Origin of the sequence: Salinicola sp. MH3R3-1, assembly GCF_001937155.1 — a bacterium.
Classification (GTDB): domain Bacteria; phylum Pseudomonadota; class Gammaproteobacteria; order Pseudomonadales; family Halomonadaceae; genus Salinicola; species Salinicola halophyticus.
In genome coordinates this window covers 1-40,541 of record NZ_MSDP01000027.1, presented here as the reverse complement: position 1 = coordinate 40,541, position 40,541 = coordinate 1, and the positions used below count along the sequence as shown (strand labels likewise).

The following is a 40,541-nucleotide window of genomic DNA, read 5'->3' as shown; positions in this document are numbered from 1 at the left end:
AGACGTGCCATCAATTGGCGGGGATTGTCGGGGTCGTGGAATTCGATCGCCGTCAGCGTTTGCTCGAGATGGACGAAAAAGCGTTCGAGATCGGCGTGGGTCGCCGGCGGGTTGTCCCAGGTCACGCCGAAAGGCTGGTCAACTTCGCGCTCCGGCGCGGACGCGGCGCTCGATGAAGCGTCTGCCAGGGCCAGAAACGCCTGGCGGCACTCGTAGGCGAGCACCTGCACGGCAGCGGCCAGGTTCAGCGAGCTGAAGTCAGGGTTGGTCGGGATGTGCACGTGCTGATGGCAGCGCTGCAGCTCGGCGTTGGTCAGGCCGGTGTCCTCACGCCCGAACACCAGCGCGACGCGGGCCTCGGCCGGTTCCAGCGCCTTCGGCAGGCTCTCCGCCAGATCGCGGGGCCCGACCATCGGCCAGGGCAGATGGCGCGAGCGAGCGCTCGCACCCACCACCAGGGTGCAGTCGGCCACGGCATCCTCGAGCGCGTCGAATTGTCGCGCGCTATCCACCAGCGTGGTCGCCCCGGAAGCTCGCGAGTAGGCCTCGAGATCCTTGGGGTTGCAGCGGGGAGTCACCAGGGCGAGATCCTCGAGGCCCATGTTGCGCATGGCGCGAGTGGCGGCGCCGATATTACCGGGATGGCTGGTGCCGATGAGAACGATACGGATACGGTCGAGCATAGAAAGAGGCATGGGACACTGTGAAAGAGGCATCGGGTACGGATCGAATGCTGGGGCAAGCGGGAAAACGCGTAGTCTAGCATGACTGGAAAGGCCGACTTCTGCTAGACTGCGCGGCGTTCTTTAACAGCCTCCGACACCCCAAGGCCAGATCCATGCATCCGATGGTTCAATATGCGCTGCGCGCCGCTCGCAGTGCCGCTGAGCAATTCGTTCGTATCCGTGACCGTCTCGAGGTCAACCACGACGAGCAGGCAACCGCCAATCTGCTCGAGGATACGGCACGTAACGCTGAAACGCTGATCGTTCATCAGCTCTCCCGCGGTTATCCGCAGCACGGGATTTCCGGTCGCTACACGCCTTATCGCGAAGGCAAGGGCACCGACAAGGATACCGTGTGGCACATCGAGCCGATCCACGGCGAGTCCAATCTCGGTGTGGCGAACCGCCAGTTCGCGATCTCGATGGTGTGCCTGGTCAAGGGGCGCCCGGAGCATGCGGTGGTCGTGTCGCCATTCAGCGATGACGAATTCCTGATCAGCCGTGGCCGCGGTGCGCAGGGTAACGGCAAGCGCATGCGCGTCTCCAAGACGGTCAGCGTCGAGGGCGCTCGGCTCTCGCTGGCCTGGCCGGCGCTCGACAGCCGCTCGCGCTGGCTGCCGCAGTATCTGACCGTGGTCGAACGCCTGGGGCCGCAGATCGATACGCTGACCGGAACCGGCTGTGCGCTGCTCGACATGATCGAGTTTGCCTCGGGCCGTGCCGACGCCGTGTTCGTGATGGGGCTGGAAGAGCAGGACCGTCTGGTCGGCTCCTTGCTGCTGAAAGAGGCGGGTGCGCTGACCGGCGCCATCGACGGCTCGCCCAGCGTCGAAGACGGTGGCAGTCTGATGGCTGCTGGCCCGCGTCTCTACAAGGCGCTGGCGCAGCAGCTCAAGGCCAGCGTCTAGACGAGCCGCCAAGCGACTGGTTCTCGAACGCGCCACGAAACGAAGCGCCCTGTCGGGTTATCCCGGCAGGGCGCTTTGCGTTGGGTAGCGGCTTACGTCGGGCCCGATTAGGTGCTTGACTTCCAGATAGGCGGATAGCCCCCAGGGACCGAGCTCGCGGCCGATGCCGCTGCGTCCGAAGCCGCCCCAGCTGGCCTCGGGCATTACGATCTGCTCGCTGTTGTACCAGATGTTGCCGGCGCGCAATGCACGGCCGACCCGCTGGGCGCGTTGCGGATCGCCGCTGATGACCGTGGCGGCCAGGCCGAACGCGTTGTCGTTGGCCAGGGCGATGGCATCGTCATCGGATGCGACGCTGCGTGCGCACAGCACTGGACCGAAGACCTCCTCGCACCACAGGCGGCTGTCGGTGGGCACGTCGCGATACAGCGTCGGAGCGATGAAATAGCCCTGCGACGGCAACTGGCGATGGCGGGCGTCGCGCACCGCATCCAGACCCTCGCGCTCGGCGACGGCCAGGTAGTCGCGGACGCGATCGCGCTGACGCTGGCTGGTCATCGGTCCCATGTCGGTGTTCTCGCCCAGCGGATCGCCCAGGCGTATGGCGTCGATGCGCGTGGCCAGTGCCTCGTACAGCGCGTCGGCCAGGGTCTCGTGCACGATCAGCCGCGAGGTCGCCGAGCAAATTTGCCCGCTGTTGAAATAGATGCCGGCCATGACCCAGTCGGCGGCCTGTTTGACCTCGGCATCCTCGAGTACCAGGATCGGCGACTTGCCGCCGAGTTCCAGCGACACGCCGCGGCTCCCCTCGGCGGCGGCCTGCATGACGCGCTCGCCCACGGCGTTGCTGCCGGTGAACGACAGCTTGTCGATGCCGCGATGATGCGTCAGCGGTATGCCGATGCCGTCGCCATCGCCATGCAGCAGGTTGAGCACGCCCGGCGGCAACGCGATCTCCAGGGCGATCTCGGCGAGGGCCTGTTCCGGCAGCGGCGTGACCTCGGAGGGCTTGAAGACCACCGTGCAGCCCGCCGCCAGGGCCGGCGCGATCTTCCAGGCGCTGGTCACCAGCGGGAAGTTCCACGGCGTGATCAGGCCCATCACTCCGGCGGGATCTTCGTAGCAGTGGGCGTCGACGCCCTCGATGTCGTGGGTGATGCGGCGTCCCTGACGCGCTTCCAGGTCGCCGGCCTGGCGTGCGTAGTAGCGATAGCAGGCGATGGCGTCGTCGAGGTCGATGCCGGCCTCGGCGAGCGCCTTGCCGTTGTTGGTCGCGGACAGCTCCATCAGGGCTTCGCGGCGTGCCGTCAGGGCGTCGGCCAGCGCAGTCAGATAGGCGCCGCGACGTTCGCCGCCCAGGGCATGCCATCCGGGCAGCGCACGGCGTGCCGCCTCGACGGCTGCCTCGACGTCGCGGGCATCGCCGGCCGTGACCTCGGCGATCTGGCGCTCATGATACGGGTCCATCACCGCCAGGCGTCGAGTGCCGTGACCCGCGACCCAGCGGTTATCGATGAATTGGTGGTCGAGTGCTTGCATGGTGGCTCCTTCAGAGGGCGTGGTCGCGCAGCCAGTCATCGATCATGGCGTGCAGGCGTGCCCCGGAAAAACTGGGAAAATGACCGCCGTGAACGACGCGCGCGGGCAATTCGCGCAGACGGCGCATGCTGGCGGCGTAATCGCGGGCGTTACTGTGATAGACATCCTCGATCAGTGGCCCGTCGTAGATGAGATCGCCCGAGATCAGGATGCCGCTGACGGCTTCCCAGAGCGCGATGCCGCCGGGGGAGTGCCCCGGCGTATGGATGACCTCGAAACGGCGGTCGCCGAGGTCGATGATTTCGCCGTCCTCGAGCGTAGCGATACGCGTCGGCGGGGCGATACGGTAGCGATGATGCTCGAAGGGGGCCGGCGGCAGGGCATCGAACATGGCGTCGTCGAGAAAGGCGTCGGCCAGGGTACGCGCGTTGTCCGGATCGGCCAGGATACCGGCCTCGGCGGCGTGCACATGGCAGCAGTCGAACTCATGCGCGCTACCGATATGATCGAAGTGGGTGTGGCTCGCCACCGCGATCAGGTCACGCTCGCTGAGCAGCGGGACCTGGCGGCGCAGCGGCACGGCACCCAGCCCGAAGTCCACCAGCAAGTCTCTCTCGCGGCCCCGCACGTGCCAGATATTGCAGCGGTAGAACGGCTTGATGGCGGGCTCGTCGATATGCGTGATCCCGTCATTGAGCGACGTGGTGCGATACCAGCTCGCGGCATCGCCCCGAGGAAGCGAAAAACGGCTCATGCGATTGTCTCCGGCATCGGCCTGAGGTCCTGAAGATAGTCCTGGTGGGCGCGGCTTGCGTCGATGCGGCGCAGGTCGATGTCGACCACCAGGCTGCCCGCCGCGTCACCGAGGCGCCCCAGGACCTCGCCATCCGGTCCCGCTATCAGGCTGTTGCCGCAATAACGCAGTTCGGCTTCCTCGCCGGCCCGGTTGGTGCAGGCGACGAAGCATTGGTTGTCGAGGGCCCGGGCCCGAATCTGCAGCGCCTGTCGCTCGGCATTGGGCACCATGTTGGCGGTGGGCGAGAGGATGACCTGAGCCCCCTGAGTGGCGAGCGCCCTGGCTACCTCGGGAAACTCGTTGTCATAGCAGATCATCAGCCCGAGTCGGCCGAGGCGCGTATCCACCACGCAGCAGTCCTCGCCGGCGGTGAAAAAGGCATGTTCGCGATCCCACAGCTGGCGCTTGTGGTAGGTGGCGATACGCTCGCCCCGGTCGTCGATCAGCACGGCGGAATTGGTCAGGCGTCCGTCGGCTTGCCGCTCGACCAGGCCGAAGAGCAGGAATAGCTCGTACTTGGCGGCGAGCTCGGCGACCCGCTGGGCGATCGGGCCGCCCACCGGCTCGGCGAGTTCCTCCAGTCGCTCGAAGATGTTGTAGCCGCTCAGGGCGAGCTCGGGGAGGACCAACAGGTCCGCGCCGGCCGCCGCTGCCTGCTGACACTGGCGCGCAAGAGACGCCAGGTTGGCGGCCACGTCGCCGTACACGGGGTCGGTTTGCGCCAGCATCAGTCTCATCGGTGTCACTCTCCTGCGGTCTGTGAAGCGTTCGCGCGAGACTTGGTCAACAGCATGGCGCCGAGCCAGTAGAGGCCGCCGGTGATGATGAAGACCGGCAGCGAGGCGCCGAAGGCCAGCGGCGCGACCAGCGACCAGTAGGCGGCCAGCCCGGCGCCGATCACGTAGGCACCGATTGCCACCGGCGCGGTGGGGCGTCCCAGCTGGTGACGCGCCTTGAGCAGTTCGGGGCTGTAACCCTCGCGACCGACCAGGTAGTAATCGACGATGATCACCGAGAAGGCCGGGATGAACAGCGCGCCTATCAATAGCAGAAAGTTCTGGAACTGGTCCAGGATGCCGGGAATCAGGGCGCCGAAGACGGTCATGACCCCGATGATCAGCGCTGGCTTCCAGAAGGCCATGCCGGGCGACACGTTCATGCAGGACAGGGTGGCGCTGTAGACGGCCATGACATTGGTGGTCATCACGGAGAAGAAGATGACCAGGGCCGCGGGCAGGCCGAAGCCGAAACCGGAGAGCAGCCGGGTCGGATCGTAGGTCTGCTGCATACCGTTGAGGACCGACAGCCCGGAAACGGCGGCGCCCAGGCCCATGGCGATCATGGCGGCCATCACGTAGCCAAGGTAGGTGCCCCAGACGGCGATGGCGCCGCTCTTGCAGTTGCGATTGTAATCCGCCGAGGACGAGATCCAAGAGAAGGCGGTGGCGATGACGATGTCGAAGGCGATGCCCAGGGTGATGCCGTTACGCGCCTCGACCGGCATGTCCAGCAGGGTCGAGACATCGTAGTGGAGGTTCAGCTGGTAGAGCACCACGGCGGCCAGTGCCACCATGGCCATCGCCGCCCAGCGTTCGACCCGCTCGATGCCCAGGTGGCCACGCAGCACGATGAGGACCACCACGGTCTCGCAGAGGATGGTCATCAAGGGCAGGTTGGAGTAACCGGTGGTCGCCTGGATGGCGTAGTCGAGACTCATGCCGGCGAGCAGGGCCTGGATCCAGCTCCAGGCGATCAGTACCCCCATGTTGACCAGCGATATCAGCCGGCTGCCGAGCGGGCCGTACGCGCGCCGGGTCAACGCCATGGAGGGCAGGCCGGTGCGCTGGCCCATCAGGCCGACCAGCAGGAGCGGAATGGCGCCGATCAACGAGCCGATCAGCACGCTGCCCATGGCGGTCGTGAAGGGCAGGTCGGGCACCAGGAGCATGCCGGTGAGGATGGTGGTGACCACGACGTTGGCGCCGAGCCACAGGGCGACAGTGCCGAACGCCCCGAGGCTCTTGTGCTGGTGGTCGTCGAGGGTGTCCTGACCGAGCAGGCGGTTGAAGAAAGTCATATCTTTATCCTTAATAATTGTTTGTATTTAAGTTATTAAAATTGGATAGAAAGCAAACCTTTGATTTGAGTCAGCGCCGTTTAACGCCGGGTAGAATGCATAGCATCTCGAACAGCAGGTTGGCGGCGACCACGGCGGTCTGGCCGTGCGCGTCGTAGGGTGGCGAGACCTCGACCAGGTCGCAGCCGACGATATCGAGGCCATGGGCGCCGCGGATGATCTCCAGCGCCTGGGGGATGGTCAGGCCACCGATCTCCACGGTTCCGGTACCCGGCGCATAAGCGGGGTCGAGGCTGTCGATATCGAAGGTTACATAGACCGGGCCGCCCTGAACCTTCTCGCGGATCTCCGCCATCAGCGGTGTCAGGCTCTTGTGCCAGCACGCTTCTGCCGGCTCTACCCGGAATCCCTGCTGACGGCCCCAGTCGAACTCCTCGGGGGAGTAACCCGTGCCGCGCAGGCCGATCTGGGCGACGCGATGGCAGTCGAGCAGACCTTCCTCGACCGCGCGCCGGAACGGCGTGCCGTGAGCGATGGCTTCACCGAACATGTGCTCGTTGATATCGGCGTGGGCGTCGACGTGGATCAGCCCCACCGGGCCGTGCTTTTTCGCCATGGCGCGCAGGATCGGCAGCGACAGGGTATGGTCGCCGCCCAGGGTCAGCGGGATGACGTCGTGGGTCAGCAGCTCGTCGTAGTAACGCTCGATGATGTCGACGCTCTTCTTGAGGTCGAAGGTATTGATTGGCACATCGCCGATGTCGGCGACCTGCAGGCTTTCGAACGGCGCGGCACGGGTCGCCATGTTGAAGGGTCGCAGCATCCGGGATTCATCGCGGATCTGGCGGGGTCCGAAGCGTGTGCCCGGACGATTGGAGGTGCCGATATCCATCGGAATGCCGACGAAGCAGGCATCGAGTCCTTCAGCGCTCTTCTGCGTCGGCAGCCGCATCATCGTGGCTGGCCCGCCGAAGCGGGGCATCTCGTTGCCGCCGAGCGGCTGGTTGTATGGCGGTCGGTCGGTCATGGGAATCCTGGGTGTTGTGGTTGTCAGTGGTGATTGCCGAGTAAACACCAGCAGGAATCATGCCAATCGGTAAGTGACTGATATGTCGCGATGCTGCAAGCCTTTTGATTCATTAATGAATCATTGCGCGGGTCTGAATGATACTTTTATGGATTAATGATTCGACAATGCATCGACAGCGGATTCATCATGCCGATTCTCCATGGCCTTGGTTGATGCCAGTTTCGATAATGAGAGGCGCGGCTGGTGAAAGGTGCGGCTGGTGAGAGGTGCGGCTGGTGAGAGGTTCAGCCGATGAAAGGTGCGGCCGCTGAAAGGTCCAGCGGACGACAGGTGCGTCCGATAAAAGGTGCAGGGATGACGGATTCGACGAAAACGGAAGACGCTGCGGCTCAGCTGACGCTGGAGACGCTGGTCCAGACGGCTCAGGACCATCTGTTCATCGTCGACAGCGACGGCCATATTCTGGATGTGAGTCCGGGCAGTGTCGCGGTCTACGGCCTGCGCCGAGATGAACTCCGCGCCACGACCGTCCAGGCGCTGCAGGCCAGCGGGGTGCTGTCACCCTCGGTATCGCTCGAGGTCATTCGCAGCGGGCAGCCCGCGCAAATCATGCAGCGTACGGGTACCGGCCGCCAGGTGATCGCCGAAGCGTTTCCGGTCTACGCCAACGGCGAGCTGATTCGCGTGATCAGTCGATCGCGGGATCTCACCGACCTACAACTGCTGCAGGACGAATATGCGCTTCTCCAGCGCCGATTTGCCGAGCATCTCAAGCGCCATCATGAACCCGCCGGAGACGAGGAAGCCGCCGTTGGCGAGCTGGTGGTAAAGAGCCGAATCATGCGCGAGATGGTCCATCTGCTGAAGCGCAGCGCGCCAACCGACGCCACCGTCTTGATGCTGGGGGAATCGGGCGTCGGCAAGACGGCCTTCGCGCGGCAGCTGCATCGTTGGAGCCGACGGTGCGAAGGTGACTTCGTCGACGTCAATTGCGCGGCGATTCCGGAGTCGCTGTTCGAGTCGGAGATGTTCGGCTATCAACCCGGTGCCTTCAGCGGCGCGTCGCGCCAGGGCAAGGCGGGGCTGCTCGAACAGGCTCACGGCGGCACGCTGTTTCTGGACGAGATCGGCGAGCTGCCGCTGTCGATGCAGTCGAAGCTGCTCAAGGTGATTCAGGACGGTTCGTTGATGCGCCTGGGCGATACCCAGTCGCGTCAGGTCGATTTTCGCCTGGTGGTGGCGACCAATCAGGATCTTATCAAACGGGTCGAGGAGGGTACCTTCCGTCTCGATCTCTACTACCGGCTCAACGTGATTCCGGTGACCTTGCCGCCGCTGCGCGACCGGCGCGAGGATATCCGCGGGTTGGCCGAGCGCCACCTCGAGCAGCTCAATCGTCGCTACGGTCAGGATAAGGTGCTGCATCCCGGTGCCTGGGCGGAGCTGATGAGCAATGACTGGCCGGGCAATATCCGGGAGCTGGAAAACTGGCTCGAACGAGCCTGGCTATCGGCGGAAGGCAACGTCGTGGGGGCGCCGGCATCGAATCTGGCGGACGCCGCCATCACGCCCAACGACTCGGCGGGTGTCGAGAGCGAGGTGGAGGGAGACCCGGCGATGAACGCTGTGCTCGCCCCGGAGCAGGGGCTCAAGGCGGCCATGGCCGCTCACGAGCGCCGCATTCTGGAGGCGCTGGTGGCGACGCATCGCACGACCTATGCTCTGGCCGCACGTCTCGGCATCAGCCAGCCCAGCGTGGTCCGCAAGCTCAAGCGCCATCACCTTCGGCTCGAACGCTAGGCGCGCTGATCGAACGTTAGCCGCAATGGCTCAACGGCTGATATCGACGTTGGTGTCCATGTTCGTGCTCGCCATGGCGCTGACGTCCCGCGATGCCTCATCCGAAGATGAGGCTTGATCGCCGCCGCTGGACTGTGCGATCGGCTTGCGTCTGCCATAGCCCCAGCGCTCGGCCTCCGACGGCGCATCCGGCGCGTCGTCGTCATGCAGCCACTCTCGCCAGCTGGCGACCAGCAGCGCCATCAACACCGGGCCGACGAACAGCCCTACGATCCCCATCGTCTTCACGCCGCCGATCAGACCGAAGAAGGTTGGCAGGAAGGGCAGCTTGATCGGGCCGCCAACCAGCCGCGGGCGCAATGTCTTGTCGCCGATGAAGAGCTCGAACGCGCCCCAGATGAAGAGCCCGACGCCATTGATCATATGCCCGGTCGCCAGCAGATAGAGCGACACCAGCGTGAACGTCAGCGGCGCGCCACCGGGTACCAGGGCCATGAAGGCGGTAATCACACCGAGCACCACCGGCGATTGAATGCCGGCGATCCAGTAGGCGGTGCCGAGCACCAACCCTTCGCCGAGCGCGATCAGGCCCATGCCCATCACCGTCGAACTGACCGTCGCCGGCACCACGCGCGAAAAACGCTGCCAGCGCGCAGGCAGCACACGCTCGCCGACGATATCCAGCTGACGGGCCATGCCGGCGCCGTCCTTGTAGAGAAAGAACAGCGTGATCAGCATGAACAGTAGCGTCAGTGCCAGATGCAGCGCGTTGCTTCCCAGAGCCAGCACCCAGCGCGAGATATTGCCGATATGCTCGCCGCCCACCAGCTGAATCAGGTACTCCGGGGCGTGAGGCTCGGCCAGATAATCCTGCCACTGTACGGCCAGCCAATTCCCCACGCCCGGCAGATGTCCGACCCAGGCCGGCGGCGGGATGCCGTGCTGGTTGGCGACCATCAGCCAGCCGACCCATCCCTTCAGTTCCTGGAAGGCGTAAGTAGAGGCCAGCACCATGGGAATCACCAGGCACAGGATGATCAGGCCCAGCGCGATGCTGGCGGCGAGCGTCTTGCGCTGCCCGCAGCTCGCCAGTAGTCGGCGATAGAGCGGCCAGCTGGCGAGGCAGATGATCAGGGCGGCCAGCACGGGGATCAGGAAATCGATGAAGAAGTAGACACCGGCGACCATCACCAGCACCAGAAGCCAGCGGGCGACGCTGCTGTCGGCAAAGATTGGGGCCATGAAGGACTCGTGAAAGCGACGAATGAAACCGGTTAGTCCGGACGAAATCGAACGGCATGCCCATCGGCAGCCAGCCATCATACCCCAGCCGGGCGATGAGCGACGGCCACAAAAAAGGCCCCTCGCCGTGCGAGGAGCCCCGAAGTCACTGATGCGACGTGAAGGCTACGGCGTGTCGTCGACGACCTCGCCTTTCTTCACCGGGATCAGATCCTGACGCTCCAGCCTGAACACGATCAGCAGTGCCGCGGCGACGTAGACCGAAGAGAACGTGCCGGCCACGATCCCCAGGATCAGCGAGATCGCGAAGTTGTGGATCATGTCGCCGCCGAGGAAGAACAGCGCGAATAGCACAAGCAACGTGGTACCGGACGTCGCCAACGTTCGCGACAACGTCTGGTTGATCGCTTCGTTGAAGATCTGTGCCAGATCTTCGCTGCGTGACAGCCGGATATTCTCGCGAATCCGGTCGTAGACGATGATGGTGTCGTTCAGCGAGTAGCCGATGACCGCCATGATCCCCGCCAGTACCGTCAGGTCGAATTCCCACTGGAACAGCGCGAACAGGCCCAGCACGATCAGCACGTCGTGTCCCAGCGAGATGATCGCGCACAGCGCGAACTTGTACTGGAAGCGGAAGGCGACGTAGATCGCCACGCCGGCCAGTGCCACCAGCATGCCCAGACCGCTCTGGTCACGCAGCTGATCGCCGACCTGGGCTCCGACGAATTCGGCGCGAACCAGTTCGATCGAGGCGTTGCCGCTACTCAGGGCCGAAACGACCTGGTTGCCCACGTCATTGCTGAAGGTCTGCTGCAGGCGCACCAGAATTTCATCCGTGGCGCCAAAGGTCTGTACCGAGAAGTTCTCGAAACCGCTATTGGCCAGCAGCGAGCGGATATCGTCAAGCGACGGTGCCGCGGCGTAGTGGAGCTCGACGACGGTGCCGCCGGTGAAGTCGAGCCCGAGATTGAGGTTGAGCAGGGCGAGTGCCGCCACCGACACGATCGTGAGTGCGATCGAGACGATAAAGGCGATGCGGCGCTTGCCCATGAAGTCGAATTGGCGCATTGCTCGCATCTCCTAGATCCAGAGTTTCTTCAACGGCTTGCCGCCGATGGAGAGGTTGACGAGGGCACGCGACACCATGATGCCGGTGAACATCGACGTCAGGATGCCGAGCGACAGCGTTACGGCGAAGCCCTTGATCGGGCCGGTGCCGATCGAGAACAGCACGACAGCCACCAGCAGCGTGGTGAGGTTGGCATCGACGATCGAGGTGAAGGCACGGCCATAGCCTGCGTGGATCGCCTGCTGCGGCAGCGTCTTCTGCCTGAGCTCCTCGCGTATGCGTTCGTAGATCAATACGTTGGCATCCACCGCCATCCCCAGCGTCAGCACGATCCCGGCGATACCGGGCAGCGTCAGCGTGGCGCCCAACACCGACATGGCGGCGATCAGCAATACCAGATTGACCGCCAGCGCCACGTTGGCGATGACCCCGAATGCCTTGTAGCGAATCAGCATGAACGCCACGACCAGCAGACCACCGACCAGCACCGAGAAGATGCCACGCTCGATGTTCTGGGCGCCCAGGCTAGGCCCGATGGTGCGTTCCTGGACGAAGTAGATCGGCGCCGCGAGCGAGCCGGAGCGCAACAGCAGCGCCAGTTCGCTGGCCTCGGTCGGGGAATCCAGACCGGTGATGCGGAAACGGTTGCTCAGTGCGCTCTGCACCGTCGCCAGGCTGATGATGCTGCGGCTGGTGGTGGGAATACGCTCCTCGACCTGCTTGCCATCCTTGGTCACGGTGCGCGTGTCCGTGCTGTGATCGATGTACAGCACCGCCATGTTGCGACCGATGTTGGTACGGGTTGCCTGGTTCATTAGCGAACCGCCGGTGCCATCGAGGTTGATGTTGACCTGCGGTCGGCCGTTCTGATCGAAGCCCTGGCTGGCGCTGGAGACCCGGTCCCCGGTGATGATCACGTCGCGCGACAGGGTTGCCGTGCGCTGTGAGCCGTTGCGAAACGGGAACGTTTCGGTCTCGGCGTCCGGCGTGTCCGGGCGAGCCTCGAGACGGAACTCGAGGTTGGCGGTGGCGCCGACGATACGCTTGGCCTCGGCGGTGTCCTGCACGCCGGGCAGCTCGACCACGATACGGCTGGGCCCCTGACGCTGGACCAGCGGTTCGGACACGCCGAGCTCGTTGACGCGATTGCGGATGGTGGTCAGGTTCTGCTGGACCGCGTAATCCTGAATGTCCTTGATCGACTGTTCGGTCAGGGTCATGTCGAGATAGGCACGGCGGCCTTCGTCACGGTCTTCCAGCTGGAACTCGCTGAAGGTCTGGCTGATCTGATCGCGGGCGGCGTCACGGTCTTCGCTGTTGGCGAACTCGAGATGCAGGGCGTTGTCGTCGACATCGGTGCCGCGATAACGGATGCGCTCGTCGCGCAGGTCGGCGCGAATGGCGCTGGCCGTGGCCTTGAGACGCTGTTCGACCGCGGCGTCCATGTCGACTTCGAGCAGGAAGTGCACGCCGCCGCGGAGATCGAGACCGAGTTTCATCGGCGCCGCGGAAAGACTGGTCAACCAGGACGGGGTGGAATCGGCCAGGTTGAGTGCCACGGTGTACTTGTCGTCGAGCGCCTTGTCGACCACATCGCGGGCGGGAAGCTGCTGTTCGGCATCGTCGAGCCGAATCAGGGCGGTGTTGTTGCCGGTCATTGCTGCCGACTTGACCTGAATGTCGTCGTCGGTCAATGCCTGGGTGACTCGGTCGAGCTGCTGACTGCCGAGAGAACCGTTGGTGGTGCTGATCTGGACGGCGGGGTCCTGGGGGTAAAGATTGGGTAACGCGTAGATGACGCCGACAATACAGACGATCAGTATCAGCAGATACTTCCACAGGGGGTAACGATTGAGCATGGAAGCCCTGTCCTTTCAATCAATGACGATCGGGCGATGACCGTCGTGCGAAGAGTGTCGCGGAAAGAGACGGCTGCCGATGGGAACATCGGCAGCCAGGAGAGTTACAGCGACTTCAACGTGCCTTTGGGGAGGACGGAGGCCACGGCGCTCTTCTGAACGCTGACGATGGTGCCCTCGGCAATCTCCATGCTGATGAAGTCATCGGTCACGTCGGTAATGCGGCCGAGCAGCCCGCCACCGATCACGATTTCATCACCCTTGGACAGGTTGGTGACCAGCTTCTTGTGCTCCTTGGCGCGCTTGGATTGCGGACGCCACAGCAGGAAGTAGAAGATCAACACGAAACCGACCAGCATGATGATCTGGGCAATACCACCACCGCCAGGGCCGCCCGCATCCTGGGCGTGAGCCGCAGGGATGAAAAAGTCCAGCATGGATGTATCTCCGAAGGTTGTGTAATGAAACGGCTGTGTAATGAAAAGGTTGCCTGGGTGAAGCTGACGATACGGCGTACCGGGCGACTACCGAGGACCGTTCGAATCGTCTCAATCGGCCTCGGGCGGCACGGACAGTCCGCGTCGCCGATAGAATTGTGCTACGAAGTCGGCCAATGTACCCGCTTCGATAGCGCCGCGCAAACCCGCCATCAGGCGCTGGTAGTAGCGCAGATTGTGCACCGTGTTGAGCATCGAACCGAGCATTTCGCCGCACCGGTCCAGGTGATGTAGATAGCCGCGAGAAAAGTGCTGACAGGTGTAGCAAGCGCAGTCGGCTTCCAGCGGGTTGGTATCGTGACGATGCACGGCGTTACGAATCTTGACCGTGCCGTCGGCGGTGAACAGATGGCCGTTGCGGGCGTTACGGGTCGGCATCACGCAGTCGAACATGTCGATACCGCGGCGTACGCCCTCGACCAGATCCTCCGGCTTGCCGACGCCCATCAGATAGCGCGGCTTGTCTTCCGGCATCCAGCTCGGCAGATAATCCAGCACGCGGATCATCTCCTCCTTGGGTTCGCCCACCGACAGCCCGCCGATCGCCAGGCCATCGAAGCCGATATCGAGCAGGCCTTCGAGCGAGCGTTTGCGCAGCTCGGGGTACATACCGCCCTGCACGATGCCGAACAGCGCCGACGGTGAATCGCCATGCGCGGCGCGGGAGCGGGCCGCCCAGCGCAGCGACAGCTCCATCGACTTCTGCGCCTCGGCCTCGCTGGCCGGGTAGGGCGTGCATTCGTCGAAGATCATCACTACGTCCGAGCCCAGCGAGCGCTGCACCGCCATCGACTCTTCCGGCCCCATGAACACCTTGGCACCGTCCACCGGCGAGCGGAAATGTACGCCCTGCTCGGTGATCTTGCGCATGGCGCCCAGCGAGAACACCTGGAAACCGCCGGAGTCGGTCAGGATCGGTTTGTGCCATTGGGAGAAGTCATGCAGATCGCCGTGGGCCTCGATCACCTCGGTGCCGGGGCGCAGCCACAGGTGAAAGGTGTTGCCGAGAATGATCTCGGCGCCGATCGCCTCGACATCCTTGGGCGTCATGCCCTTGACCGTGCCGTAGGTCCCTACCGGCATGAAGGCCGGCGTTTCCACCGTGCCGCGCGGAAAGGTCAGCCGGCCGCGACGGGCACGCCCTTGCTGGCCCAGCCGCTCGAATTTCATGAAGCATTCGTCTCGCATGGTGTCTCTCTTCTTTATTCAACGCGCCCGAAGCCGCGCGCAAAGCGTTTGTCTGTCAACGCGCCCGAAGCCGCGCGCAACGCGTTTGTCTGTCCAACGCGGCCGAAGCCGTGCGCAAGGCGTCCGGGGATTAGCTGGGTCGACGGGTCAGATACATCGCATCGCCATAGCTGAAGAAGCGGTATTCCTTGGTGACGGCTTCCTGATAGGCGCGCATGACGGCATCGTAGCCGGCGAACGAGGAGACCAGCATCAGCAGGGTCGATTCCGGCAGATGGAAGTTGGTCACCAGCGCATCCACGCAGCGCCAGCGATAACCGGGGTAGATGAAGATGTCGGTTTCGCCACGGTAGGGCGTCAGCTCGCCGCTGTCGTTCTGGCTGGCGGTTTCCAGACAGCGAACGCTGGTGGTGCCGACGGCGACTACCTTGTTACCGGCGGCGTGAGCGCGATTGACCTGCTCGCAGACCGATTCCTCGACTTCCAGCCACTCGCTGTGCATATGGTGTTCGCGGATGTCGTCGACACGCACCGGCTGAAACGTGCCGGCGCCGACGTGGAGCGTGACGAAAGCCGTCTCGATACCCTTGGCGCGCAACGCCTCCATCATCGCCTCGTCGAAATGCAGCCCGGCGGTGGGGGCGGCAACGGCGCCTTCCCGGCGGGCATAGACGGTCTGATAGCGTTCACGGTCCGCCAGTTCGTCCTCGCGGGTGATATAAGGCGGCAACGGCATATGGCCATGCTGTTCGAGCAGCGCGATCAACGGTGTCTCGCCCAGGAAGCGCAATTCGAACAGCGCATCCTGACGGCCTTCGACCACGGCATGGATGTCGCCTTCGAAAATCAGCTCCGTGCCCGGCTTGGGCGACTTGCTCGAACGCAGATGCGCCAGCCCGCGGTGGCTATCCAGTGGCCGTTCCAGCAGCATTTCGACCTTGCCGCCGCTGGCTTTCTGGCCGAACAGCCGCGCCGGAATCACCCGCGTGTCGTTGAATACCACCACGTCACCGGGTCCGAGTTTCGCCATCAGATCGGGAAAGCGGGCGTGCTCCAGTGCGCGGGACTCGCCGTCGACGCAGAGCAGGCGACAGTCGGTACGCTGTTCGGAAGGGTAACGAGCGATCAGCTCGTCGGGCAGGTCAAAATGAAAATCGGCGCGCTGCATGGCGTAGGTCGCGTATTGGCTCGAGTCGGGATGGGCAGGTTGTATTCGAAAGGGCGCCATCATAAAGCACCCGAACGATTAAGTCAGTGGGATGATTGACGCCGGGCGGGGCGTCCGTATAATGCGTTTCCGCTGCCGGCGTGGCGGAATTGGTAGACGCAGCGGATTCAAAATCCGCCGCTGGAAACAGTGTGTCGGTTCGAGTCCGACCGCCGGCACCATCCGCAAAATCAGTATTTTAGCTTCGTTATTTCTCTCCTTGGTTCTTCCTCGTTCCAGTGCTTTGTCGCAGAACGCGCTCGATGTCGCTCAGTTTCCTGAGTACACGAGATCGTGATACCAGTACGCGTCAGCGTGCAGCGGACCAGCTTCGCTCTCCTCCTATCATCCTGTGCTATCCAGCGTTTCCGTGACCGGTCGAATGTCCGATCGTTGGTCGAGCCCGCGGTTCGCGAAGTGAAACGAACAACACTTCTTGCTATTCAATTGTGGGTGGCAAAGCATGCCGGCGGGCAGGTACGGTAGGGGGCCAAGCGCAGTTTAAGGCGGCGAGCAGAGCAATGATGAACTGGATCTCTCAACACAGCTCCGCCATTACCGCGCTGACCAGTCTGTGTACGTTGTTGGTTTGGCTGTTTTACGCGCAGCTGCTGTATCTCAACTTCAAGCGGCAGCGACAACCGAAGATCATCATCAATCGGGGGTTCGGCCGTTCGCTGCAGGCGCGCTGCGTCATCAGCAACATGAGCCCCGAGCCGATCTTCATCGAACATATCGTGGTGATCCTGCATACGGATCGCGGCAAGCTCTTCCAGGATCTGATCGATTTCGAACGATCTGCCGGCGACAAGGGCAGTGCCGATCAACTGGTCGAGACGACGCGGCAGGGGCCGATGGCCTCGGGCAGCTACAACCATATTGGAACCTTTCAGAATGTCGTGGAGCGGGTGCTTCGCTGGCATGACATTCCGACGGATGACTTTCAAACGACCGACGGTCGCACGTTGCAAGCGGTGGAGCTGCGCGTCATCGCGATTTATGGCAGTGAGGATTCACCCGTTGGCGCTTCCAGAACCTTTGAATTGACCATGAGCCCCTCTGGCGAGGCCTTGATTCCGACACGCCTGGATACCCGGCGATATGCTTCCCGGTGGCGGCGCCTTCGAGTCAAGCGCTGGATTCGTGAGCTGGACGCCTGATACCGGACGCAGGAAAGAGCGCACCGGGAGTGCAAGCCCGCAATCTGCGGCCTGTAGGCCGCCGTTCGATTATATTTTTAGGTAGTTGATCTGTATCAACTTAATTCGTCGATATCAGGTCCACAGTGGGCGCCGTACCAGGAAGGTACTGGAGAGGAAACTGCAAGGAAGCGGTTGTCACAAGGACGCATGGCAGGATGCCATGGTGCTATTGGCATGGAATAGCAGCGTATCTGAGACCTGCAAGCGATAGGTCTCTTTTCCGCTGTGCCAACCGATTTTGCTGGTATGACGATGTGAGTCGTCAACTTCCCACCTGTTTTACACCCTGACCTGTTTTACCACCTGACCTACCGTACACCCCTATCTGTTGTTCGCTGCCTCAAGCATTGCTAGCCGTGCTCATTCACGCACGCATTCGCGTTTCCCGTATGGACCGGCTTGAACCGCTTAGGCGTATTGCGCCTCGCGCCTCCCGCTGCGCCATCGTCCCTCGCGACATGGCGGGAATTGGAGCATAATCCCCGCGTGACAGATTGTGTGAAGAACGATATGAAAGAAAGCCACGATTTGAGTCAATCGAGCAGTACCACTGCGTCCAAGGCTTCATTTCTGCCTCAAGCAAGGAGCAGTAGCATGGTAGCAGACGTCTCCTACGCCACTAGTCTGATGGTTCAGAAGTTGGAGAGCATCTTCAGTCTCTCCCCCGAAGAAAAACAGGCGCTTCAGGCATTGCCGGTCCAGATCGAAACGCTCAAGCCCGAGCAGGATATCGTGAGGATCGGTGATCAGCCGACTCAGTGCTGCCTGTTGCTCGAGGGTTTTACCTGCGTTTACAAGCTGACCTCCGAAGGCAAACGACAGATCCTGGCATTGCACGTACCCGGTGACATGCCGGATCTGCAGAGCCTGCATCTGCAGGTGCTGGATATCAGTATTGCTTCGGTCAGCGCCAGCAAGGTCGGCTACATCCAGCATGACGTTCTACGCCAGGTTTGTGAGCGTCACCCACGCCTGACGGCCGCCTTCTGGCGTGAAACATTGGTTGATGCCTCGATCTACCGGGACTGGATCCTCAATATCGGACAGCGCGACGCCTATGCCCGTGTAGCTCATTTTTTCTGCGAGCTGCTGATGCGTCTTCAGGCGGTAGGGGTGGTCGAGGACCGAGCATTCCACCTGCCGATCACCCAGGCGCAGTTGGCGGATGCGATCGGCATCACGTCGGTCCATATGAACCGAGTGTTCCAGGCGCTGCGTTCGGATGGGCTGATCGATGCCACGAGAGGAAGAGTGGCGATTCTGGACTGGGACCGACTGCAGGAAGAGGGCGATTTTGATCCGCTCTATCTCCATCTCAAGAAGCAGCGCTCGACTCGATAGAGCTGTTGGCGCTGAATAGGCAGGCGCCAAGAGGCGCGCCAAGGAAGGCGAGCGGCACCTATTTGCCAATTCGACGAAATTTGGTTGGAAACTGATAACGGCAGTCGAGCCTACTTATTTCTACGGGCATGTCAGTTGGCTTTCCATGGAAGGGGATCGCGGCTTGATGACATTCGTTAAAGCCGCGATCCGCGGCGAGCGAACTGTGAAAGGCAGCATTCGGCCAGAAGCGGACGTTGAGACTTTTTTGATATTTAACGCCCGCATTTACGGCTGGTTTGAAGCGCATCGGAAAACCAGTCCGGCAATATGCGTTTGTTAAGGCTTAATGGCTTGATAAATTCCATTCTACTGAATGTTCTGCTTACGCCAGTTATCAACAGCAATTGATAAACGCTTAACTCTGACAGGTTTTTGCCATTCATCCCAGAAATCAACAGTACCACTATTTGGCTTGTTTTTGGGTTCATCAATTCTGATCCGACTTGGCAATAGACTAGCATCGCCGACAACAAGTGCTTCACCAGTATCGAGTGTCGGCAAAATATCGCTAAATCCGCCAAGACTGTCTGGAAGTAGACGTTTGATAACCCCCTGATCCTCGGCGTTGGTTAATCTCATGGACACAAAGTTGCTGCACTGGCTAAGCATCGTCTTATTCACTTCAGACGGACGTTGACTTATCACCACCAGGCTGACGCCATATTTACGCCCTTCCTTCGCGATGCGCTCGAAAATATCAAGTGATATGTCGTCGGCGGAGTTGGCCATGCTGCGCTGTGGCATGTAAAGATGCGCCTCATCACACAGCAATGCGATAGGATGACGTAAATGCGATGGCGTCCATTGTTGAATAGAGAACGTGGCCCTTGCAACTAGAGATACAATCAATGGGAGAACGTCCGAAGGCACTTCCGAGAAGTTGATGATCTTAATCCCGGCGTTGCCATTCTCATCTGTACTCCCGAATACTGCAGTAGTGAATTTTTCAAGCCAAGTGAAATCTAGTAGATCGCCACCACCGTTGAACATAAAGCCAAGGCGTCTATCGGAGACTTTGTTCTCAAGACGGGAAATCATGCGGGCGAGTTTCCCAAAAAAATCACCTTGTTTCTCTCTGCCACCCGCTCCAGGAACCATCTCAACGTTGATTTCATTCAACCGTCCCATTAGGACATCGAGATCAAACGGAACTGGGCTATCTACGGTGAAATGCTTCAATACGTCTTGCTGACCGTTCTCCTCCAAGTACTTTTGCTTCGCTTGATTGATTTCGCGCGCCATAATCATAGCCTGGTTGGGGGCATTCTGGTCGCTGCGGTCGACGAACATGGACACGAGAGCTTCATAAGAAAGTAGCCAGTACGGAAGGTATATCACATCATCATCAATGGTACGTTTAGCTTCAACGTCTGCAGGACCAGCAACCTTGAAATGCTGAATGCCTTTGCCCGCTAAAGGAGCGTATTCGCCATGAAGGTCAAAGACGATAGCGTTAGCGGTGGAGAGCCCCGACATCTGCTCGATGATTTTGGCAGTCGTCCAGGATTTACCAGAACCGGTACTGCCGCCAATAAAGGCGTGGCGCTGGAAAAATTTGTTGCCGTTTAGGTAGGCAACAGCATGTTCGTCCAACGTATATTTACCGAGAGTCAGGGCATTCCCATCCGCTGATACGCTGGAAAGGGTACGCATGAAACCTGTGAGGTTTTCACCTTCGAGCGAGAAGCAGTTAGCGTCTATTTCCGGAACGCTTTCGAGGGTGCGACGGAATACGTTCTCCTTTTGGCCGTCACGATCCAGCATGGTGCCAATTAGAGCGATACGGCACAGATTTAACTCTGGCGCGTGGTCGTTAATACCGTCATTGATAATATCTTCGATGCCACGTTTGCGGGTCACCTGCGTAATGAGACCGATGAGGTGCTGCCCGGGCCTGCTGCTTTGCAATACAGCGAGATGGTTAACCTGCAACCTTTTGAGCTGGTCGATATTCTCCACCTCTACGATAACATTTGTGGTATCGACGGACGCAACCTTCCCAAGCGCTTCTTCATCGTCAAATTTAAAAATCGCCATATCTTCTTCCTATATGATTATTGAAAGGTAGCCTTCAAGGCTCCAGATGTTCATTTCCACTGTAATTGGAGCCTTATCCAGAGAAGAATAAACGATAGATTGATCGTCTGTTTTACCCCGTTCTATCGCTAGGTAGTTCTGCGCGTCACCATCAAGAATAAGCTTTTTGGCTGAGTCAGAAAGCGCATAAGTGATAATGGTTATAGGCGTCTTCTGTCTGAGGCATTTCACCATCAGCTTCGGCTGAATATGCTCATCATTAAAGCCGTAACCAATACAAAGATAAGAACCAGCTTCACTGATAGCTAGATCAGCGTGATTGATAATAGAGCGGAACGGCTCCAAATGCGTTTTTTGGTATTTCTGGGTGCCAGGTGTCACGATCTGCGGCTGATAGTTTTTAGGTATCTCTTGGATATTTGAGAGAGCAACAGTATCCTCCAGCGGGGACTGGAACCAATCCAGAGATCCATGGACCTTCCAGATATTCACCCTGCGTGCAGAGGTGATTTCTGTAGGAGCCGCGAGTTGACGGAAGAAGCCGTGCGTAAATCCAGTGTAATGATGGATACGTCTCTGATCACAGGCATACTCTGCCAGGCGATCATAGTTTGTAGTGATAATGTTTATCTTCTTGAGGCTGCTTCTGAACATATGCTCAAGAAGGCGACTCAATGAAAACATTGCATTATCCTGAAGACTTTTTTGAAAGATTTCCATGTCTTCAGAGTTAATTAGCATCCAAGTAGCTTTAATAACTCTAGACGTCAGCTCTTCAGAAGCTGCGACTTGGTGTAGAGCGGACTCTAGGTCTACGCCGTTGCCTAAAATCTGGCAGAATTTTCCCCAGCCCTCCAGCTCAGAATCTGACAGACCGGACACGTCGGTGTGCGCGACGAGGTGCTTTGCAAGCCCCCACATCCCTGACATTCCGTGCGCAGCCGAGGCTCCGCTGCCCATAATGATGACAGGTGCCTTTCCATAGAATTCCTGCGCTTGTTTTTGGTAGTTAAAATCAGGCATATCGCTCTCTATTATTGCCCCTGCATCCTTCAGTTAACTATGCAACTGCCAACAGTGCTTAATCGGCCTAACGCCCGACTCAACTTCCGCCAAAGGCGGTCGGTCGCAATTTCTTGTTAGCGCGGTCGGGCTCCCGAAGCATGAAATAGTGGATTTCATTCTCGGATAACACTCGAAAGCCGTGCTTTCTGTAGAGTGAACCGACAGGGTTCCATTTTAGATACTCTAAACGGATATTTTGCCGCAACTCATCACACCCGATTACGACTTGACGAAGTATCTGTGTTCCAAGCCCCTTACCTCGGAATGCGGCGGCTATGTAAAACTCTCCAAAGCGTAAAGTGTCTCCTTCATCCAAGAGGGATAGAGTTCCTATGCGGTGTTCTCTGTACATAATGATCGACCAAGGCTTCTCTCCCCACCGTTGCCGGTGAATAGAAAGCTGTAAAGCCTCGTCCCATCCCCACCTCGCGGAAATGTGAGGCCCCATTGCATCTTTCTTCATCTCGTAGGCAAAGTCGTATTCGTCGTTTAAGGCCGGTCTCAGGTTTAGATTCATATTTTTAGCCGCTAGCACGTATTAGACAGGATGCTCGTTTATGGACTTGAACGAACACGCCGTTCAAGAATGTTGTGCTGCTAGCATGAAGACTCTCTACAACACTGAAATATAGTAATTACACATAGCTCAGCTACATAACACCGATCATTGTGCATGCTGCATACTCTCAATTAACGTGATTGCTGCCTTTAGCTACATGTCCGCTATGGGGCGGAAACGTTCAGCTTTCTTACCCAAGCCCTATTCGGAATACCTTTCATACCAACTTGCCACACTCTGATTCATTTCTCTATTCTCTAGCCCCTGTCTTTCGTCGGGTAGGCTGCAAAACGCATCATTCCGCACTATTTTTTTGGGCCCCTAATCGTGGCGCTCCCTCAGCACTGGCGCGAGATAGAGCCCTCTGCAACGCTGCATCAAAACCGACCCATTTAGCGTGTAGGCGGGGCGGGTAGTCGACAGCGCGCCGGCGGTGCCGGCGTCAATCTCGACGATCCAAGTCCAAGCGGCGGCAACGGCCGTCCTTTCTGTCGCCATATAGGAACAGTTAGCACGATTCAGGCTTTACAGGGAATCCCCTCATCGTCCGTCGATTGGTCTAATGCCGCAGTCGGGCATGCCTACGTTCCTTCCGGCTGGCATGAGCCTGATAGGAGTCGGAATAATGGTCCGAGCTTCTATCTGCATTGCGCCAAATTTAGAGTGGGATAATGAAACGCGCGGCTCCGAGTAGAACATCGGGGAGATCGGGATTTTGCGAAGTGTCTGGCGTTGAGTTGAATAGGAGTGGGCGTTGAATTGAATAGTGACAGACGTGGAATAGCGGCGGACGTGGGAGATCGCTGGCGCCGAAATGGTGCCCCCATCAGGATTCGAACCTGAGACCTTCCCCTTAGGAGGGGGACGCTCTATCCAGCTGAGCTATGGGGGCTGACCGGGATCGCCCTGAATCGGGCGAGGTAAGCGGCGCACAGTATAAGCGCCGGATTCGTCGAGATAAACCCGCGGGGGCCATTGCGTCGGGACGCTCCGCGTTGGCGTTGATACAATGCCGCCTTTCCGATTCGAGCCGTCGCTATCTCATGCCTTGTTCTCATGCGTATTCTCATGCGTAGTTCTGATGACGCTTCCGCGCTGCCTGCCGCGAGCCCGCGGCACGGCAACGATATCCCGGTGGGACAGGACCGGATCTTCGACGGCCTGGCCGACAAGTTCGCCAACAGCCTTTACGCGACGGCGCGCGGCCAGATCCGCCTGGCGGTGCTCGATCAGGTCCTCTCGCAGTCTCTGCCGCAGGACGGTGCGGCCGCGCTGGATGTCGGCGGCGGCCTCGGCCAGATGAGCATGTGGCTGGCCGAGCGCGGCCATGATGTCACGCTGGCGGAGCCTTCCGCGGAGATGCTGGCCCGAGCGCGAGCCGAATTCGGCGAGTTGCCCATTCGAACACTGCAGGCGCCGATCCAGGCGCTGCCGGAGCTGGCGCCGGGGCCATGGCCGCTGGTCGTGTGTCACGCGGTGCTCGAATGGCTGGCCCAGCCGCGTCAGGCGGTTGCCACGCTGAAGTCCCTGCTGGCGCCGGGCGGTCGTTTGTCGCTGATGGTGTTCAACCGGGATGCGCTGCGGTTTTCCAACGTGGTCAAGGGCAATCTGGACAAGGCGCTGGAAGACCGGCTTTCGGGCACTGGCCAGCGCCAGCGTTTGACGCCGATCTCGCCATTGACGCATGCCGATATCGAACGCTGGTGTCGGGAAGAAGGGCTGGTGATCGAGAGCGTCGCCGGCATCCGGATATTTCACGACTACCTGCGGGAACGTGCGCCGAGCGACGCGCAGCTCGCGACGATCATCGAGCTCGAGAAGCGCTACTGCCAGACTGATCCGCACTGGCGCCTGGGGCGCTACCTTCACTACATCATTCGGCACGCCGACAGCGCGGGCCCAGAGGAGACGTTCTGATGTCGACGCAGCCACCGGCGTGTCAACTGCTCGCCCGCCAGGATGCGGACTACCGTGGTTGGTTATGGGTCGCACCACCCCGCGATGGCTGGCTCGAGTCCGGCGAGGGCAGCGTGTGGAGTGCGGATCTGGATGTCTGCGAGGCCTGGCGCAATGCCGGGCGCCCGGCCTACGGGGCGCTGACCGCACCGTCTGCCGAGGTGCCGGGGGCGGTGCTGTTCTGGCCCAAGAGCCTCGCGCTGGGGGAATGGTGGCTGAGCGCATTGAATACGGCGCTGCCGGCGGGCACGCCGATTCAGATCGTCGGCGAGAACCAGGGCGGCATCAAACGTGTCCCGAAGATACTGGAAGGCTTTGAGCAGACGTGCCGCAAGCTGGATACGGCGCGTCGCTGCACGCTGTTCGCGAGCCGAACGGTCGCTTCCGACCGTGACCCGGAGGCCGTGTGGCAGACGTTCACGGCAGAAGAGCTGACGCTGGCGAGCCATCCTGGCGTCTTCGGCCATGGCAAGCTCGACGACGGCACGCGGCTATTGCTGAAGGCATTGGCGCAGTCGCCGTTGCCGTTGCCGGCGCGCGGTAAGCCGCTGCGGGCGCTGGATGTCGGCTGTGGGGATGGCGTGCTGTCGGCGTGGCTGGCGAAGCAGGGCTGCCAGGTCACGGCGGTCGATCTCAACGCCTTCGCGGTCGAGGCCACGCGGCGCACGTTAGCCGCCAATCAGCTGAGCGGCACGGTCATCCAGAGCGATGTCTATCGGCGGATGGAGGGGACCTTCGAGGCCATCGTCAGCAACCCGCCGTTTCATCAGGAGCGCTCGATCGATTACGGGCCGACCCAACGACTGATTCGCGAGGCGCCGGCGCATCTCGTCGATGGCGGCAGCCTGACTCTGGTCGCCAATGCGTTCCTGCCGTATCCGGATTGGCTGCAGGAGACGTTCGGCAGCTTCGAGACCCTCGCCGACAACCGACGCTTTCGTGTCTATCGTGCGATCAAACCCCGGCGTTGATTCGCCGTGCACGCCCGGCTAAGTTCTTCGGAAGTTGGCGCTCGGAAGTTGGCGCTTAGAATTCGGCGCTCAGGAATCGGCACCGCCGTGCATGACCTGCGGTCGCGCCAGATAGTAGCCCTGGAACAGGTCGCAGCCGGCGCGCTGACAGCAGTTCAGGTCGTCTTCCGTTTCCAGTTTTTCCGCCAGAATCTTGAGCTCGGGATAGTGAAGGCGTAGCTGCTCGACGATGTACTTGAACGTTTCGTCGCAGTAATACGGGTATTCGAGTTTGACGATATCCACGAGGGGCAGGTAGGGATGCTCGACGTCCACTTCGGCGTAGTCGTCCAACGCCAGAGTGAAGCCTCGCTGGCGCAACTGTTGCAGGCAGTCACGGATGGTGTCGTCGACCGGCGTATCTTCGAGAATTTCCACTACCAGACGCGAGGTATCGAACGGCAGATCGATACTCAGCATGTCGGCGGTGAAGTTGATGAATAACGGCTTTCCCTCGCTGACAGTCTCCAGCTCGCCCTGGCTGAACGCATTCATCAGAACCGTGCTGGTGGCCCGGTTGCCATCGAATGGCATCGGCCTCGGGCCGCCATCCGTCGGGCGATAGAGTAGCTCGTAGGCAACGATTTCCAGGGCGGTGTCGAAGATCGGTTGCCGAGCGAACAGTATCGACGAAGAGGGCGGATCGATGGCATTCGGCATGGGCTGTCCTCGAGGGCTCGTTCATGTCAGCGACGGATAACTGTCTTTCCACGCCGGTTCGGCGGGCGGTCTGAACCGCACTCCCGGACTAGCTCGGCTGGGTCTGCGGCTTCAGCCTTCGGAATCGACATAGGCGATATCGGTCACGATGTAATGGGTCTCGCCGCCCGGGGCCGCGACGACGACATCGTCATCCAGCGCCTTGCCCAGGAGCGCCTGCGCCAACGGCGCATCGACGCTGATCCAGTGCTTGTCGGTATTGGTTTCGTCGTGGCCGACCAGACGCACCTGCAGCTCTTCTCCATTATCGTCTTCCAGCGTGACGCTGGCACTGAAATAGATCTTGCCGGTATCCACCGGCAGGCGATCGACGACCTGGAGCTCGTCCAGCCGCTTCCGCAGATAGCGGATCCGGGCAATGACGCGGTTCAGCTCTTTCTTGTTGTAGGTGTAGTCTGCATTTTCGCTGCGATCCCCCAGTGCTGCGGCTTCGCCGACCTTCTCCGACAGCTGTGGGCGTTTGACCCGTGACAGATGGTCGTGAATGCCCTGTAACCGATTCCATCCCTGCGGCGTGATCAGGTTGCTCTTCTTCTCCTGACGCGGATCCGTCTTGGGATCGCGCCAGCGCGTCATGTTGCGGCCTTGCATAAGAAGATCCTGTTACGCTCATCGAAGGCGGAGCGTATCGTAATCCGGTGTCTGGCGGCCATCTCATGCGATTAAAACCGCGTCTCTTGCGACTAAAACCCTATAGTGATGGATTCAAACGCTCGTTAGATTGCTAGCACGATTGATTATTAGCACGATCCCCCAGGAGAGATGTCGATGCGACAGCAATGCCAGTGGTCCCCGTGCAGCCGTTTTCGACTGATGTTAATGCTCATGATACTGGCCGTGGCGTCCAGCGGCGTTCTCGGTGCGGCTACCGCGATGGCGCAAGCGCCGGACTCCTCCCTCTTTTCCCTCATGCAGCGGTGGGGCAATGTCGAATACCAGATGCAGGGCGATGCCCAGCTGCGCGCTTTCGAAGATCTCGCGGGCGAAGTCGACATGCTGGCCAGGAGCGAACCGGAGAATCCCCATATATTGACGGCCCGGGGCGTGATTCTGGCCTCGTACGCCAAGGCCAAGGGCGGCCTCGGCGCCCTGGATCTGGCCAAGCAGGCACGCACGGCACTGGAGAAGGCGATCGCCATCGACCCGCAGGGCGAAGACGGTTCGGCCTACGTGACGCTGGGCGCGCTCTATCAGCACGCGCCGGGCTGGCCGATCGCCTTTGGTGATGACGACAAGGCCCGGCAACTGCTCGAGCGCGCGGTATCGATCCGGCCTGCCGGTATCGATACCAACTTCTACTACGCCCAGTTTCTCGAGGATCAGGGCAAGGACGACGACGCCTTGACCTACGCCCAGCGCGCCGTCGATGGCCAATCGCGGGCTGGCCGGCCTTCCGACGAGGCGCTGCGGAAAGAAGCTCGAAACTGGTTGGCCGAGCGCCGCTGAGCGCCGCTGAGCGTCGTGCCCGCTCGGACCGGGACTATCAATACAGGTTGGCCTTGAGCAGCGGCTTGAGCAGATAGTCCAGCACGCTGCGTTCGCCGGTCTGGATGTCGACCTGGGCAATCATGCCGGGGATGATCGGTAGATTCTCGCCGTTGTGGGTCAACGAGCCGCTGTCGGTCCGGATATAGACCTTGTAGTAGGACTCCGTGCCGCGCGGCGTCTCCTCTTCGATGGTATCGGCACTGATCTGATCGACGGTGCCCTCGAGATCCCCGTAGATCGTGTAATCGTAGGCCGTGATCTTGACGCTGGTGAACATGCCCGGTGCCAGGAAGGCGACATCACTCGGCTTGATCTTGGCCTCGATCAGCAACTGATCCTCCAACGGGATCACCTCCATGATCGTCTCGCCCGGCGGTACCACGCCGCCCCGGGTGGTGTAGTTGATGGCGTTGACCCGGCCATGCACCGGCGAATGCAGCTCGGTGCGCTGATACTGGTCCTGACGCTGTACCAGCACCTGCTCCAGCGAGGAGAGTTCGCCTTTCTTGTCGGTCAGCTCGGTATAGGCGTCCTGCACGTAGCTGTTCTGGATTTCGGCGCGTTTACCCCGTAGCGACGCCATGTCCTGCTGCAGCTGCAGCGCCTCCATCTCGCTCACCGCCTTGCGCTTGACCAGCGGCTGGATCAGGTTCAGGCGGCGCTGCGCCATCTGGATTTCATGGTCCAGCGATTCAGTGGCCTCACGCAGCTTTTCACGCCGCGCGTGAAACAGCTCGCGCTCGGACTGGGCCAGCGAGCTCTGCGCATCGACACTCTCCGGGAATGTGATGCTGTCCTGCTCCAGCACTTCGGCCTGCAGCCTGGCGATGGCCGCCCTCAGTGCCTGGACCTGATTCTGCGTTTCCTGATAGGCGCTGCGAAAGCGGGTGCCGCTGAGCTGGACCAGCAACTGGTCCTTGTCGACGATATCGCCTTCACGAACCTTGAGGTCTTCGATGATGCCGCCCTCGAGGCTCTGGATCGACTGAATCCGGCTGACCGGTATCACCCGGCCCTCGCCATGGGTCACCACGGCGATATGGGCCCAGGCGGCCCAGCCGATGAAGCTGAGCAGGCAGATCAACACGGCCCATACCACCGGGCGGGCAAGGGGATGACGCAGATTGGCGCGTGGATCGCCCAGTTGGCGCTGCAGTTCCTGATCGCTGAGTGTGGTGGCCATCTAGCGTGCCTCCCTGGATTTGGAACCAAGGTTGGAGCTGGCGCCCTGGTTGCCGGTGGCGGCGACCCGGTTGCCCTTGACCACCTGATCGAGACTGCCCTGCATCGCCAGCTTGCCCTCGCGCAGGACGATGGCGCGATCGGTCAGTTCGAGCAACGGCTTCTTGTGGGTCGAGACGATCAGCGTGCGACCTTTCATCCACCGCTTGAGGAATTCCACCGCGCGCTTCTCGTTGGTTTGGTCGAAGGCAGCGGTGGGTTCGTCCAGCAGCACGATGCGGGGATCCTGCAGCACCAGCCGCGCCAGACCGATGGCCTGACGCTGGCCGCCGGAAACGCTGCCGCTGGAAGCGATCGGCATTTCCAGTCCTTGAGGATGCGAGCGCACGAAACGCCCCAGGCCGACGCCGTCCAGGGCCTGGAATATCTCCTCGTCGTCGTAGGCCGCGCCGTCCAGAGTCAGGTTCTCCCGCAGGGTGCCGTAGAACAGCGCGATATCCTGCGGAAGATAGCCGATCGCCTGGCGCCGGTCGGCGGATTCGATCTGAGCGATATTGACGTCATCCAGCATGACCTGGCCGCCGGAGGGTTCGATGAAACCGGAGAGCAGCCGCAGCAATGTCGATTTGCCGGCACCGTTACCGCCCAGCAGTGCGACGCGCGAACCCGCCTCGATCGTCAGTTCGTCGATCTTCAGTGCGGCCGGCCCCTCTTCCTGATGGCGGACCTCGATTTCCTCCAGGCGATAGTCGCCGTGGAGCCGGGGTTTACGGACTTTCTGTCCGGCCCCGCTTTCGTTGGGCGCCTGCATCAGTTCGTCCAGGCCTTCGACAGCCGCCTTGACGTGCTGCCAGCGGGCGAGCAGGGCGCAGGTCTGTCCCATGGGGGCGATCGCTCGTGAGCCGAGGATGGAGCAGGCGATCAGCGCGCCGACCGTCATGTCGCCGGCGCTGATACGGTAGACCCCGACGATCACGATGCCCACGTATCCCAGCTGCTGCAGCAGCGAGGCGGAGTGGGTCAGCATGCTGGTGACCGAGCGCAGCCGGATCGAGGCCGTCGACAGCTGGGCCGAGAGCGATTCCCACAGTGCCAGGTTGCGGCCCTCGGCGCGGGTCGCCTTGACGGTCTCGAGCTGATCCAGCGATTCCAGCAGCACCCCGTTCTTGACCGCACCTTCGCGCAGGTTCTCCCGGGCCAGTTTGGCCAGATAGCGTTGCAGCAACAGGCCGGGAATGATCATCCCGGCGATAGCGGCCACCGGTACCCAGGCCACCGGCCCGCCGATCCAGGCGATGATCAAGACGAAGATGGCAACGAAGGGCAGGTCACTGATGGCGCCGGCGGTCGCGGAAGTGAAAAATTCACGCACCGCCTCGAACTCGCGCACCTGACTGGTAAAGGCACCGGTCGAAGGCGGCTTTGCCGCCAGACGCAGGCGAATCGCTTGTTCGAACAGCTTGGACGAGAGTTCGAGATCCAGTCGCTTGCCGATCACCTCGAGCAGATGGGCACGCAGGCCCTTGAGCACGAACTCCAGCAATACCGCCAGCGCAACGCCGCTGGCCAGCACCCACAGCGTATCGAAGGCGGCGTTGGGGACGACGCGGTCGTAGACCTGCATCGCGAACAGCGCGGTGGAGATCGCCAGCAGGTTGGCGGCCAGGGCGGCAACGCCGACTTCAGCATAGGCGGGCCAGCACGCCTTCAGTGGCGCCTTCAGCCAATGTTTTGGCTCAGCTTTGGCAAAGTTGCCGGCCCGATCGTCACTCCGGGCTATCGGACGAGCGAAGATCGCGGTACCGCTGTAGATCGCTTCCAACGCCTCGCGGGTCATCACTTCCTGGCCGCCGCCGGTCTCCGGCAGCACGACGGTGGCCTCGTCGGCGTCCAGCGATTCCAGCAGGGCCGTGTCGCCGTCCTCGAGAATCAGCAGCGCCGGCAGCAACCGCGAGGAGAGGCTGGCCAGTGGTCGGCCGGCCACGCGAGCGCTGACCCCGGCTCGGCGTAAGGACCGGGCGGCTTCGCTCAGGGGCAATCGCCCCTGTGATAACGGCAGACCGTCACCCAGTTCGGCAACCGAGGCGGGTCGATCGAGACGTCGGCAAAGCAGGGCCATGCCCTCACGGAGCGGATCGGCGTAGTTAGCAGCATGGTGATTGGCGTAGCTGTCGGCACAGTGATCAGCGTGGCTGTCGGCGTGGCTGTTGGTGTAGCCCTCGGCCGAATCTGGATGACGGTTCTCGTTGCGTTCGGAGGCGGATAGGCTCATGGAGCGTCATCTCCCAGGCGACCGGTGATCAGCGGGTTGATCAGTCCAAGTTGTGAGGCTGCGCGATACTGGATGCGCTTTTGCTGGCTTTCGAGGTCGATCAACTGACGACGGGCCGAGAACGCTTCCTGGCGGATCGTCAACAGATCGTTGACGTCACGTAGTCCCACCGAGAACTGATCGTCGTAGAGATCGCCGACGGATCGCGCTTGCTTGACCTGATCCGTCAGCGCCTGCTGACGTTGCCGATAGACTTCGGCGTTTTCGATCAGGGTCAGCACGCTGCGGCGAATTTCGCGCTGCTGGTCGTCGATGCGATAGCGGGCGGCCTCGAGTCGCTGGCGGGCAGCATCGGGGCGCTGGAAGTTGGCCAGTCCCTGGAGCGTATCCATGCGCAGGCGCAGGCCGATGACCGAGTCGTTCTGCAGCTCGCCGCCGATCTGGCGACGCTCCAGCGAACCTTCGAGATTGAGCTGCGGCTTGAGTGCCGCCTGGGTCTCGTCCAGTTCCGCCTGGGCCTGAGCGGCGCTGGCTAACGCCTGACGATAGGCCGGCGCGGCGACGATCCAGTCGTCCAGCGCTGCGGTTTTCTCCAGACGCGCGGTGAGCTCGCTGGGCATCGGCGCTTCCAGTTCGCCGGGTGAGACACCCACCAGGACGCGAAACTGCTGACGAGCGTCATTGAGCGCGCCACGTTCTGTGGCCAGCTCATCGCGGGACTGGGCCAGGTCCAGGGCCACGCGGCCCTGTTCGCTGCTGTCGGTATAGCCGTTGCTGCCGCGATCCACGGTCAGATCCCGCAGATTCTCGAGGTCGTCGACGTAATTCTCTGTTACCTCGAGGCGCTGCTTCGCGGCGAGCACATCCAGATAGACCTCGACGATGTCGAGTGCGGCTTCCTCCTCGGCGACGCCTACCGCCCGGCGCGCTTCTCGTTCGGCTGCGTCCGCGCTGGCGACCTGGCTGTCGACACGGCCCCAGTCGTAGAGCATTTGGCGGGCCGAGGCGTCGTAACCGAACTCGCTGAACGGAAATTCTTCCGGGCCGGCGGAGAGATCGACGGTGGGGAAATAGCCCCACTCGGCGATATCGACTTCGGTGCCGGCGGCATTGGCGTCCGCGATGGCGGCGCGCACCGCCGGGTTGATCGCCAACCCGCGGCGGATGGCTTGCTCGAGCGGGAGCGGTGCGTTTCGAACGGTTGACCGACCAGCGGTCGTTACCCGATCAGCAGCCGATGGCTGAACGCCGGTCTCGCTGAATCTCCTCTTGGAGTCGGCCGCTGGCGACGCGGTCCATCGAATCGCGGGCAGATCCGTTCTGACCTTGGGGCCAGCCCCGTGATCCACGGCGTCCCACCAATGGCGCTCCTGACCGTGGGCGATGGCAGGCGCCAGACAGACGACGATTGCCAGCATGCGTAGAGACCACCTTTCTGCGTGTTGGAGTGAGTCGTCGATGACCGTGTTTCCTTATGTCTGCGTATCCTCGGAGGGGACCTGAGGCGCCCGCCCTGGTGAGTGAGGGAAATGGAAACGGCCATGAGTCCGATGCCTCGGGCTCATGGCCGTGCCGATCAGGTCTCTACCTGAACGGTGTCCTGCTCGACTTGAATGGCGGTATCCCCAAAGGTGTATTGGTCGTAGGCAGTGCCTCCCAGCGTGACAGTGCCGTCGGATGTCGCCCCTTGAATATTGAGCGTGTCCTGTTGGTCGCCGGTGATCTGCAGCACGTTGTCGTCGTCGGTCATGGCATCGACGTCTTCCGCGCTCAACGTCACCGTGCTGGCGTCATCACCGCGGCCCAGGTCGAGCCGTTCGACATTGCCGATAGCCCCAACGTCGCCATTGACCATGTCCAGATCGATGCCACCGTCGAGCAATAGAGTGTCGAAGCCATCACCGCCGTCGATCGAGTCGAAGTCGGTGCCGCTGGTCACCAGCAGGTCGTTACCGGCGCCACCGTCGAACGTGTCGGCGCCGTTGCCGTCGATCAGCAGGTCATTGCCGGCACCGCCGTTCAAGGTGTCGTCGCCTGCACCGCCACGTAGCAGATCGCTGCCGTCGCCACCGTTCAGCGTATCGTTGCCTTCATAACCGTAGAGGCGCTGGCTGCCGGTGTCGCCGGTAAGCGTCTCGTTGCCGCTGGTGCCCTCGATGATGTTGTCGTTGTTACCCAGCAAGGTGCTTAACGCATCGAGGTTGGCCAGCTCGCCGAGCGAGTCCGAGGCGGTCCGGCCGTCGCTATCGGTGGCGGTAATGCTCGTTGAATTGAGCAGCGAGAGCTGAAGGTCGGCACCGAGCCCGAGTAATCCGTCCGCATCGTCGAACGCCACCGTCCCCAGCAGTTCGTTGATCGCCAGATTGTCGATGGTGCCGCCGTCAGCGGCCGTAATGGTGACACTCGCGGAGGGCGCCACCAGCCCAAGCAGGCCGGGATCGTTATCGAAGGCCAGGCTCAGCCCCAGTTCGTCGGCCATTTGTTGCGAGGCAGTGAATTGAAGCGCGGTAAGGTTCACGCTAAGCAGAGGCTGATAGGCGACCGTCACCGATTGCAGGTTGCCGTTGGCGTCTGCGGCGAACAGATCCTGATTGCCACCGATATCGATCAGACCCAGCAGATCCGCGCCGGCGATACCTAGCAGCGAGGAGGCGTTGGCCTGAACCACAGGGGCGACGTTGTCGGGATCCGGCGTCGGTGCCTGCTGGCCGGTACTGTCGAAATCGACACTGGTACCGGCAGTATCGCCATCGTTGTCCGAGATGACGGCGTCGACGCTAGTGGAGACGCTGCCGGAGAGATCGGTGTCGGCCGAGGCGTCATCGACGATCAGGTTGCCATTGGCCAACAGGATTTCGATGATAGCCAGATCGCTCGCGCCACCCCCGGTCAGATCGACGCCTTGGAGCGTGATGATCTGGTCTGCCGAGGCCTCCTTGGCCGAGGCATCGGTAATACCCTGGAACGCGCCCGCTGTGCTGATGTAGACCAGCGTAGCGGTACCGACCAATGCGAAGTGCAGATAGTTGGTCAGGTTGCCGGCGTTCTTGCCGATCTTGCCTTCGCCCTGCAACAGGTTGCCAAGATCGAGGAGATCCCCACCCCCGGAGACTCTGGCGCTATTGAAGTCGGTGATGGTGTCGTTGGCGGGGGTGCCAACGCTGCCCTGATTGCCTTCCTCCCAGCGGAATACGTCATTGCCCGTCCCGCCGGTCAGCGTGTCGTTGCCGGCGCCACCGATCAGGATGTCGTTGCCGCTGCCACCACTGAGCGTATCGGCCCCGGCGCCACCACGAAGCAGGTCGTTGCCCTCGCCGCCGTTGAGCGTGTCGTTACCCCCGTAGCCGTACAAACGATCGTTGTCGGCAGTGCCGGCCAAAGTATTGGCCGAGCTATTCCCCTGAACCAGATAGTCGGGGACGTTGCTCTGCAGCAACCCAAGGCTGAGAAGGTCGCTGCTGGAGGTGCTCGTCGTGTTGTTCTCGGCATCGGTGGCGGAGATGGATATCGTCGAGGCGAGTCCCAGGTTCAGTACGGAACTGCTGAAGTAGACCGAGCCCAGAAACTCGTTCAGCGCCTGATTATCGATGGTGCCACCGTCGGCCGCGCTCACAGTGATCGAAGCGTTGAAATCCAAAACGCCGAGGTTATCGACTGTGTAGGTCAAGCCAAGGTCATTGGCCAGCGCCTGTGAGGCGCGGAAACCGGCGCCGAGGCTGATATTGATCGCTGTCAGAGACACCGTGACCGAGCGAATGTCGTTATTGGCATCGGTAGCCGCGAACGCCTGCTCATCGCTAAAGTCGACCAGACCCAGCGCCTCTGCGCCAATCAGGCCCAGCAGACTATCGTTGTCACCCAGCGCCACGACTGGGTCGGCTTCCGGCTCCGGATCGAGCAGGTTCGCGCCGGACGCGTCGTAGTCGTAGCTGCCATCCTGCATGTCGACGGTCAGCGTCTCGCCCTTGACGGTCTGGATCGTCAGTTCGCCCGAGGCGTTGTCGTAGTCTCCCGGCTGGAACGGCACGACCAGCTCGGAGCTACCGGTCGCGGAGACGCTGTCCGTCTCAGGGTCGTAGTTGAACGTATAGCCATCGATGGTGAGTTCGGAGACGTAGCCCCCATCGGCACCGTAGCTGTCGACGAAGCTGCCGGAAGCCGTCGCCGAGTCGGTATCGATCTCGAATAGTGCCGGCTGAGCCGCGACAGGGAGATCATCGGTCAGATTGACGGTCAGCTCGCCGATGGTCTCGTTACCCAACCGGTCGCTGGCGGTGACATCGAAGCCCAGCGCCAGAATGTCGGCGCCGGCCAGCGGGTGATCCAGCGCTTGCGACTGCGTGAATGTGTAGGCGCCGGTGGTGCTGACGCTCAGCGTTGCCACGGTCGTGCCATTCGCCGTGCCGGTCAGGGTGTAGGTGTCGTTACTGAAGCTGCCGCTCCAGACTACGGACTCACCGTCGGCGGTCACGCCATCCGGGCCGCTGATGCTGATCGCCTCTACCCCCGTACCGCTGTCATCGATCGCCATGGTGCCGGAGACCGCAGTGCCGAGATTCGCCTCGCTGGCGTTTGCGGCAGCGTCGTCGATCGTTGGGGCCAGGGTATCGAGCGTGGTGGTGTCGGTGATTTCACCGTCGTTGCCGGCAGCATCGGTCAGCCCGAGGGTGGCGGTCAGAACACCGTCGTCCAGCGTGCTCAGGTCCTGGGCGGCGACGCTCACGTTGCCATCGGCATCGACGGTGATATCCGCTAGATCAACAGTAACGGTATTGCCGCTGGCGTCACTGATGATCAGCGAGCTCACGGTCGCATTGCTTTCGATGCTGCCGCTCAGGGTGACGCTGTCGGCTTCATCCGGCACCAGCGCCCCGTCGCCGCCGTCGTTGAACTCGATGCTGTTCAGGCCGTCGTCGTTAGCCGGCGAAACGCCATCGACGGTCGCTGATGCCGGGTCGCTGGTGTTGCCTGCGGCATCCGTGGCCGTGGCATTGAGGGTATCGCCATCGGCGAGCGGGTCCTCGAGGGTCACGCTCCAGTTGCCGTCGCCATCGACCGCGGCCGGATCGCCAATCGGGTTGCCCGCACCGTCGGTCAACGTGACCGTGCTGCCGGGTTCGGCGGTGCCGGTGATGATGTCACCGTTGGTCGGGTCGATCGTCGGCGCCATCGGATCGACGGTATCCACGCTTAGCGTGAAGCTGGGGCTGGCGGGGGAGGCGTTGCCGGCGGCATCGGTCGCCGTGGCGGTAAAGACGATATCGCCTTCGGGCAAAGCGTCCGGTGTGAACGTCCAGTTGCCATCATCGTCGGCCTCGGCCGTGCCGATTTGGGTGCCGTCGGCGAGGATCGCCACCGTGGCGTTGCCTTCGGCGGTGCCGGTCAGCGTCGGCGTGGCGTCGTTGGTGCTGTCGCCATCGTCTAGCGTGCCGGTCGGATCGACGTCATCGGTGGCGCTGACGATGGTCGGTGCTGCGGGCTCGGTGACATCGATGGTGACCGCGCCGAGGCTACCCACCTCGCTGGTGTTGCCGGCAGCATCGGTCTGGCGCAATTGCACGTCGCCAGCGGCATAGTCGCCTTCCGGCAGTTCGAAGCTGTTACCCGTACCGGTCGTCCAGCTGTCACCACCGTCGGTCGAATATTCCCAGGTCGCGCCATCTTCGAGGCCATCGACATTGACCATCGGGTCACGGGTGATGCCGTCACCGTCGGTGGCGGTATCCACTGCCAGCGTGGGCACCGGAGCCTCCGGGGCTACGCTGTCCAGCGTGCTTGTGTCGGTAACCGTGCCGGTATTGCCGGCGGCATCGGTGACCGACAGCGTCGCGGTCAGTTCGCCGTCGGTGAGAGCGGATAGATCCACGCCGTTGGTCGTCAGGTTACCGTCGGCATCGACGGTGATATCCGCCGTATCGACGGTGACGGTATTGCCCCCGGCATCGCTGACGATCAGTGAGCTCACTGAAGCGCCGCTCTCGATAGTCCCGTTCAAGGTGACATTGCCGGCCTCGTCGGCATTGAGGAAGCCGTCGCCGCCATCATTGATCTCGATGTCGTTGTCACCGGCGTTGGGTGCAGCGGTATCCACGATTGCCGTGGCGGGGTCACTGGTATTGCCCGCCGCGTCCGTGGCTGTGGCATTGATCGTGTCGCCGTCGGCGAGCGGGTCGTCGAGGGTCACGCTCCAGTTGCCGTCGCCATCGACCAAGGCAGGGTCACCGATCGCGTTACCGGCATCATCGGTCAACGTGACCGTGCTGCCGGGTTCGGCGGTGCCGGTGATGATGTCACCGTTGGTCGGATCGATTGTCGGTGCCATCGGATCGAGGGTATCCACGCTCAGCGTGAAGCTGGGGCTGGCGGGGGAGACGTTGCCGGCGGCATCGGTCGCCGTGGCGGTGAAGATGACATCGCCTTCGGGCAGGGCGTCCGGCGTGAACGTCCAGTCGCCGTTGTCATCAGCCTCGGCCGTGCCGATCTGGGTGCCATCGGCGAGGATTGCCACCGTGGCGTTGGCTTCGGCGGTGCCGGTCAGCGTCGGCGTGGCGTCGTTGGTGCTGTCGCCATCGCCGAGCGTACCGGTCGGGTCGACGTCATCGGTGGCGCTGGCGATCGTCGGCGCCACCGGATCGGTGACATCGATGGTGACCGGGTCGAGGTTACCCACTTCGCTGGTGTTGCCGGCAGCATCGGTCTGGCGCACCTGCACGTCGCCAGCGGCGTAGTCGCCTTCGGGCAGTTCGAAGCTGGTACCCGTGCCGGGCGTCCAGCTGTCGCCACCGTCGGTCGAATATTCCCAGACGGCGCCGTCTTCGATGTCAGTGACGTTGACGGTGGTATCACTAGTGATGCCGTCACCGTTGATGCCGGTGTCGCTGGCAAGCGCTGCCGTCGGGGCGTCAGGGATCCCGGTATCGATGCTCAACGAGAACGCGTTGCTGGTGCCTGAGGCGTTGCCGGCTTCGTCCTGTGCCGTGGCGGTAAAAATCGTTTCACCGTCGGTGAGGGCGTCCATGTCATCCGGCGTGAACGACCAGTTGCCGTCGCCATCAGCAAGGGCGATACCGATCTGAGTGCCGTTGGCCGAAACCATGACCGTGGCATTGGCCTCGGCGCTGCCGGTCAGTGTCGGCGTGGCGTCGTTGGTGCTGTCACCGTCGATGAGCGCCCCGGTCGGCTCGACATCGTCGGTGGCGCTGTCGATGGTGGGTGCGTCCGGTATGTCGGTATCGACCGTCAGCGTGAACGAATCGCTCGCTCCGGATGTATTGCCGTTGCCATCGGTGGCGGTAGCCGTGAAGACGGCGTCGCCTTCCGGCAGCGCATCGACCAGGGCGTAAGACCAGTTGCCCTGATCATCGGCAGTGACCGAAACAAGCTCGGCGCCATTGAGTGAAATAGCGACCGTGCTGCCGGCTTCCGACGTGCCTTGGAGAACGGGGAGCGGGTCGTTGGTACTGTCGCCGTCGGCGAGATCGTCGGTTTGCGGATCGACATCGTCGACCGCGAATTCGATGGTCGGTGGGGCGGGCGGGGTGACGTCATTGAGATCTGCGTCAACGGAAATGCTGGCGGCCGGTCCGGTATTGCCGGCGGCATCGGTTGCCGTGGCGCTGACCACGGTAGCGTCTGCCAACGGCGCATCCGGAGAGAACGACCAGTTGCCTTGGGCGCCGGCAGTCGCCGTCCCGATCACGGTATCGTCAACGGTCAATGTGATCGTGGCACCGGCCTCGGCGGTGCCCGTGATCGGCGAGCCGTCGGTGGCGTCCAGCGTTGGTGCGTCGGGCGCCTGAGTATCCACGGTCAGGGTGAATTCGTTGCTGACCGGTGAAACATTGCCAGCTACGTCAGCCGTCCGGGCAGTGAAAGTGTAATCGCCTTCATCGAGCGTGGCGGGGGTGAACGCCCAATTGCCATCGGCACCGGCGGTAACGCTGGTGAGCTCCGTACCGTTCTGGAAAATGGTCACCGTGGTATTGGCTTCGGCGGTACCGGTCAGTGTCGGGGTCGCATCGTTGGTGGCATCTCCGTTGACCAGATCGTCGGTAGCCGGGTCGATATCATCCGTCGCGCTGACGATGGTCGGTGCCGCCGGGTCGGTCTGGTCGACGGTAATCGGTCCCAGGCTACCGATATCACTGGTATTGCCGGCGACATCGGTCTGGCGCACCTGGATATCGCCGTCTGCGTAAGTCGCCGCGTCCAGCTCGAAGCGGCTACCGGTTCCCGTGTTCCAAATGGTGCCGCCGTCGGTGGAGTACTCCCAGGTCGATCCCGGCTCTAGTCCGGCGACATTGACCGTGGCGTCGCTGGTGATGCCGTCTGCCGCATTATCGCCAGTGTCGTTGGCCAGTGTGGGTATCGGAGCAGCGGGGTCGGTGGTATCCACCGTCAGCGTGAAGGTGGAGCTGGCCGGCGATACGTTGCCCGCGGTATCGGTGGCTGTGGCGGTAAAGTCCACATTGCCATCGGGCAGAGCATCGGCGTCGTCGATAGCGAATGACCAGTTGCCGTCATCGTCGGCATCGGCAGTGCCGATTTGCGTGCCATTGGCGAGGATTGCCACCGTGGTGTTAGCTTCGGCGCTACCGGTCAGCGTCGGTGTGGCATCGTTGGTGGTGTCGCCGTCGTCGAGCGTACCGGTCGGGCCGACATCATCTGTGGCGCTGAAGATATTTGGCGCGACAGGATCGGTCAGGTCGACCGTCACCGCGCCGAGGTCGCCGCTGCCGCCGGTGTTGCCCGCGGCGTCGGTCTGACGAACCTGCACGGCGTCAGCGGCATAGTCGCCTTCCGGCAGCTCGAAGCTGGCACCCATGCCGGTTGTCCAGCTATTGCCGCCATCGGTGGAATATTCCCAGGTTGCGCCGTCCTCGAGGCCGCCGACGTTGACCGTGGCATCGTTGGTGATGCCGTCATCCTCAGTTCCCGAGTCGTTGGCCAGCGTTGCGGTCGGGGCATCGGGTGCAGCCGTATCGAGCGTCGTGGTATCGGTGACCGTGCCGGTATTGCCGGAGCCATCGGTCACGGAGAGGGTGGCAGTCAGTTCGCCGTCGACGAGATCCGACAGATCCACGCCGCTGGCAGTCAAGTTGCCGTCGGCATCGACATTGAAATCGGTGACATAGGAAATGACACCGTCGCTATCGCTGATCGTCAACCCGGTGACGGAGGCGCCGCTCTCGATGCGCCCGGTCAAGGTGACATTGCCGGCCTCGTCTATGTTCAGGAAGCCGTCGCCGCCGTCGTCGATATGAATGTCGTTGCCATCGGCATTGGGCGCGGTTGCGTCGACCGTTGCCGTGGCTTCAGGGCTGACGTTACCGCTGGCATCGGTTGCGGTGGCGTTGACTTCGGTCCCGTCGGGTAGCGGTTCGTCTGGCGTGAACGACCAGCTACCGTCGTCAGGATCGGCATCGACGCTGCCGATCGGGGTGCCATCTGCGTCGGTCAACGTGACCGTGCTGCCGGGCTCGGCGGTACCGGTGATCTCGTCTCCATTGGTCGGTTCGATCATCGGGGCCGCAGGGGCCGTCGTGTCGAACGTCAGCGTAAACGTCGGGCTGGTGGCAGAAACGTTGCCTGCGATATCAGTCGCGGTGGCAGTGAAGACGGTTTCACCGCCAAACAGCTGATCCGCCTCATTGGTGGCGAACTGCCAGTCGCCGTTGCCATCGGCCGTGGTAGTGCCCAGGTTTCGACCGTCGGCGTAGACGGTCAC

At 61.8% G+C, this 40,541-nt stretch carries 27 protein-coding genes and 2 tRNA genes; 8 read left to right on the top strand and 21 right to left on the bottom strand.

Annotated elements, in window-relative coordinates; all coding sequences use genetic code 11:
• Positions 1–683: RNA methyltransferase (locus BTW08_RS15580; protein ID WP_075563445.1), on the bottom strand; the 683-nt coding region annotated here is incomplete at its 3' end.
• Between the two features lie 155 nt (positions 684–838).
• Between BTW08_RS15580 and BTW08_RS15575 the strand changes: the two genes are divergently transcribed.
• Positions 839–1,633: an inositol monophosphatase family protein gene (locus BTW08_RS15575; protein WP_075563444.1), complete on the top strand. Its 795-nt coding sequence runs from the start codon at positions 839–841 to the stop codon at positions 1,631–1,633.
• A gap of 57 nt (positions 1,634–1,690) precedes the next feature.
• On the opposite strand, the gene BTW08_RS15570 is transcribed toward BTW08_RS15575, so the two are convergent.
• The 5 genes from BTW08_RS15570 to speB form a co-directional block, all read right to left on the bottom strand.
• The gene (locus BTW08_RS15570) at positions 1,691–3,172 is read right to left on the bottom strand and encodes an aldehyde dehydrogenase family protein (protein WP_075563443.1); all 1,482 of its coding nucleotides are present in this window, start codon (positions 3,170–3,172) and stop codon (positions 1,691–1,693) included.
• Between the two features lie 10 nt (positions 3,173–3,182).
• Positions 3,183–3,926 (bottom strand): MBL fold metallo-hydrolase, encoded by a 744-nt coding sequence (locus tag BTW08_RS15565; RefSeq protein WP_075563442.1) that lies wholly within the window; start codon positions 3,924–3,926, stop codon positions 3,183–3,185.
• Entirely contained in the window at positions 3,923–4,705 is a 783-nt protein-coding gene (locus BTW08_RS15560; protein WP_075563441.1) for a nitrilase-related carbon-nitrogen hydrolase, read from the bottom strand. The genes BTW08_RS15565 and BTW08_RS15560 overlap by 4 nt, the downstream gene beginning before the upstream one ends.
• Before the next feature lie 5 nt (positions 4,706–4,710).
• The gene (locus BTW08_RS15555; RefSeq protein ID WP_075563440.1) at positions 4,711–6,045 is read right to left on the bottom strand and encodes a cytosine permease; all 1,335 of its coding nucleotides are present in this window, start codon (positions 6,043–6,045) and stop codon (positions 4,711–4,713) included.
• A gap of 70 nt (positions 6,046–6,115) precedes the next feature.
• Positions 6,116–7,072, bottom strand: a complete 957-nt coding sequence (gene speB / locus BTW08_RS15550; RefSeq protein ID WP_075563439.1) for an agmatinase — start codon at positions 7,070–7,072, stop codon at positions 6,116–6,118.
• A 357-nt stretch (positions 7,073–7,429) separates the two neighbouring features.
• Between speB and BTW08_RS15545 the strand changes: the two genes are divergently transcribed.
• On the top strand, positions 7,430–8,875 hold the full coding sequence (locus tag BTW08_RS15545) for a sigma 54-interacting transcriptional regulator (protein WP_075563438.1): 1,446 nt from the start codon (positions 7,430–7,432) through the stop codon (positions 8,873–8,875).
• A gap of 30 nt (positions 8,876–8,905) precedes the next feature.
• Here BTW08_RS15545 and BTW08_RS15540 read toward each other — a convergent pair whose 3' ends face one another.
• From BTW08_RS15540 to queA, 6 genes are all read right to left on the bottom strand, one after another.
• Positions 8,906–10,117 carry an AI-2E family transporter gene (locus BTW08_RS15540; RefSeq protein ID WP_075563437.1) on the bottom strand — a complete coding sequence of 404 codons (1,212 nt, stop codon included), beginning with the start codon at positions 10,115–10,117 and terminating at the stop codon, positions 8,906–8,908.
• A 165-nt stretch (positions 10,118–10,282) separates the two neighbouring features.
• On the bottom strand, positions 10,283–11,197 hold the full coding sequence (gene secF / locus BTW08_RS15535) for a protein translocase subunit SecF (protein ID WP_075563436.1): 915 nt from the start codon (positions 11,195–11,197) through the stop codon (positions 10,283–10,285).
• A gap of 3 nt (positions 11,198–11,200) precedes the next feature.
• The gene (gene secD / locus BTW08_RS15530) at positions 11,201–13,048 is read right to left on the bottom strand and encodes a protein translocase subunit SecD (RefSeq protein WP_075563435.1); all 1,848 of its coding nucleotides are present in this window, start codon (positions 13,046–13,048) and stop codon (positions 11,201–11,203) included.
• Positions 13,049–13,152: 104 nt separating this feature from the next.
• Positions 13,153–13,485, bottom strand: a complete 333-nt coding sequence (gene yajC, locus BTW08_RS15525; protein WP_075563434.1) for a preprotein translocase subunit YajC — start codon at positions 13,483–13,485, stop codon at positions 13,153–13,155.
• 111 nt (positions 13,486–13,596) lie between these two features.
• Positions 13,597–14,715: a tRNA guanosine(34) transglycosylase Tgt gene (gene tgt, locus BTW08_RS15520; RefSeq protein WP_075563433.1), complete on the bottom strand. Its 1,119-nt coding sequence runs from the start codon at positions 14,713–14,715 to the stop codon at positions 13,597–13,599.
• A 148-nt stretch (positions 14,716–14,863) separates the two neighbouring features.
• Positions 14,864–15,901 (bottom strand): tRNA preQ1(34) S-adenosylmethionine ribosyltransferase-isomerase QueA, encoded by a 1,038-nt coding sequence (gene queA, locus BTW08_RS15515; RefSeq protein WP_075563432.1) that lies wholly within the window; start codon positions 15,899–15,901, stop codon positions 14,864–14,866.
• Positions 15,902–16,035: 134 nt separating this feature from the next.
• Between queA and BTW08_RS15510 the strand changes: the two genes are divergently transcribed.
• The 3 genes from BTW08_RS15510 (at position 16,036) to BTW08_RS15500 (ending at position 18,483) form a co-directional block, all read left to right on the top strand.
• Positions 16,036–16,122, top strand: a tRNA-Leu gene (locus tag BTW08_RS15510).
• Between the two features lie 339 nt (positions 16,123–16,461).
• The gene (locus BTW08_RS15505) at positions 16,462–17,100 is read left to right on the top strand and encodes a hypothetical protein (protein WP_083627922.1); all 639 of its coding nucleotides are present in this window, start codon (positions 16,462–16,464) and stop codon (positions 17,098–17,100) included.
• A 636-nt stretch (positions 17,101–17,736) separates the two neighbouring features.
• Positions 17,737–18,483, top strand: a complete 747-nt coding sequence (locus tag BTW08_RS15500; RefSeq protein WP_075563431.1) for a Crp/Fnr family transcriptional regulator — start codon at positions 17,737–17,739, stop codon at positions 18,481–18,483.
• A 348-nt stretch (positions 18,484–18,831) separates the two neighbouring features.
• Here the strand turns inward: BTW08_RS15500 and BTW08_RS15495 are convergent, their stop codons facing one another.
• From BTW08_RS15495 to BTW08_RS15480, 3 genes are all read right to left on the bottom strand, one after another.
• On the bottom strand, positions 18,832–20,562 hold the full coding sequence (locus BTW08_RS15495; protein ID WP_075563430.1) for an ATP-binding protein: 1,731 nt from the start codon (positions 20,560–20,562) through the stop codon (positions 18,832–18,834).
• 9 nt (positions 20,563–20,571) lie between these two features.
• Positions 20,572–21,585: an SIR2 family protein gene (locus tag BTW08_RS15490; protein ID WP_075563429.1), complete on the bottom strand. Its 1,014-nt coding sequence runs from the start codon at positions 21,583–21,585 to the stop codon at positions 20,572–20,574.
• Between the two features lie 1,416 nt (positions 21,586–23,001).
• Positions 23,002–23,078 (bottom strand) — tRNA-Arg (locus tag BTW08_RS15480).
• Positions 23,079–23,254: 176 nt separating this feature from the next.
• Here BTW08_RS15480 and BTW08_RS15475 point away from each other — a divergent pair.
• Together BTW08_RS15475 and BTW08_RS15470 are read left to right on the top strand one after the other, a co-directional pair.
• Positions 23,255–24,103, top strand: a complete 849-nt coding sequence (locus tag BTW08_RS15475; protein WP_083627925.1) for a methyltransferase domain-containing protein — start codon at positions 23,255–23,257, stop codon at positions 24,101–24,103.
• On the top strand, positions 24,103–25,113 hold the full coding sequence (locus BTW08_RS15470) for a methyltransferase (RefSeq protein ID WP_075563427.1): 1,011 nt from the start codon (positions 24,103–24,105) through the stop codon (positions 25,111–25,113). Before BTW08_RS15475 ends, BTW08_RS15470 begins: the two co-directional genes overlap by 1 nt.
• A gap of 69 nt (positions 25,114–25,182) precedes the next feature.
• Here the strand turns inward: BTW08_RS15470 and BTW08_RS15465 are convergent, their stop codons facing one another.
• The gene (locus BTW08_RS15465) at positions 25,183–25,812 is read right to left on the bottom strand and encodes an EAL domain-containing protein (RefSeq protein ID WP_075563426.1); all 630 of its coding nucleotides are present in this window, start codon (positions 25,810–25,812) and stop codon (positions 25,183–25,185) included.
• 111 nt (positions 25,813–25,923) lie between these two features.
• Positions 25,924–26,463, bottom strand: coding sequence for a transcription elongation factor GreB (gene greB / locus BTW08_RS15460; protein WP_075563425.1), 540 nt, complete (start codon positions 26,461–26,463; stop codon positions 25,924–25,926).
• A 228-nt stretch (positions 26,464–26,691) separates the two neighbouring features.
• Here greB and BTW08_RS15455 point away from each other — a divergent pair, with 228 nt between their 5' ends.
• Entirely contained in the window at positions 26,692–27,318 is a 627-nt protein-coding gene (locus tag BTW08_RS15455) for a hypothetical protein (RefSeq protein WP_246837769.1), read from the top strand.
• 37 nt (positions 27,319–27,355) lie between these two features.
• Here the strand turns inward: BTW08_RS15455 and BTW08_RS15450 are convergent, their stop codons facing one another.
• The 4 genes from BTW08_RS15450 to BTW08_RS19040 all read right to left on the bottom strand — a co-directional run.
• Entirely contained in the window at positions 27,356–28,543 is a 1,188-nt protein-coding gene (locus BTW08_RS15450; protein ID WP_075563423.1) for an HlyD family type I secretion periplasmic adaptor subunit, read from the bottom strand.
• A complete protein-coding gene (locus BTW08_RS15445) occupies positions 28,544–30,814 on the bottom strand; it encodes a type I secretion system permease/ATPase (RefSeq protein ID WP_083627921.1) in 2,271 nt (756 codons plus the stop codon). It abuts the gene before it with no gap.
• On the bottom strand, positions 30,811–32,232 hold the full coding sequence (locus tag BTW08_RS15440; protein ID WP_083627920.1) for a TolC family protein: 1,422 nt from the start codon (positions 32,230–32,232) through the stop codon (positions 30,811–30,813). Before BTW08_RS15440 ends, BTW08_RS15445 begins: the two co-directional genes overlap by 4 nt.
• A 158-nt stretch (positions 32,233–32,390) precedes the next feature.
• Positions 32,391–40,541, bottom strand: an 8,151-nt coding sequence (locus BTW08_RS19040; protein ID WP_210403263.1) for an Ig-like domain-containing protein, incomplete at its 5' end; no start/stop codon positions are given.

Excerpts from the sequence above, each read along its gene's own strand:
- BTW08_RS15575 (WP_075563444.1), top strand. The coding sequence starts at position 839 with ATGCATCCGATGGTTCAATATGCGCTGCGCGCCGCTCGCAGTGCCGCT.
- BTW08_RS15570 (WP_075563443.1), bottom strand. The coding sequence starts at position 3,172 with ATGCAAGCACTCGACCACCAATTCATCGATAACCGCTGGGTCGCGGGT.
- BTW08_RS15565 (WP_075563442.1), bottom strand. The coding sequence starts at position 3,926 with ATGAGCCGTTTTTCGCTTCCTCGGGGCGATGCCGCGAGCTGGTATCGC.
- BTW08_RS15560 (WP_075563441.1), bottom strand. The coding sequence starts at position 4,705 with ATGAGACTGATGCTGGCGCAAACCGACCCCGTGTACGGCGACGTGGCC.
- BTW08_RS15555 (WP_075563440.1), bottom strand. The coding sequence starts at position 6,045 with ATGACTTTCTTCAACCGCCTGCTCGGTCAGGACACCCTCGACGACCAC.
- speB (WP_075563439.1), bottom strand. The coding sequence starts at position 7,072 with ATGACCGACCGACCGCCATACAACCAGCCGCTCGGCGGCAACGAGATG.
- BTW08_RS15545 (WP_075563438.1), top strand. The coding sequence starts at position 7,430 with ATGACGGATTCGACGAAAACGGAAGACGCTGCGGCTCAGCTGACGCTG.
- BTW08_RS15540 (WP_075563437.1), bottom strand. The coding sequence starts at position 10,117 with ATGGCCCCAATCTTTGCCGACAGCAGCGTCGCCCGCTGGCTTCTGGTG.
- secF (WP_075563436.1), bottom strand. The coding sequence starts at position 11,197 with ATGCGAGCAATGCGCCAATTCGACTTCATGGGCAAGCGCCGCATCGCC.
- secD (WP_075563435.1), bottom strand. The coding sequence starts at position 13,048 with ATGCTCAATCGTTACCCCCTGTGGAAGTATCTGCTGATACTGATCGTC.
- yajC (WP_075563434.1), bottom strand. The coding sequence starts at position 13,485 with ATGCTGGACTTTTTCATCCCTGCGGCTCACGCCCAGGATGCGGGCGGC.
- tgt (WP_075563433.1), bottom strand. The coding sequence starts at position 14,715 with ATGAAATTCGAGCGGCTGGGCCAGCAAGGGCGTGCCCGTCGCGGCCGG.
- queA (WP_075563432.1), bottom strand. The coding sequence starts at position 15,901 with ATGCAGCGCGCCGATTTTCATTTTGACCTGCCCGACGAGCTGATCGCT.
- BTW08_RS15505 (WP_083627922.1), top strand. The coding sequence starts at position 16,462 with ATGATGAACTGGATCTCTCAACACAGCTCCGCCATTACCGCGCTGACC.
- BTW08_RS15500 (WP_075563431.1), top strand. The coding sequence starts at position 17,737 with ATGGTAGCAGACGTCTCCTACGCCACTAGTCTGATGGTTCAGAAGTTG.
- BTW08_RS15495 (WP_075563430.1), bottom strand. The coding sequence starts at position 20,562 with ATGGCGATTTTTAAATTTGACGATGAAGAAGCGCTTGGGAAGGTTGCG.
- BTW08_RS15490 (WP_075563429.1), bottom strand. The coding sequence starts at position 21,585 with ATGCCTGATTTTAACTACCAAAAACAAGCGCAGGAATTCTATGGAAAG.
- BTW08_RS15475 (WP_083627925.1), top strand. The coding sequence starts at position 23,255 with ATGCGTAGTTCTGATGACGCTTCCGCGCTGCCTGCCGCGAGCCCGCGG.
- BTW08_RS15470 (WP_075563427.1), top strand. The coding sequence starts at position 24,103 with ATGTCGACGCAGCCACCGGCGTGTCAACTGCTCGCCCGCCAGGATGCG.
- BTW08_RS15465 (WP_075563426.1), bottom strand. The coding sequence starts at position 25,812 with ATGCCGAATGCCATCGATCCGCCCTCTTCGTCGATACTGTTCGCTCGG.
- greB (WP_075563425.1), bottom strand. The coding sequence starts at position 26,463 with ATGCAAGGCCGCAACATGACGCGCTGGCGCGATCCCAAGACGGATCCG.
- BTW08_RS15455 (WP_246837769.1), top strand. The coding sequence starts at position 26,692 with ATGCTCATGATACTGGCCGTGGCGTCCAGCGGCGTTCTCGGTGCGGCT.
- BTW08_RS15450 (WP_075563423.1), bottom strand. The coding sequence starts at position 28,543 with ATGGCCACCACACTCAGCGATCAGGAACTGCAGCGCCAACTGGGCGAT.
- BTW08_RS15445 (WP_083627921.1), bottom strand. The coding sequence starts at position 30,814 with ATGAGCCTATCCGCCTCCGAACGCAACGAGAACCGTCATCCAGATTCG.
- BTW08_RS15440 (WP_083627920.1), bottom strand. The coding sequence starts at position 32,232 with ATGCTGGCAATCGTCGTCTGTCTGGCGCCTGCCATCGCCCACGGTCAG.